53 protein-coding genes and 3 pseudogenes (1 of these 56 running past the window's edge) are annotated in these 57,671 nt (G+C 53.8%); 34 read left to right on the top strand and 22 right to left on the bottom strand.

From position 1 onward, the window contains the following. The 3 genes in view from GTGU_RS09890 to GTGU_RS09880 are tightly spaced (at most 9 nt apart) and all read left to right on the top strand, a layout consistent with a single transcriptional unit that may run on beyond the window. Window positions 1–191 carry the 3' end of a 3-keto-L-gulonate-6-phosphate decarboxylase UlaD gene (locus tag GTGU_RS09890; protein WP_156964118.1) on the top strand. It extends 466 nt beyond the left edge of the window, so 191 of the gene's 657 nt are visible here — the last part of the coding sequence; its start codon lies off the left edge, out of view; its stop codon occupies window positions 189–191. A 9-nt stretch (window positions 192–200) separates the two neighbouring features. After that, window positions 201–1,055: an L-ribulose-5-phosphate 3-epimerase gene (locus GTGU_RS09885; protein ID WP_038156249.1), complete on the top strand. Its 855-nt coding sequence runs from the start codon at window positions 201–203 to the stop codon at window positions 1,053–1,055. Beyond that, on the top strand, window positions 1,055–1,741 hold the full coding sequence (locus GTGU_RS09880) for an L-ribulose-5-phosphate 4-epimerase (RefSeq protein ID WP_038156352.1): 687 nt from the start codon (window positions 1,055–1,057) through the stop codon (window positions 1,739–1,741). Before GTGU_RS09885 ends, GTGU_RS09880 begins: the two co-directional genes overlap by 1 nt. A gap of 93 nt (window positions 1,742–1,834) precedes the next feature. Here the strand turns inward: GTGU_RS09880 and GTGU_RS09875 are convergent, their stop codons facing one another. Beyond that, window positions 1,835–2,110, bottom strand: a complete 276-nt coding sequence (locus tag GTGU_RS09875; protein WP_038156247.1) for a YdgH/BhsA/McbA family protein — start codon at window positions 2,108–2,110, stop codon at window positions 1,835–1,837. 329 nt (window positions 2,111–2,439) lie between these two features. Between GTGU_RS09875 and rpsF the strand changes: the two genes are divergently transcribed. From rpsF to rplI, 4 genes are read left to right on the top strand one after another with little or no spacing between them, the layout of a single operon-like run. Next, the gene (rpsF, locus tag GTGU_RS09870) at window positions 2,440–2,835 is read left to right on the top strand and encodes a 30S ribosomal protein S6 (RefSeq protein WP_012134408.1); all 396 of its coding nucleotides are present in this window, start codon (window positions 2,440–2,442) and stop codon (window positions 2,833–2,835) included. Between the two features lie 5 nt (window positions 2,836–2,840). Then, complete coding sequence (gene priB, locus GTGU_RS09865) at window positions 2,841–3,155, top strand: primosomal replication protein N (RefSeq protein WP_038156243.1); 315 nt, start codon at window positions 2,841–2,843, stop codon at window positions 3,153–3,155. 4 nt (window positions 3,156–3,159) lie between these two features. Continuing rightward, on the top strand, window positions 3,160–3,387 hold the full coding sequence (gene rpsR / locus GTGU_RS09860; RefSeq protein WP_000135199.1) for a 30S ribosomal protein S18: 228 nt from the start codon (window positions 3,160–3,162) through the stop codon (window positions 3,385–3,387). Window positions 3,388–3,428: 41 nt separating this feature from the next. After that, on the top strand, window positions 3,429–3,878 hold the full coding sequence (gene rplI, locus GTGU_RS09855; protein ID WP_038156237.1) for a 50S ribosomal protein L9: 450 nt from the start codon (window positions 3,429–3,431) through the stop codon (window positions 3,876–3,878). Window positions 3,879–3,985: 107 nt separating this feature from the next. Here the strand turns inward: rplI and GTGU_RS09850 are convergent, their stop codons facing one another. After that, window positions 3,986–4,594: a LysM-like peptidoglycan-binding domain-containing protein gene (locus GTGU_RS09850; protein ID WP_038156235.1), complete on the bottom strand. Its 609-nt coding sequence runs from the start codon at window positions 4,592–4,594 to the stop codon at window positions 3,986–3,988. A 158-nt stretch (window positions 4,595–4,752) separates the two neighbouring features. Here GTGU_RS09850 and bamJ point away from each other — a divergent pair, with 158 nt between their 5' ends. Both bamJ and cycA read left to right on the top strand, forming a co-directional pair. Next, window positions 4,753–5,373, top strand: a complete 621-nt coding sequence (bamJ, locus tag GTGU_RS09845; protein ID WP_038156233.1) for a BamJ family beta-barrel-assembly machinery protein — start codon at window positions 4,753–4,755, stop codon at window positions 5,371–5,373. Between the two features lie 301 nt (window positions 5,374–5,674). After that, entirely contained in the window at window positions 5,675–7,084 is a 1,410-nt protein-coding gene (cycA, locus tag GTGU_RS09840) for a D-serine/D-alanine/glycine transporter (RefSeq protein ID WP_038156231.1), read from the top strand. Window positions 7,085–7,122: 38 nt separating this feature from the next. Here the strand turns inward: cycA and ytfE are convergent, their stop codons facing one another. Continuing rightward, a complete protein-coding gene (ytfE, locus tag GTGU_RS09835; RefSeq protein WP_038156230.1) occupies window positions 7,123–7,785 on the bottom strand; it encodes an iron-sulfur cluster repair protein YtfE in 663 nt (220 codons plus the stop codon). A gap of 240 nt (window positions 7,786–8,025) precedes the next feature. On the opposite strand from ytfE, the gene GTGU_RS09830 reads away from it, so the two are divergent. Continuing rightward, window positions 8,026–9,681 (top strand): methyl-accepting chemotaxis protein, encoded by a 1,656-nt coding sequence (locus tag GTGU_RS09830; RefSeq protein WP_038156228.1) that lies wholly within the window; start codon window positions 8,026–8,028, stop codon window positions 9,679–9,681. Between the two features lie 3 nt (window positions 9,682–9,684). Here GTGU_RS09830 and GTGU_RS09825 read toward each other — a convergent pair whose 3' ends face one another. The 3 genes from GTGU_RS09825 to GTGU_RS09815 form a co-directional block, all read right to left on the bottom strand. Further along, a complete protein-coding gene (locus GTGU_RS09825) occupies window positions 9,685–10,653 on the bottom strand; it encodes a DMT family transporter (protein ID WP_038156226.1) in 969 nt (322 codons plus the stop codon). A gap of 74 nt (window positions 10,654–10,727) precedes the next feature. Further along, window positions 10,728–11,552 carry an AraC family transcriptional regulator gene (locus GTGU_RS09820; protein WP_038156351.1) on the bottom strand — a complete coding sequence of 275 codons (825 nt, stop codon included), beginning with the start codon at window positions 11,550–11,552 and terminating at the stop codon, window positions 10,728–10,730. 80 nt (window positions 11,553–11,632) lie between these two features. Further along, window positions 11,633–12,481, bottom strand: coding sequence for an SDR family oxidoreductase (locus GTGU_RS09815; RefSeq protein ID WP_038156223.1), 849 nt, complete (start codon window positions 12,479–12,481; stop codon window positions 11,633–11,635). An 89-nt stretch (window positions 12,482–12,570) separates the two neighbouring features. Between GTGU_RS09815 and GTGU_RS09810 the strand changes: the two genes are divergently transcribed. Then, window positions 12,571–12,963 carry a winged helix-turn-helix transcriptional regulator gene (locus GTGU_RS09810; RefSeq protein WP_245609601.1) on the top strand — a complete coding sequence of 131 codons (393 nt, stop codon included), beginning with the start codon at window positions 12,571–12,573 and terminating at the stop codon, window positions 12,961–12,963. A 3-nt stretch (window positions 12,964–12,966) separates the two neighbouring features. Here the strand turns inward: GTGU_RS09810 and GTGU_RS09805 are convergent, their stop codons facing one another. Continuing rightward, window positions 12,967–14,910, bottom strand: a complete 1,944-nt coding sequence (locus GTGU_RS09805) for a bifunctional 2',3'-cyclic-nucleotide 2'-phosphodiesterase/3'-nucleotidase (RefSeq protein ID WP_156964116.1) — start codon at window positions 14,908–14,910, stop codon at window positions 12,967–12,969. A 188-nt stretch (window positions 14,911–15,098) separates the two neighbouring features. Here GTGU_RS09805 and cysQ point away from each other — a divergent pair, with 188 nt between their 5' ends. Then, complete coding sequence (gene cysQ, locus GTGU_RS09800) at window positions 15,099–15,839, top strand: 3'(2'),5'-bisphosphate nucleotidase CysQ (RefSeq protein WP_038156220.1); 741 nt, start codon at window positions 15,099–15,101, stop codon at window positions 15,837–15,839. Here the strand turns inward: cysQ and GTGU_RS09795 are convergent. Next, entirely contained in the window at window positions 15,836–16,393 is a 558-nt protein-coding gene (locus GTGU_RS09795; protein WP_038156218.1) for a YtfJ family protein, read from the bottom strand. The two genes, cysQ and GTGU_RS09795, sit on opposite strands and share 4 nt — an antisense overlap. Before the next feature lie 321 nt (window positions 16,394–16,714). Between GTGU_RS09795 and GTGU_RS09790 the strand changes: the two genes are divergently transcribed. Then, a complete protein-coding gene (locus tag GTGU_RS09790; RefSeq protein WP_003856054.1) occupies window positions 16,715–16,921 on the top strand; it encodes a DUF1107 domain-containing protein in 207 nt (68 codons plus the stop codon). A gap of 96 nt (window positions 16,922–17,017) precedes the next feature. Here the strand turns inward: GTGU_RS09790 and GTGU_RS26610 are convergent. The 9 genes and pseudogenes from GTGU_RS26610 to msrA form a co-directional block, all read right to left on the bottom strand. Continuing rightward, window positions 17,018–17,095: pseudogene (locus tag GTGU_RS26610) on the bottom strand (hypothetical protein); the annotation flags it as partial. 309 nt (window positions 17,096–17,404) lie between these two features. Then, entirely contained in the window at window positions 17,405–18,211 is an 807-nt protein-coding gene (locus tag GTGU_RS24540) for a tetratricopeptide repeat protein (RefSeq protein ID WP_072011951.1), read from the bottom strand. A 247-nt stretch (window positions 18,212–18,458) separates the two neighbouring features. Next, window positions 18,459–18,602, bottom strand: a pseudogene (locus tag GTGU_RS27020) (RHS domain-containing protein); the annotation flags it as partial. A 53-nt stretch (window positions 18,603–18,655) separates the two neighbouring features. Then, complete coding sequence (locus tag GTGU_RS09780) at window positions 18,656–19,117, bottom strand: hypothetical protein (protein ID WP_038156214.1); 462 nt, start codon at window positions 19,115–19,117, stop codon at window positions 18,656–18,658. A 4-nt stretch (window positions 19,118–19,121) separates the two neighbouring features. Further along, window positions 19,122–19,628 carry a hypothetical protein gene (locus GTGU_RS25715; protein ID WP_156964113.1) on the bottom strand — a complete coding sequence of 169 codons (507 nt, stop codon included), beginning with the start codon at window positions 19,626–19,628 and terminating at the stop codon, window positions 19,122–19,124. Between the two features lie 60 nt (window positions 19,629–19,688). Next, a pseudogene (locus tag GTGU_RS27015) lies at window positions 19,689–19,784 on the bottom strand (hypothetical protein); the annotation flags it as partial. Window positions 19,785–20,278: 494 nt separating this feature from the next. Then, complete coding sequence (locus GTGU_RS09775; protein ID WP_084222767.1) at window positions 20,279–24,385, bottom strand: RHS repeat-associated core domain-containing protein; 4,107 nt, start codon at window positions 24,383–24,385, stop codon at window positions 20,279–20,281. A gap of 480 nt (window positions 24,386–24,865) precedes the next feature. Next, entirely contained in the window at window positions 24,866–26,209 is a 1,344-nt protein-coding gene (gene paeA / locus GTGU_RS09770) for a polyamine export protein PaeA (protein WP_038156212.1), read from the bottom strand. A 192-nt stretch (window positions 26,210–26,401) separates the two neighbouring features. Next, the gene (msrA, locus tag GTGU_RS09765; protein WP_038156210.1) at window positions 26,402–27,043 is read right to left on the bottom strand and encodes a peptide-methionine (S)-S-oxide reductase MsrA; all 642 of its coding nucleotides are present in this window, start codon (window positions 27,041–27,043) and stop codon (window positions 26,402–26,404) included. Window positions 27,044–27,253: 210 nt separating this feature from the next. Between msrA and tamA the strand changes: the two genes are divergently transcribed. Genes tamA through GTGU_RS09750 form a run of 3 tightly spaced genes read left to right on the top strand, consistent with a single transcriptional unit; the run spans window position 27,254 to window position 33,107 of the window. Then, window positions 27,254–28,987 carry an autotransporter assembly complex protein TamA gene (gene tamA / locus GTGU_RS09760; RefSeq protein ID WP_038156208.1) on the top strand — a complete coding sequence of 578 codons (1,734 nt, stop codon included), beginning with the start codon at window positions 27,254–27,256 and terminating at the stop codon, window positions 28,985–28,987. Continuing rightward, a complete protein-coding gene (tamB, locus tag GTGU_RS09755) occupies window positions 28,984–32,760 on the top strand; it encodes an autotransporter assembly complex protein TamB (protein WP_038156206.1) in 3,777 nt (1,258 codons plus the stop codon). Before tamA ends, tamB begins: the two co-directional genes overlap by 4 nt. Before the next feature lie 2 nt (window positions 32,761–32,762). Continuing rightward, window positions 32,763–33,107, top strand: a complete 345-nt coding sequence (locus tag GTGU_RS09750) for a gamma-glutamylcyclotransferase family protein (RefSeq protein WP_038156204.1) — start codon at window positions 32,763–32,765, stop codon at window positions 33,105–33,107. 134 nt (window positions 33,108–33,241) lie between these two features. Here GTGU_RS09750 and ppa read toward each other — a convergent pair whose 3' ends face one another. Further along, a complete protein-coding gene (gene ppa / locus GTGU_RS09745; RefSeq protein ID WP_038156201.1) occupies window positions 33,242–33,769 on the bottom strand; it encodes an inorganic diphosphatase in 528 nt (175 codons plus the stop codon). Between the two features lie 305 nt (window positions 33,770–34,074). Between ppa and ytfQ the strand changes: the two genes are divergently transcribed. The 5 genes from ytfQ (at window position 34,075) to GTGU_RS09720 (ending at window position 40,326) form a co-directional block, all read left to right on the top strand. Further along, window positions 34,075–35,031, top strand: a complete 957-nt coding sequence (gene ytfQ, locus GTGU_RS09740; RefSeq protein ID WP_038156199.1) for a galactofuranose ABC transporter, galactofuranose-binding protein YtfQ — start codon at window positions 34,075–34,077, stop codon at window positions 35,029–35,031. 105 nt (window positions 35,032–35,136) lie between these two features. Next, window positions 35,137–36,642: a galactofuranose ABC transporter, ATP-binding protein YtfR gene (ytfR, locus tag GTGU_RS09735; protein WP_038156197.1), complete on the top strand. Its 1,506-nt coding sequence runs from the start codon at window positions 35,137–35,139 to the stop codon at window positions 36,640–36,642. Window positions 36,643–36,655: 13 nt separating this feature from the next. Continuing rightward, a complete protein-coding gene (ytfT, locus tag GTGU_RS09730; RefSeq protein ID WP_038156195.1) occupies window positions 36,656–37,678 on the top strand; it encodes a galactofuranose ABC transporter, ATP-binding protein YtfT in 1,023 nt (340 codons plus the stop codon). Continuing rightward, a complete protein-coding gene (gene yjfF, locus GTGU_RS09725) occupies window positions 37,665–38,663 on the top strand; it encodes a galactofuranose ABC transporter, permease protein YjfF (RefSeq protein ID WP_038156194.1) in 999 nt (332 codons plus the stop codon). The genes ytfT and yjfF overlap by 14 nt, the downstream gene beginning before the upstream one ends. A 91-nt stretch (window positions 38,664–38,754) precedes the next feature. Further along, window positions 38,755–40,326 (top strand): methyl-accepting chemotaxis protein, encoded by a 1,572-nt coding sequence (locus GTGU_RS09720; RefSeq protein WP_038156192.1) that lies wholly within the window; start codon window positions 38,755–38,757, stop codon window positions 40,324–40,326. 50 nt (window positions 40,327–40,376) lie between these two features. On the opposite strand, the gene fbp is transcribed toward GTGU_RS09720, so the two are convergent. Beyond that, window positions 40,377–41,375, bottom strand: a complete 999-nt coding sequence (fbp, locus tag GTGU_RS09715) for a class 1 fructose-bisphosphatase (protein WP_038156190.1) — start codon at window positions 41,373–41,375, stop codon at window positions 40,377–40,379. Window positions 41,376–41,550: 175 nt separating this feature from the next. Between fbp and mpl the strand changes: the two genes are divergently transcribed. Further along, complete coding sequence (gene mpl, locus GTGU_RS09710) at window positions 41,551–42,924, top strand: UDP-N-acetylmuramate:L-alanyl-gamma-D-glutamyl-meso-diaminopimelate ligase (protein WP_038156188.1); 1,374 nt, start codon at window positions 41,551–41,553, stop codon at window positions 42,922–42,924. 38 nt (window positions 42,925–42,962) lie between these two features. Here mpl and yjgA read toward each other — a convergent pair whose 3' ends face one another. Then, on the bottom strand, window positions 42,963–43,514 hold the full coding sequence (yjgA, locus tag GTGU_RS09705; RefSeq protein WP_038156186.1) for a ribosome biogenesis factor YjgA: 552 nt from the start codon (window positions 43,512–43,514) through the stop codon (window positions 42,963–42,965). 95 nt (window positions 43,515–43,609) lie between these two features. Between yjgA and pmbA the strand changes: the two genes are divergently transcribed. From pmbA to GTGU_RS09645, 12 genes are all read left to right on the top strand, one after another. Then, a complete protein-coding gene (pmbA, locus tag GTGU_RS09700; RefSeq protein ID WP_038156184.1) occupies window positions 43,610–44,962 on the top strand; it encodes a metalloprotease PmbA in 1,353 nt (450 codons plus the stop codon). A 54-nt stretch (window positions 44,963–45,016) separates the two neighbouring features. Beyond that, window positions 45,017–45,406: a cytochrome b562 gene (gene cybC / locus GTGU_RS09695; protein ID WP_038156182.1), complete on the top strand. Its 390-nt coding sequence runs from the start codon at window positions 45,017–45,019 to the stop codon at window positions 45,404–45,406. Between the two features lie 309 nt (window positions 45,407–45,715). Then, window positions 45,716–46,054: a glycine dehydrogenase gene (locus tag GTGU_RS09690; protein WP_156964111.1), complete on the top strand. Its 339-nt coding sequence runs from the start codon at window positions 45,716–45,718 to the stop codon at window positions 46,052–46,054. A 10-nt stretch (window positions 46,055–46,064) separates the two neighbouring features. Beyond that, window positions 46,065–46,427 carry an SFCGS family glycine-rich protein gene (locus GTGU_RS09685; RefSeq protein WP_038156178.1) on the top strand — a complete coding sequence of 121 codons (363 nt, stop codon included), beginning with the start codon at window positions 46,065–46,067 and terminating at the stop codon, window positions 46,425–46,427. A gap of 2 nt (window positions 46,428–46,429) precedes the next feature. Beyond that, window positions 46,430–46,729 (top strand): DUF4312 family protein, encoded by a 300-nt coding sequence (locus tag GTGU_RS09680; RefSeq protein ID WP_038156177.1) that lies wholly within the window; start codon window positions 46,430–46,432, stop codon window positions 46,727–46,729. 22 nt (window positions 46,730–46,751) lie between these two features. Beyond that, the gene (locus GTGU_RS09675) at window positions 46,752–47,528 is read left to right on the top strand and encodes a DUF4311 domain-containing protein (protein ID WP_038156176.1); all 777 of its coding nucleotides are present in this window, start codon (window positions 46,752–46,754) and stop codon (window positions 47,526–47,528) included. A 12-nt stretch (window positions 47,529–47,540) separates the two neighbouring features. Beyond that, window positions 47,541–48,185, top strand: coding sequence for a DUF4310 family protein (locus GTGU_RS09670; protein ID WP_038156175.1), 645 nt, complete (start codon window positions 47,541–47,543; stop codon window positions 48,183–48,185). Window positions 48,186–48,228: 43 nt separating this feature from the next. Next, window positions 48,229–49,362 carry an amidohydrolase/deacetylase family metallohydrolase gene (locus GTGU_RS09665; RefSeq protein WP_038156173.1) on the top strand — a complete coding sequence of 378 codons (1,134 nt, stop codon included), beginning with the start codon at window positions 48,229–48,231 and terminating at the stop codon, window positions 49,360–49,362. Continuing rightward, window positions 49,346–50,464, top strand: a complete 1,119-nt coding sequence (locus GTGU_RS09660; RefSeq protein WP_038156171.1) for a DgaE family pyridoxal phosphate-dependent ammonia lyase — start codon at window positions 49,346–49,348, stop codon at window positions 50,462–50,464. The genes GTGU_RS09665 and GTGU_RS09660 overlap by 17 nt, the downstream gene beginning before the upstream one ends. Then, window positions 50,461–51,201, top strand: a complete 741-nt coding sequence (gene dagF / locus GTGU_RS09655) for a 2-dehydro-3-deoxy-phosphogluconate aldolase (RefSeq protein ID WP_038156169.1) — start codon at window positions 50,461–50,463, stop codon at window positions 51,199–51,201. The genes GTGU_RS09660 and dagF overlap by 4 nt, the downstream gene beginning before the upstream one ends. A gap of 80 nt (window positions 51,202–51,281) precedes the next feature. Then, window positions 51,282–52,433 carry a lactonase family protein gene (locus GTGU_RS09650; RefSeq protein WP_038156167.1) on the top strand — a complete coding sequence of 384 codons (1,152 nt, stop codon included), beginning with the start codon at window positions 51,282–51,284 and terminating at the stop codon, window positions 52,431–52,433. A 49-nt stretch (window positions 52,434–52,482) separates the two neighbouring features. Beyond that, window positions 52,483–54,393 (top strand): BglG family transcription antiterminator, encoded by a 1,911-nt coding sequence (locus GTGU_RS09645; protein ID WP_038156165.1) that lies wholly within the window; start codon window positions 52,483–52,485, stop codon window positions 54,391–54,393. Window positions 54,394–54,568: 175 nt separating this feature from the next. Here the strand turns inward: GTGU_RS09645 and nrdG are convergent, their stop codons facing one another. Next, window positions 54,569–55,033 (bottom strand): anaerobic ribonucleoside-triphosphate reductase-activating protein, encoded by a 465-nt coding sequence (gene nrdG, locus GTGU_RS09640; protein ID WP_038156163.1) that lies wholly within the window; start codon window positions 55,031–55,033, stop codon window positions 54,569–54,571. Next, entirely contained in the window at window positions 55,033–57,171 is a 2,139-nt protein-coding gene (nrdD, locus tag GTGU_RS09635) for an anaerobic ribonucleoside-triphosphate reductase (RefSeq protein WP_038156161.1), read from the bottom strand. The genes nrdG and nrdD overlap by 1 nt, the downstream gene beginning before the upstream one ends. Between the last annotated feature and the right edge of the window lie 500 nt (window positions 57,172–57,671).

Here is a 57,671-nt window from a genome sequence, read left to right as displayed (position 1 = left end):
CGGCGATTAAACGGCTGGCAGAGATGGGCTTCAAAGTGACTGTCACCGGCGGCCTGGCGCTGGAGGATTTGCCGCTGTTCAAAGGCATTCCTGTTCATGTTTTTATTGCTGGTCGCAGCATTCGTGATGCCGCAAGCCCGGTGGAAGCCGCACGCCAGTTCAAGCGCGCTATCGCCCAGTTATGGGGTTAAGGAGCGGTTATGACGACGAATCCGGTGCTGCTCGGCATCTATGAAAAAGCGCTCCCGGCCGGGGAGTGCTGGCGGGAACGGCTGCGGCTGGCGAAATCACTGGGATTTGATTTTGTCGAAATGTCGGTGGATGAAACCGATGAACGGCTGGCGCGCCTTGACTGGACGGCGGAAGAAAAGCTGTCACTGGTAAAAGCGATTGCTGAAACCGGCGTTCGGGTGTCATCGATGTGCCTGAGCGCGCACCGCCGTTTCCCGCTCGGCAGCGAAGATAACCATGTTCGTGCGCAGGGGCTGGCGATCATGCAAAAAGCTATTCGATTTGCGCAGGATGTCGGCATCAGGGTGATCCAACTGGCGGGGTACGACGTTTACTACCAGCAGGCCAATGACGAAACACGTCGACGTTTTCGCGACGGACTGAGGGAGAGCGTCGACATGGCCAGCCGGGCGCAGGTAACGCTGGCAATTGAAATCATGGATTACCCGCTGATGAACTCTATCAGCAAGGCGCTGGGTTACGCGCACTATCTTAATAACCCGTGGTTTCAGCTTTACCCCGATATCGGTAATTTATCGGCGTGGGACAACGACGTGCAGATGGAACTGCAGGCTGGTATGGGGCACATCGTGGCGGTACATGTTAAAGATACCCGGCCGGGTGTGTTTAAAAACGTGCCGTTTGGTAGCGGTGTGGTGGATTTCGAAGCCTGTTTCCGCACACTCAAACAGAGTGGTTACTGCGGTCCTTACCTGATTGAAATGTGGAGCGAAACCGCAGACGACCCCGCTGCCGAAGTAGTCAAAGCCCGCGACTGGGTGCGTGAACGGATGGCACGCGCCGGGCTGGGGGAGGCCGCATGATGCAGCAGCTTAAACAACAGGTCTTTGAAGCCAATATGGATTTGCCGCGCTACGGGCTGGTGACGTTTACCTGGGGCAACGTCAGTGCTATCGATCGTGAGCGTCGCCGGGTGGTGATCAAGCCCAGCGGCGTGGAGTACGAGGCCATGACCGTTGACGACATGGTGGTCATTGATCTGGAAGGCAGGGTCATTGAAGGCCAATGGCGCCCGTCGTCTGATACCGCCACGCATCTGGCGTTGTATCACCGTTATCCGTCGATCGGTGGTGTGGTGCATACTCACTCGACGCACGCCACGGCCTGGGCGCAAGCCGGGCTGGCAATCCCCGCGCTGGGGACGACGCATGCTGATTACTTCTGGGGAGATATTCCCTGCACCCGCGCACTTAGCGAACAAGAGATCGCGGAAGCGTATGAGCGGCATACCGGCACGGTTATTATAGAAACGCTCGGCGAATGCGAGCCGCTGCATACGCCAGGTGTCGTGGTGTATCAGCACGGGCCTTTTGCCTGGGGAAAAAATGCCCACGACGCGGTACATAACGCTGTGGTGATGGAAGAGGTGGCGAAGATGGCGTGGATTGCGCGCGGAATCAATCCACAACTGAACGCTATTGATCCGGCATTAATGCATAAACACTTTCTGCGTAAGCACGGGCCGGATGCGTATTACGGGCAAAAATAACCTACGGGTTACCCGCACCTAAAAAAAGCCCCCGGACACGGGGGCAAATAAAATAAAGGGGATGGTTAACTTCTCGTTAGGATGTTCCTGGTGCTAGCGGTAAATTTCGGCGCTGGCATGGATAAGGCCATTACTCTCCGGTTCATGCAGCAATACCGGGTAGAAATACCTTGCGCCTTGCGCGTCACTCTCTTCGTTAAGGGCTTGATCCGCTTCGCTTTCAGTGGCGAGGTTATGGTTTATGTAAATAACGCCTAAGCTATGCACATCATCCATATTTTTGGCTTGTGAGCCGGTGATTTTTACGGCTGCCATCGCATTTACGTTTAGCAATAACGCAGCCAGTACAGCCAGTGCGATGCGTTTCATAATGTCTACTCCTTACCACCTCTCCTTCCCTGTACAACAGTACGGAGGGTGTATGATGTAAGTGTAATGCCTCCCCGCAGGTTAAATAGCGACCATTTCTGATGCAGTTGTTCAAAAAAATGCCGCATCCGTTCTGATTGATTTTAAATCACCGACTTAACCCCGCTTCTCGCTTTGTGCGAATTATTTAGACAATCACCTTGTCTTTACCAAGCCCCGCAAGTAGAATGACGCGTCAATTTTTCAGCCGCCCTTTAATCACGTTCCTTGCCTCCATGGGCTGCGGCTGACCCAGACAGGAGGCTGAATAATCCGTAAGGAGCAATTCGATGCGTCATTACGAAATCGTTTTTATGGTCCATCCTGACCAGAGCGAACAGGTTCCGGGCATGATCGAGCGCTACACCGGTGCAATCACTGGTGCAGAAGGCAAGATCCACCGTCTGGAAGACTGGGGCCGCCGTCAGCTGGCTTACCCGATCAACAAACTGCACAAAGCACACTACGTTCTGCTGAACGTTGAAGCGCCGCAGGAAGTGATCGATGAGCTGGAAACAAACTTCCGCTTCAACGATGCCGTTATCCGTAGCATGGTAATGCGTACTAAGCACGCTGTTACCGAAGCATCTCCGATGGTTAAAGCGAAAGACGAGCGCCGTGAGCGTCGCGATGATTTCGCAAACGAAACCGCAGATGATGCAGATGCTGGGGATTCTGAAGAGTAATCCTGATGACCAATCGTCTGGTCTTGTCCGGTACCGTGTGCAGGACGCCACTTCGTAAGGTCAGCCCATCAGGAATTCCTCACTGCCAGTTCGTGCTTGAGCATCGTTCCGTGCAGGAGGAAGCCGGTTTTCACCGGCAGGCGTGGTGCCAGATGCCCGTTATTATTAGCGGACACGACAACCAGGCCATTACTCACAGTATAACGGTCGGTAGCGCAGTGACCGTTCAGGGGTTCATCAGTTGCCACAAGGCAAAGAATGGCCTGAGCAAAATGGTTCTGCATGCCGAGCAGATTGAATTGATAGATTCTGGAGACTAGCCAAATGGCACGTTATTTCCGTCGTCGCAAGTTCTGCCGTTTCACCGCGGAAGGCGTTCAAGAGATCGACTATAAAGATATCGCTACGCTGAAAAACTACATCACCGAAAGCGGTAAGATTGTCCCGAGCCGTATCACCGGTACCCGTGCAAAATATCAGCGTCAGCTGGCACGCGCTATCAAACGCGCTCGCTACCTGTCCCTGCTGCCGTACACTGATCGTCATCAGTAATCGGTCACGGTCCATTAATACGACTTTGAGAGGATAAGGTAATGCAAGTTATTCTGCTTGATAAAGTAGCAAACCTGGGCAGCCTGGGTGATCAGGTTAACGTTAAAGCGGGCTACGCTCGTAACTACCTGGTACCGCAGGGTAAAGCTGTTCCGGCAACCAAGAAAAACGTTGAATATTTCGAAGCACGTCGCGCTGAACTGGAAGCTAAACTGGCTGACGTTCTGGCGGCTGCTAATGCTCGCGCTGAGAAAATCAACGCGCTGGGCAGCGTAACCATCGCGTCTAAAGCAGGCGACGAAGGTAAACTGTTCGGTTCCATCGGTACTCGCGACATCGCTGACGCTGTTTCTGCAGCTGGCGTTGAAGTGGCTAAGAGCGAAGTTCGTCTGCCGAACGGCGTTCTGCGTACCACTGGTGAGCACGAAGTGAACTTCCAGGTTCACAGCGAAGTGTTTGCTAAACTGGTTGTAAACGTTGTTGCTGAGTAATTAATTACTCGCATCAATATCGAAGCGCCGGCCTGGAGCCGGCGTTTTGCTTTTCTGCGTCCGGTGTTTCTTTACTGGTCAGGCCGACACCACCGGGGCGGAGTCGTTTATCGTGCGCGAATAAAGCTGCCATCGGACTGACGGGTAAACAGCACCTGCTGGTCGTTTCCGGTATCGATCGTTAATCCGGTCACCACACCGTTAGCATTCTGACGGATCTGAATCATCTGCCCGGTTTGCAGATTGCTCAGTGGTTTGCCGCTGCCTTCCACTTTCGCCATCGCGTAGACATCTGTCGGCGGCAGATTATGGTCGCGGAACAACTGGGCAAGGGTTTTCCCCGACTCAACGCGATAAGAGCGCCATTGCTGTTCGATACCCGGCGTCGGTTGCGGCGGCGTTTGTGCCTGCGTTTGTGGATCCTCTTCCTGGACCGGTTCTGGCGCGACAGGCGCCACCGGCTGAGAATCACTGACAGAGGGAGTCACCCGCGGCGGTTGGGATGAGGACTGGATATTAAGCTGTGCATCGCGTGTTGCAGGGGGCGAGGAGCGGTTGTCATCCCCTGACGGCAGCAGAACGCCGATCACCACTAACAGAGCACCGACGATAATACCGCGACGATGCAGCGGCGGCAGGGGATCCATCAAACGAATGTCATCCGGTGCGTGCCAGATTTTCAGCAACGTCTGTTGTAACGGGTTTCGCCCGGGCATGGCTTTCCTCCTGCTCCGCGTTCCTGGTTCCTGTGCCCTCAGTATATACATAATTTTCTCAGGGCCACATTTACTCTCTTCACGTTACACAAAGTTTTACCCGAAACGGCATGGCTGCTATGCTGCCCGCTACTTTATACCCGATGAAAGGAAAGACGATGGCAACCCCGACTTTTGACACGATTGAAGCGCAGGCTAGTTACGGTATTGGCTTACAGGTAGGACAACAGCTTAGCGAATCCGGTTTGCAGGGGCTGCTGCCGGAAGCACTGGTAGCGGGTATTGCCGACGCGCTGGAAGGCAAACAGCCGCAGGTTCCGGTTGATGTAGTGCATCGTGCGCTGCGTGAAATCCACGAACGTGCAGATGCCGTTCGCCGTGAGCGCTTCGAAGCGATGGCCGCCGATGGCGTGAAATATCTGGAAGAAAACCGTGAGAAAGAGGGTGTAAATAGCACCGAATCTGGTTTGCAATTCCGGGTGATTAACCAGGGCGAAGGCGCTATCCCGGCGCGTACTGACCGCGTTCGTGTGCATTATACCGGTAAGCTTATCGACGGCACCGTATTTGACAGCTCTGTCGCCCGTGGCGAACCGGCAGAATTCCCGGTGAACGGCGTGATCGCTGGCTGGATTGAAGCGCTGACCCTGATGCCGGTGGGGTCGAAGTGGGAACTGACTATCCCGCACAACCTGGCGTATGGTGAGCGTGGCGCAGGCGCGTCCATTCCGCCGTTCAGCACGCTGGTTTTTGACGTTGAGCTGCTGGAAATTCTGTAAGGCAGGATGAATCCTCTCCTCATCTGGGGAGAGGATGTTCAGAAACAGAGTAAAATCCTCAAGTTATAAATTTATTGTTATTTAATGCTGACAATATCGATTTTGTGCGATTTATTGTGAAGTGATTCGCGTTTTAAGAGTGATATAACACTCATTTTAAACATAAAATTAACATTTAATTCATTTCCAGGTATTCAACCCGCCGATTCTTACCTAATATCGATAAATCCCTGAACAGGGTCCAGAGCATAAAGGGCCGCAGAGCCAGCACAACACAACAGGAACACAGGAAGAAAATCACATGGTAGATCAGGTTAAAGTCGCTGCTGAAGAGCAGGATCCGGCTGAACAATCGCTACGGCGAAATCTTACTAACCGTCATATCCAGCTTATCGCCATCGGCGGCGCCATCGGTACCGGACTGTTTATGGGCTCCGGTAAAACCATCAGTCTTGCCGGGCCGTCGATCATCTTTGTCTATATGATCATCGGCTTCATGCTGTTCTTCGTCATGCGAGCGATGGGCGAACTGCTGCTGTCTAATCTCGAGTACAAATCCTTTAGCGACTTCGCGGCCGATCTGCTTGGTCCGTGGGCGGGGTATTTCACCGGCTGGACCTACTGGTTCTGTTGGGTGGTCACCGGGATGGCCGATGTTGTCGCCATCACAGCGTACGCGCAATTCTGGTTCCCCGAACTCTCCGACTGGGTGGCATCGCTGGCAGTCGTGGTTCTGCTGTTGAGTCTGAACCTCGCCACGGTGAAGATGTTCGGTGAGATGGAGTTCTGGTTTGCGATGATCAAAATCGTTGCCATCGTGGCGCTGATTATCGTGGGGCTGGTAATGGTGCTGACACACTTCCAGTCACCAACCGGGGTTGAAGCCTCGTTTGCCCATCTGTGGAATGACGGCGGCTGGTTCCCGAAAGGGCTGAGCGGCTTTTTTGCTGGCTTCCAGATAGCGGTGTTTGCCTTCGTCGGTATCGAACTGGTGGGCACTACGGCGGCGGAAACAAAAGATCCGGAAAAATCCCTGCCACGCGCCATCAACTCCATTCCCATTCGTATCATCATGTTCTACGTGTTTGCGCTGATCGTCATTATGTCGGTCACTCCGTGGAGCTCAGTGGTACCGGACAAGAGCCCGTTTGTTGAGCTGTTCGTGCTGGTCGGTCTGCCGGCAGCGGCCAGTATCATTAACTTCGTGGTGCTGACTTCCGCGGCTTCTTCTGCCAACAGCGGTGTGTTCTCAACCAGCCGTATGTTGTTCGGTCTGGCGCAGGACGGCGTAGCGCCGAAAGCCTTCGCCAAACTCTCTAAGCGCGCAGTTCCGGCGAAAGGGCTGACCTTTTCCTGTATCTGCCTGTTGGGCGGCGTGGTAATGCTGTACGTTAACCCGAGCGTGATTACTGCGTTCACCATGATTACGACCGTCTCGGCGATCCTTTTCATGTTCGTCTGGACGATTATCCTCTGCTCGTACCTGGTGTACCGCAAACAGCGTCCACAGCTGCATGAGAAATCGATCTACAAGATGCCGCTGGGCAAAGTGATGTGTTGGGTCTGCATGGCGTTCTTCGTCTTCGTTATTGTGCTGTTGACGCTGGAAGATGACACCCGTCAGGCGCTGATCGTGACGCCGCTGTGGTTTATCGCACTGGGCTTAGGCTGGCTGTATATCGGTAAGAAACGTAGGGCAGACCTGCGTTAATGATTGGCCCGGTGGCATTGCGCCACCGGGCAATGTTGTTATTCCCCGGCAAGCGCACGCGGGAACAGCACGTTATTCTCCAGACTGATGTGTTCCATCAGATCATCAATCATCTCGTTAATGCCGTTGTACATCGCTTTCCATGTGGTGCACGCTTCCGGCGGCGGGGTGACGTTATTGGTGGTGTGCTTAATCACCTCCAGCAGTTCACCCGCTTCATCATGCTCGCTTTCCATTACGCTTATCGGTCCCATTGCCTGACTTCCCATGCCCTGCTTGATCATCGGGAACAGGATCTGCTCCTCTTTCATCATATGGCTGGAAAGCTCCTGATGCAGCATAGTCAGGTATTTCGCCAGACCGCGCGGCACAGTGGGTTTGTCGGCGTGAACGCGTTCCACTTTGGTGGCCTGCAGGATCAGTTCAGGAAGCTGTTCGCGATGACGATCATGATAACGCACAATGATGTGATTGATGATTTCACCGAGCGGTGCCACGCGCCAGTCTTTCTCTACCGGCTGCTCAGCGAGCATTGCCAGCTCGGCTTCGATGGCGTCGAGATCCAGCTCCTTACGGGTTGCAGCGCGCTCGAGCGTCTGCTTGCCGCCACAGCAGTAATCCATATCGTATTTACGGAACAGCGCAGAGGCGCGCGGGATGGAGAGCGCCAGTTCACCTAAAGGTTGGTCGCGGAAGGCCATAGCAGTTACCTCATCATGAATAATATAAGATGCATATTAAATGCATCTTTAAAATAACGCTATACCTCTTTTGAGGTGCTGTATTTTGAGAGCTTTGTCACAAAAAATTTTGTGCGTTAAGGCTCTGACCCGTATTGAAAAATTGCCGCCTGGCAACTCGCCTGAACGAAAGGCCGTTAAACAACCGCAAACGGCTGCCGATAGATAGTGCTCAACACCTGCATATAAAAAAGGCTATCCATGTTCAAACGTATAAAAGTCATCACCCTGCTGATTTCGGTGTTGCTTGTGCTCGGCGCAATGCAGCTCTTTTCTGCGGGAGTATTTATTAAGGCGCTCAATAACGATAAACACAACTTCAGCGTCGCTCAGCTCTCCAGCCAGAACGTCGCCGCATTTACTGATGCCTGGGTGAGTCTCAACCAGGCACGCGTCACCCTCAACCGCGGGATGCTGCGCCTGCAAAGCAGCATGGGAACGCAAATCAACGGCGGCCAGTTAAGTGAACTGGTGAAAACGGCTAACGCTCTGCTGGCGGAAGCCAAAGATCACTATGACCGCTACCACGAACTGCCCAATACCCCGGGAATCGACCAAACCCTGACCGAGAGCCTGGAAACACAGTTTGGCATATACTCCGCCACCCTTGCCCGCATGAATGTTCTGCTGGAGCAGGGCAAACTGGAAGAGATGTTTAAAGAGAACGCCGAACAGAAACAGCAGGCGATGCAGAAGTCTTACCGCGAATGGCGTGCGATGCAGACGCAACTGAGCAACGCTGGCATCCAGGACAATAATAACGATTACACGCGCATTCTTTGGATCCTCGCGACTATTATGGTGGTCGTTGTCGTGGTGATTGTGGCGAGCTGGGTGGCGATGCAGCGCGTACTACTGAAACCGCTGCATCAGGTGATGGAACACATTCGCGCGATTGCCGCAGGCGACCTGACGCACCCTATTGACGCCGAAGGCCGTAACGAAATGGCGCTGCTGGCGGGCAACGTGCGTGAAATGCAGCAGGCGCTGGCGAAAACGGTCACCATCGTGCGCGAAGGCGCTGACACCATCTACACCGGTGCGGGCGAAATCTCCGCAGGCAGCAATGATCTCTCTTCCCGCACGGAGCAGCAGGCGGCATCACTGGAAGAGACGGCAGCCAGCATGGAACAGCTGACGGCCACTGTGAAGCAAAACGCCGACAACGCCCGCCAGGCGTCCGGTCTCGCGCTGACCGCCTCAAAAACCGCGCAGAAAGGCGGTGAAGTGGTGGATGGCGTGGTTCGCACGATGGATGAAATTGCCCGCAGTTCCGGCCAAATTTCGCAGATTACCAGCGTGATCGACGGCATTGCCTTCCAGACTAATATCCTGGCGCTGAATGCTGCCGTCGAAGCCGCGCGTGCCGGTGAGCAGGGCAGAGGCTTTGCGGTGGTGGCGGGTGAGGTTCGCACGCTGGCACAACGCAGCGCGCAGGCAGCCAAAGAGATTAAAGGGCTGATTGAAGACTCGGTCGAGCGCGTTAGCACCGGTTCTTCGCTGGTTCATGAAGCGGGTGAAACGATGGCGGAAATCGTGACCTCGGTGACGCGTGTGAATGACATCATGGCTGAGATCGCCTCGGCGTCGGATGAGCAGAGCCGTGGCATTGATCAGGTTGGTCAGGCTATTGCTGAAATGGATCGCGTGACGCAGCAGAACGCCTCGCTGGTGGAAGAGTCTGCCGCGGCTGCAGCGGCGCTCGAAGAACAGTCCGCACGTCTGAACGAGACTGTCGCGGTGTTCAAAATCCTCCGCGGCAATGCGCCAAAAACGACGCCGGCCCGTCCAGCAACAACGGTAAAAAAATCGGTTCCGGCACTGGCAACCGCCGACGGCACCTGGGAAACTTTCTGACGATTAGCCCTGTTCAGTTACAGGCGTAACTGTGGGACGCGTCGGTTTCGTTCTGACCGCCATCACCACGCCAGTAACCAGCAGCAGGATACCGCTTAGCGTGAGCAATGGCGGGGCGCTCTGACGAAGCAAAAAGGTGTAGAGCAACCCCGCCAGCGTTTCAAATACAATCAGCGGCCCGACGATCACTGTCGGTAACCGCTGGCTGGCGATATTCCAGCACAGCGCGCCCACCCACGAACAGAAAATCGCAATCGCCAGCATCAGGCTGACAAACACCACGGGACGCGGGCCAAACGGCAGCGGGAACGCCACGTCCTGCATACTCAGCCAGCCGCAAGCCGCAAGATAGCCCGCCAGCGACACCGGCAGCGTCACCAGTGCCTGCGCGGTTGCCCACATCATTGGGTGCTTATCCGGATTTTCCCGCAGCCAGCGCGCGTTACGCAGCGCATACCACGCCCAGCAGACCACAGAAATCAGCGCCAGCCCGATCCCGGACCCATAGCGCCACCCGTTAAAACCCACCAATTCGTAGCGCAGCTCGGCGATATTCACGCACAGCAAGCCAAAGGCGATGCACACCAGTGCAGGGATCATGCGTAACCAGGGCAATTTGCCGTCACGCTGGCTGTAAAGCAGGTTGGCAAACACCGGGATCACCACCGGCAGGGTACCGATAATCATCGTGGAAACCGGCGCGCCGGCACGCTGAATGGCGCTCGCGAGGCACAAGTAATAAATCAGATTGCCCATCATGGTGAGACCGAGCGCGGTCAGCCAGTCCTGACGTGTCAACTGTTTCAGCCGTCCGCGACCCAGCCACGCCAGCGGCAGAGCGATTAACCCCAGCGCCAGATAGCGTCCCATCGACTGCAACATCGCCGGGTATTCCGGCACGATCAGCGGGCCGACGAAAATCAATCCCCACATTAACCCTGCCAGCAGGGCATACAGCACGCCGCTTATCATCGCTTAACCCTTAAAGCTTGTTGAACCCAAAGTGTAGGCAGGGAAGGGAGAAGCGTATTGTATGAGATTGCGCATCAGCGCCGGGCGACCTGTTTCTGATAGCGGACTGGCGTGATGCCGTAGCGGCGGGTGAACGTGCGGGTTAAATGGGATTGATCGACCAGCCCTGTTGCGGCGGCGACCTCGGCTGCGGGCATGCCATGGGTGAGAAAGTTCTTGGCGCGCCAGAGACGGATCGCCATCAGCATCTGATGCGGCGTAACGTGGAAATGAACCTTAAACTGGCGCTGAAAATGATACGGACTGAGCGACACCACCTGCGCAAGTTCATCCAGCGTGACGGCGTGCATGTAGTTGTCATGCAGATAGTCACGCACACGGTCGAAACGGTGACCACTTTCCTGTCGGTTGGGGGCATGGTGGGCAAAAGGGCGAAAGGTATCGATTAGATCCAACAGCAACCCTTTTTGCGCCAGTGGATCGTCGGTATGCCACATCGCGTAAATCAGCGTGCCAGTCTGTCGGGCGCGCAGCGGATCGATGCGCATGACATCGCTAAACCACCAGTGACGAATGCCTGTCACCTCTTCGAGCAGATCCGGCTCCAGATACACCATTCGATAGCGCCAGCCCTCTGCCGTTTCCGCTTCACCGGTATGCAATTCGTCGGGATTCATTGTGATCACAGAATTGATCGGCGCCACGTACTGGGTACCACGATAGCGAAAGCGCTCCGCCCCCAGTTCTATCGCGCCAATACCAAATGCTTCATGCGTATGAGGTTCAAAGGCGTAGCGGGAAATATGCGCATGATAAAGCTCAACGCCGGGCACGTGCGCCAGATGGCGAAAGCGGGCGCTGTCTGTTTCATCGGTGAACTGATCGGGTACGCCTTGCACGGTGTCCTCCACGCGGGTCATTTTCCCATTATCAGAGATGACCCGGTGGAGTGCCACAAAAAATAACCAGTTGTTAACAATTACAGGCTGCGTTCGATGCTTTTTTCAAGTGCGGTGGTCGGGCGACCGATCAGGCGACTCAGCGTGTGGCTGTCATCAAACAGGCCGCCTTTCGCAGCACCGGTGTCGGAATCAGCCAGCATGTCGGCGATGGGCGCAGGCAGGCCAACGCCTTTCAACGCAGCAGCGAAATCGGCTTCGCTGAGGTTCTGATAGGTCACCGGTTTACCGCTGTGCTTGCTGAGCGCGGCGGCCAGCTCGCTCAGCGTCCAGGCGCTGTCGCCCGCCAGTTCATATATTTTGCCGGCATGACCGTCTTCGCTGATGACGCGGGCGGCGGCCGCAGCATAGTCCGCACGGGTGGCTGAGGCGATTTTGCCGTCTCCGGCCGCGCCGATAAACACGCCATGCTCTATAGCAGGTGGCGCGCTTGCCAGATAGTTTTCGGTGTACCAGCCGTTGCGCAACAGAGCGTACGGAATGCCAGACGCTGCCAGCTGTTTTTCAGTATCAACGTGTTCAACATGCAGGCCGAGCGGTGAGGTGTCCGCATGCAGCAGGCTGGTGTAAGCGATAAATTTCACTCCCACCGTACGGGCGGCGTTGATCACGTTACGGTGCTGCGCGGCGCGTTTGCCCACTTCGCTGGATGAGATCAACAACAGTTTGTCCACGCCCTGAAGCGCCGCCGTCAGTGCCGCCGGATCGTTATAATCACCTTCGCGGACGGTAATCCCCTGCTGGCGGAGGTCATCGGCTTTCGCTGGGTTACGAACAATTGCCACGATCTGGCTGGCGGCAACGCGGGTTAATAGTTCAGCGATCACAAGCTGGCCAAGCTGGCCGGTCGCTCCGGTAATAGCAATCATGGTTTTCTCCTTCGTGTTCGTCAGGTGATGTGCTACGCTAACACCTTAACTAACTTTTAGTAAGTACGTACAAAAAGGTAAGTATGAAAATGACGATGCCGACGCCGACGCCGACGCCGACGCTGAGCGAGCAGATGCGCAACGGTAACCTGTTTGCCGAACAGTGTCCGTCGCGGGATGTGCTGAAACACGTCACCAGCCGCTGGGGCGTGTTGATTCTGGTTGCCCTGCGCGACGGTACGCATCGCTTCAGCGATCTGCGGCGTAAAATGGGCGGGGTGAGCGAAAAGATGCTGGCGCAGTCGTTACAGGCGCTGGAGCAGGATGGTTTTGTCGACCGCGTCTCTTACCCTGTCGTGCCGCCCCATGTTGAATATAGCCTGACACCGCCTGGAGAGCAGATTAGCGAGAAAGTCGCGGCGCTGGCGGACTGGATCGAAGTGAATTTGCCGGACGTGCTGGCGAAGCGCCGTCCGGCATAAACCTTATTTGCTCAAATCCAACTGATAAACGGCAAATCCAATCTCATCAGTGGCAACCTGTTTCATTGGATATTGCGCGTTTGCCTTGATAAACGTGGCGGCTTTCGCTGACGGCGAGGTCTCAAAGCGGATATCCAGCGGCGTGCTGCTGTGGACAGGTGCCAGACGCCAGTTATTATCTGCCGCCGGGTGAATTTCCCCGGCTTTCTTCGACTGCTCGCCAATCCACGCTGCCAGTACCGCGCGGTTTTCATCCGGCGAAGCAAAAGCGATATGACTGTCGCCGGTACCGGCAAATTTGCCGCCATAGGCACGGTAATTGTTGGTCGCTACGAGGAAAGTGGCATCTGGATCGATCGGCTTGCCGTTAAACGTCAGATTTTTGATACGTTCCGCGTGCGCGTTGAGGGTCTGGCATTCGCCGTCGTAGCGGGCCGGCTGTGTGACATCAATCTGATAATTCACCCCGTCGATAACGTCGAAGTTATAGGTACGGAAACCGTCCCAGTTGATCAGCGATTGCGGTTTGCTGCTGGTCGGGTCTATCTGGTTAAATTGCCCGGCGGAACACTCCAGCCACTCTTTCACTTCTTTGCCGCTGGCTTTCACCACAATCAGTGTGTTCGGGTAGAGATAAAGATCCGCCGCGTTACGGAAGGTCAACTGGCCTTTTTCCACTTCAACGAAACTTGCCGGATCGTTCTTCCGTCCGCCGACTTTAAATGGCGCTGCCGCCGACAGCACCGGCAGTTTTGCCAGATCCGGATCGCCCTGAATGAAGTGCTCGACGTAAGCTTTCTGCGCCATGTTCACCACCTGCACAGTCGGGTCGTCCTGCACCAGCGCCAGGTAGCTGTACATATTGTCGGCCGCTTTGCCGATCGGTTTGCTGACGAATTCACGGGTGCCGTCGTGAGAAGGCTTAAGGATTTTCACTAAATCAGCGTTTTCCGCCGCCAGCGATTTCTTACTCACCGCGTCGTAAATCGGACGCGCTTCGGCTTTCGCCTGCGTCACCTGCCATTTGCCGCTGTCGTTATTCAGTACCAAATCGATAACCCCAAGGTGATCACCCCACATGCCTGGCATCACTGCCGGAATGCCGTTCAGTAATCCTTTTTCAATGTCCGCGCCCTTGATGCTGGCGAAATCTTTGCCGGGGAATACCGCATGTGCATGACCAAACAGAATGGCGTCAACGCCGGGAACGTTGCTCAGGTAGTACACCGAGTTTTCCGCCATCGTCTGGTACGGGTCAGCAGAAAGGCCCGAGTGGGCGACCACCACCACCAGATCGGCGCCTTTCGCCCGCATCTCCGGCACGTATTTGCGCGCGGTTTCAGTGATGTCATTGACGGTGACTTTGCCGTCGAGATTGGCTTTATCCCAGGTCATGATCTGCGGCGGCACAAAGCCGATATAGCCGATGCGCAGGGTTTGCGTTTTACCGTCGCTGTCCTGCACCGGCGTCTCTTTGATCAGGTACGGCGTGAACAGCGGCTGACCGGTTTTCACGTCGATAATATTGGCGTTCACATAGGGGAATTTCGCTCCCGCCAGCGCCTTTTGAAGGTAGTCGAGACCATAGTTGAACTCATGATTACCGAGGTTACCGACGGCATAATCCAGCGTGTTCATCGCCTGATAGACCGGATGGACGTCCCCCTTTTTCAGCCCTTTTGCGGCCATGTAATCACCAAGCGGACTGCCCTGAATTAAGTCACCGTTATCCACCAGCACGCTGTTTTTTACTTCGCTACGTGCGGCGTTGATCAGGCTGGCAGTACGTACCAGTCCGAATTTTTCCGTCGCACTGTCTTTGTAATAATCGAAGTCCATCATATTGCTATGCAAATCCGTGGTTTCCATGATGCGGAGATCCACGGTGGCGGCCTGTACGCTGGCGGCAATCAGCGTCGCCAGGAGCGTTGCGCTAAACTTAATCATCAGGGGCATCCTTTTGTTGATCTGTTCGGCAGAAATAAATGTAATTACAGCGTGTTGCTTACAGAACTGTGAATCTTGCCATAAAAGAAACTCAGGAAACTGGCAATGTCTCACAGATAGCGGATTTCGTCGCGATACGATATAAATAAAACAATGAGTTAACGCAAAAGCGACCACGAGAGGTGGGTATGTTAGATAAAATTTGCCAGCTTGCACGGGAGGCAGGCGACGCCATTATGCAGGTGTACGACGGAAAACAGCCGATGGAACTCGCCAGCAAGCAGGACGACTCCCCGGTGACGGCGGCAGACATCGCCGCTCATGCGGTGATTCTGAAAGGGCTGCAGGCGCTGACGCCGGAGATCCCGGTGCTGTCGGAAGAAGATCCTCCGGCCTGGGATGTGCGTCAGCACTGGCAGCGTTACTGGCTGGTCGATCCGCTGGATGGCACCAAGGAGTTTATCAAGCGCAATGGCGAGTTTACCGTCAATATCGCATTGATTGATAAAGGGAAAGCGGTATTGGGCGTGGTATATGCCCCGGTCATGAAAATGATGTACAGCGCTGCCGACGGTAAGGCGTGGAAAGAGGAATGCGGGGTACGTAAGCAGATTCAGGTGCGCGACGCCAGGCCGCCGCTGGTGGTAATCAGCCGTTCGCACGCCGATGGCGAACTGCAGGAATACCTGCAACAACTGGGTGAGCACCAGACCACGTCGATTGGCTCATCGCTGAAGTTTTGCCTGGTGGCGGAAGGGCAGGCGCAGCTGTACCCGCGCTTCGGGCCGACTAACGTCTGGGATACCGCTGCCGGGCACGCCGTCGCCGCTGCCGCCGGGGCGCACGTTCACGACTGGCAGGGAAAACCGCTGGATTACACCCCGCGTGAATCGTTCCTCAACCCCGGCTTCAGAGTCTCTATTTATTAATCTTTCAGTAGCTTATGCAGCAGGGCAATCACCTGCTGCACCTCTTCCTGTGTCAGGGCACCGTCTTTCGCCCACGCCACGCGACCGTCTTTATCCAGCACGGCGATAGCCGAACTCTCTTCGTCCAGTTGCCAGGCTTTGCGCGCGAGGCCGTTACTGTCGACGATAAACTGCGACCACGGATAGAGCTTTTTATTGCTCTCAAGGCTGCTGCGTACAAACATGCCGGAGCCGGGGATCGCGTCATCGGTGTTGACAATCGTGGTGGTCTGATAGCGGTCATGAGGGAATTTCGCGGCTTTGATCGCTTCAATCAGCGCGGCATTTTTCTCTTTTGCCGAGGTGCGACCGGCAATGTGCTGCACGACGCGCACTTTTCCAGGCAACTGCGCGCTATTCCAGTTTTTATAGCTAAACTGATCCTTATCAAGCATGAGCTCACCGCGGTCAGCAATACCCACCGGCGGGACGCGCTGCCCCTCCTGAAAATCGTGTGCGGAGGCCATCAGCGGCAGTAAAAGGCACGAAAGCGCCATCAGCTTACGTAGGGTCATGGTGTTTCCTTATTTTATGCAGGTGATCCGACCACTTGGTTCGAACAATAATCATAAGTGCGATTTCGCCGCTTTACCCGCAATCCCGATGCCAGTTTGCGGGCGAACGCACATATATGAGAAAAAACGAAGACTTATACTGCCTTCTGCGTATAGCTGAAACGAAAATTCTGAATTACTGTAATCAAAAGGTAAATAAACTTATACATACTGGGTATCTTCCCGGTTATGAACTATAGTTTTAGAGCTTTAAATTTTGCGCCCCGACACGTTGGACCGATTGTGGTACCACAGGAGCGCAATACTGCAGGAGAGAAAAGAATGAAAATTTTCCAACGCTACAACCCGCTTCAGGTGGCGAAGTACGTGAAGATCCTGTTCCGTGGACGGTTGTACATCAAGGACGTTGGGGCTTTCGAATTTGATAAGGGCAAAATCCTTATCCCGAAAGTGAAAGACAAGCAGCATCTCTCTGTGATGTCTGAAGTCAACCGTCAGGTTATGCGTCTGCAAACGGAGATGGCGTAACCAGCAGCTGTGCTATGCAGTAGTTTATAAAATAAAAAACGGCTCCCACAGGGAGCCGTTAATGTTTAAGCGGTGGCCTTACGCAGCGCCTTTCTTCTGCTCTTCCAGCCTCTGACTGACCAGGTCGCCCATCAGCGTGGTCATCACGTCGTTCAGGGTGATGATTCCCACCACCTGCTGTTGCGACAGTCCCATTAGCTACGGCCCCTAAACTCTTTCCTGTTCCATAGCCGAATACTGAACCAAGTATTGTTGAAACAACACCCTGTTCTGTTTGAGTGTTCCTTTAATCATATCGCTGATTGAATATCCAGCAACATTTCTACCTGTTGTGGCTATCAAGCCTCGACCTTCAGTTAGAATCCCTACATCAGTTGCGATATATGTATCGCTAAAGCTACAATCACCATCATTTCATATTTGATTTAAGGCATTAACCTCACCAGTTAAAAGTGATTTATTGCAATGATACGGCACTAACTTTTATTGTAAGTCCTCACACTCTTTATCTGTACCATCCATATTAAGCGAAGGGGAGTAATTTTTAATATATTGGTTAGAAAGCTCTTTGGCTTTTTCAATTTCCTGCTCCTTTAATTTTTTAATAATTAAGTCTCGTAAAGCTCCTGCTTCTTTAAAACCATTATGAAAAGCCACTGAAGACCAGGCGTAGGATTGCAGATAATCTTTTGGTAATTCATCCGTGCCATCGAAATACAATATACCTAAATTATTTTGGGCTGCGGCGTAACCCTGGCAGGCAGAAGTGCTTATTAGCTTCAATGCCTTGGTTTTATCGACTGGAAGATTGCCTAAACCTTTTGCATAGAATAGAGCAAGCGAATTTCTTGCACTCATTGAACCAAGATCTGTAGCTTGACTATACCACTTTACAGCCTGAACATCATCTCTGGGAATGCCCAGTCCATAGTTATAGATATAACCCAAATTATACATGGCAACAGGATTACTGGATTCGGCAGCCTTCAGAAAAAGCTCCCTTGCTTGATAATAATCAACTTCTCCTCCATTGCCATTTATAAAAAGAATTCCTAAATTTATTTGAGCACTAATAAAGCCTTGGTTTGCAGCTTTGTGGTAATACTTTCTTGCTAATATAAAGTTATTGTTCCCTGTCCAGCCATTTTCATATAAAAGGCCTAAATTGAATTGCGCTGGTGCGTAATCTTGCTGCGCTGCTTTTTCATACCAATATTTCGCTTTTATGTAATTGCGTGCTGTACCGTTACCATTTCCATAAGCAAATCCTAATGCTGTTTGTGCTTTCACATCACCCTGCGTTGCTAATTTTTTGAGAACTATTAATTCGCTATTTTAGTTCAATCTTTTCAAATCGCTATCTGAATGGCAGAAAGAAGCGATAATAATTTTTACTAGAAAACGGCTCATTGTTTCGCACCTTCTAATTTTTTGTACTCATCCAAAACATCGCTTACAAAGTCCTGACAGTTATTCACTATGAAATTATAGTTAGAGTTATCATTTCCATATTGCTTCTTTCCTTCCGGAAATGATAAAATTCGTCGTATTCTGCACTCCACGCGATTCTGCCGTCGGTCTGTATCAACGCCAGCGGCAGGCCGCGGTGGTCGCAGTGATACAGGTGAGTTTTACGCAGCGCCATATGTTCCTGCTCCATCTGAATCTTAATCTGCTCCACTGGTGATTATTTCATATACCCTGTGGTTACTCCCCATCCGTTTAGGCATTACTTCATTGCATTATGACGTCACCTCGCTGCCCTCCATCATCAATAAAATATGTCCCCAATTGCAAGTCATCGTCTTTATGTTTTCGGATAAATTGAAACTCTTCAATTAATGAATAATTTTTATATGTAGAACGATATGTAAGAATTACAACATTTGAGTTTATAACATTACTTGTCAGTAGTTCTGAGCTTACAAAATAGCCTAATACTTCTTTTTTCCTTTTCATTAGTAAAAGAAAATCGCCTTCTGGAGTGATTTTTTTAAAGTCATTTGTTCCTTTGTTATAAATTTCCAATAACGCTCCATCGTTATAATTCTCTTGGATTACATTAACTTGCTGCTTTGCAAGCTCTCTAATTTCCTCATCATTTTTAATGTATTTATGTCTTAATTCTGAGCCAAATAATGTAAATAAAATAGGGAGTAAAACCATGAAAAATATAATTAGCTTCTTGCTTTTCATATTGCTACCCCATCATCTCAGATATGCATCTGGAAATTTTAGAGCATGTAAGTTCTCCAGCATAAACACCAATTCCAGGTCCGGAACTTAGTGTTCCAGAATAATTTACATTCATATCTTTGGCACTTGAAGCTGAAAGTTTTCCCAGAAGTCCTCCCGAATACATCATGCCCTTTGATTCAGTTTCTCCGGGGGGAACTCCACCACCAGAAACTGTTCCCGAAATAGATAACCCTGCAGCATAACCTATTCCGCTATGTTCACATAGCATGTAATACATACAAATATCCCGATTACCTGATGCCTTGTCATTTGTTCCAATCGCTATACCTGTAGTAAAACTACCTCCACTAAAAGCATCCAAAGATCCGCCAATATCAACCGAAAGAGAGCGAGATAGGGGCCTATTAGCTACATTTATTGCTGCCATTCCATCATCGGATGCCACATAGCCTTTAGATATGGAATTCCTTGCGGAATCCGCCCATTTGCCATATTCGCCACCAAACACTATCAATCCCAATGGGTCTGCTTTAGATACGGGATTTAAAGGATATTGATAAAGATTTCACCCACCTTTGAGCCTAATCGCAATCAGGGTGATATACCTTATCTGTAACAGTTCGTAGTATCAGTTATAGAACAGCCCCGACTCATCATCGTACTGATTCGAGTTTGTTTTCTGCCAGAGTCGAATATTACGATCATTCCCAGTTTTATCCCGCTTTTAATATTTGTTGTTTTCTCTCTTTATGGCATTAATATCATCATATACTATTTTTTTATTTATAGCATCCATCTTCTTTTTCTAAGAGAAAAAATTCATCTAAAGTATATCTTTCATATGTGGTATTATATGTCAATTCAATTTTTTCATTGCCAATTAATGATTTAATTTGATTGCTTTTTTTAATGTACTATTGCGATATACCCCTAGTATATTATATGTTTGATTCATAAAGCTTATATAATTATTTTTGGGCATTGAATTTCTGAATTCATTTGTTAACATAGTATCATAAATTCCAATGAATTCTTTTGTGTTATACATTGAATGAAACCGAGCTACTTCAATTGTAGCATTATTTACGTCATGATTATCACAACCTATCAAAAAGACAGTCGTTATAAAAATAATGGTTTTAATATTCATAAAAATCTCTAATTAACTATACAACGAGTATATTGCTGGCAGGTAAGCGCACCTACAAACTCTCCACCCCCCAATCCTCCGGCAGCTGTTGCCGACCAATGCAAAGGACCATTTTTACCATTCATCTCAACTAAACTTGTTGCAGAACCATTAAGTAAGAATCCAACATCAGTTGTTGCTCCACTGCTATATGATACTCCAGAGCTAGGAGGTGCGTTACTGATTGTACCAGAAACAGACGCAGCGCCGGAAACACCAGCCCCTACCCCTTGGCATGCCGTAATATACGCGCATAGATCTAAACCCTTATCACCGTTCCCGGTAAGGATGCCAAGTGCAATACTGCCACCTGTAATTCCATAAGCTGCAACACCGACATCAAGAGAAGAAGAAAATATAAGTGGAGAAAAGTGAGGACCAGTAGCTGCATCTATTGCAGCCACTCCATCTTCGTACGACATTCTACCTTCAGATGCAGCATTAACTGCGGAACCAGTCCATTTACCAAATTCACCGCCAAATGCTATCAATCCCAACGGATCTATATTCACAATTGGATTTAATGGATATATGTAAGGGTTCCATCCCCCTCTCAACCCGATAGGATCCTGAGTAATATACCGACCCTGCGTTGGGTCATAATACCGGTGACGGTTATAATGCAGCCCTGTCTCTTTATCGTACTGTTGCCCAGGCAAACGGATAAGCTGCTCCAGATCATCCGGGTTATCTTCCCACAGCATGTTGCCCCATTCGTCGTATTCTGCACTCCACGCGATTCTACCGTCGGTCTGTATCAACGCCAGCGGCAGGCCGCGGTGGTCGCAGTGATACAGGTGGATTTTACGCAATGGTGTGTACGCGGGTTCCATCTGGTTTTCCATCTGTACAGGAGTCACTCCGCACTGCGCCAGCCACTGGCGGTTCGGTTCACTGATTTTACCCAGCCGCAGCTCTTTCTCCAGGTCGTCCAGCATAGTTACCAGCTCCGGCACAAAGGTCATGCCTGCGTCCTGCTGGAGCTTCTCCGCCAGTGAGCGGTGAGCCGCTTTTTTAAGCTCTTCCATCGATGTTTCGATTCTGAGCAGCGGGGTGAAACTGCCCGGCAGGTAAACCGTCTGGACGCGGTTGTTGTCCGTCTGTGTGGTGGTCAGCCGGTCGCCGTCCCAGCCGTACCAGGTGGTGCCTTGCATTGTCTTTGCGGCGATACGGCGGCCCAGCGGATCATACAGATACCGGCTTTCTTCCAGCGGCTGCCCCTGTTGGGTTCGAACATAATGTATCAGTCGGTGCTGACTATCGTAGGAATAGTGGTGGGTATGGCTGCCGCCGTCACGAACGCGGCGCTCATCCTTTTCCGTCAGCCTGCCGTGAGCGTCGTGGTGGTAAAACCAGTTCACGTCTTCACTTAGGCGGTTATCCGGGAAGCACGCAGGCAGTACCGGGTACTGCTGCTGCCCAGCAATTCGGTTACCTGCCGGATCGGTGAAGTATTCCTTTGTGGTTTTTGTATGGGTCCGGTATTCCTGGTTCAGCCTTCCCGCCGCGTCGTACTGATAATGTCGCTGTTGCAGGGAGGCGTGGATGCGTACCAGCTCTCCGCTGTTGTTATATATGTACTCCCTGTTGAATGCCGACAGGCCCAGCGTATGGTGTTGTAGCTGTCCGCTTGCGGTATATACGCTGGCCAGCTCGTAAGTTCCGAAGCTACGTAGTGTCTCCCGATGCAAGCGGTCACGGGTGAAGTCAGCCAGGGGCTCATTACCGAATTTTATGCCAGCCAGGTAACCGGAGCCGTACGTCAACCATTCCACCGGCGGTAAATGGTCGGGAGTGGTCCGGTATGCCAGGCCGTTTCGGTATTCGTACACAGTGGCATGCTCCCACTGTGGTTCATCGGCGTCGGGGGTATGGACGGTCTGTCTCTCACGAGTCATCCGGCCTTTCTCATTATAGTCATAATGCACTGTCACACGGTGGCCGTTGCTGTGATGGCTGATATCTTTCAGCCAGCCGCGCTCGTTGTATTGCCAGCGTTCGGCTTCTTCATCGTTCACCATGCGATGTGTCAGGCGGTCTGATGCATCGTAGTACCACAACGTCACCAGGCCTTCGTCTTCGCTGCGGATGAGATGCCCGGTAACGCTGTAGAGATAATGCTGTGTCCTGCCATCGAAGCCGTGTTCTTCCATCAGGCGATCCATCGGATCCCAGGTGAAAGTGGTTGTGGCGTTGTTTTCGTTCACCAGGGTGGTGATACGCCCGGCAGCGTCGTATTTTATTTTTCGGGTCAGGCCACCTTCGGTAATACTGATCGGTCTGCCCCCCGCGTCGTACTGCGTTTCTCTGCGGCTGCCGTCCGGAGACACTACCGTCGTCAGGTCACCCTCCACGCTGTATTCATAGCGTGTTTCATGTCCCGGTGTATCTTTACGACTGACCAGTCTGCCGCGTGAGTCGTAAGCCCAGTAATAGCTTAGGCCTTCTTCCTGATGTATGGCCGTTATCTGCCCGAAGCGGTTGTATTCATAGCGGGTTTCGTAGCCTGAGCAGTCGGTGTAGGTCAGCAGCTGCCCGTAACGGCTCCACGTCATATGTTTGCGGCTGCCGGAGGGGGCTTCGGTGGCGGAAGGGTATTCACTCTGCGGGTCGGCATAAAAATAACGGGTGACATCGCCCTGACGGGAGGTCTCTGCCGTCAGTCTGCCCAGGTCATCATACTCCTTTCTGCTGCTCAGGCCGTCAGCGCCGGAGGCTATGATAAGCTGGTGCTGGCCGTTATAGTTAAATTGTTGCGATCTGCCATCCGGAGCGACGATTTCCGTGAGCAGGCCGGAGCCTGGGCTCAGCCGATATTGTGTTTTGCGGCCCGCCGCATCCGTTTGTGCAATCAGTCTGCCTGCTGGATCGAATTCACTGTGAGTGGCACTGCCGTCCGCCAACTCTTTTTTTATGACTCGCTTCATACCACCTTCGCCTTCGGTGTGCAGGACCTCACGGCGATTCAGGTTGTCGGTAACGGTGACGGTGTTTTTCTCATACCCATAGGTATAACTCAGGTCGGCAGGATTATGTTGTTCCACCACACGCCCGGCGGCATCATAGCGGTAGACGGTTTTTGGTCGTCCGGTATACTGATGGGCCACCATCCGGCCCGGATGCTGCGGGTCATAATCAAAGCATCGCACCTGCGCATCTCCCCGGTCATATACTGCCGCCAGCTCGCCGCGTGATGAATACTCATAGCGCACCAGAGCCACTGGGGGCAGCTTATCCGGATACTCAGGATCATGGGTGAGCCAGAGTGCCGCCAGGCGCACGCCCTCATCCGCGCCGTAGTGGGTCTGCGGTACGCCGCTTATTCGCACAAGTTCCAGGCGAAAACGACGTCCGGCCCCGTCGGTCACGGCCGTGATGTATCCGGTGAAATCCCCCAGAGCCTCCCGGTGAAAGATCAGAGCGCGACCGAAACCATCCACCAATCCAGTCAGTATCCGATGGGACGGCAGCGGGGCTGGCAGCGCTTCATCTACGCCGTGCACGCGATCAGCCCAACCGAGCAGCCACCACGGCCCCTGTGGACTGGAGGTTGCCAGGTACATGTGCGGGCTTAGCCGAATGGACTCCGGTAGAGCCTGCCACAGTCTGTGCAATACGTTACTCTCATGTAGTTTCAATGTACCGCAGCGGGCCAGCCAGAGCGACTCGCTGCGGCTGAAGGCGGTTTCGCCGGGAAACAGTGGGTCAAAGTGGATGCTGCGTCCGCCGCTGTCGTTAAGGATGATCTCCCCATCGCGTATCTGTAGGTGGATATCAGAGGTGGCATTCCAGCCGGGGCCGAAGATACCCACCGGAGCGGGCGTCTTTGTCTGGTAGCTGTTGTATGAGCGGGAAAGCACAAAAGGAAGTGGCCCGGGTAGCGCTACATCGGTTTCGCCGGGAAGCACTTTAGCCCCGAGCAACGGGTTAACTGGAGAACCGTAAGTGATACCACCGGGACACACCGAGCAGGCCACGCCGGTAGGAGCACCAATGAAGACCCCTGCGGAGCCCTGTACTATCGGGCCGCCGATGGCGGTCATGTCACCCTGCCGTGCTGCGGGTTTTCCTGTCATGGTCAAGTCCTTTTGCTATGGTTTATTGCTTTCTTTATTTACTAACATGATGGAAGCTCGGGAATTATAAATAATGCAAATAAAACAATAAATTAATGGATTTTATGAGAATGCTTACATGCATGCAGAGAAGCAACTGTGAGTTACGTCACGAAAGGAATTATCTATTAAATGAATGATTTATTGTTGAATAATAAGGAATTATCCAATGTGTAAGAATTTCGTGTGAAGATTTGCAGATTTATCAATGACGACGTGCAGGAGTTATGCGAAGACCTTAAAAAAATGAAGCAGGCGGCGAAGCCGTGAAGGAGAGGGGATTGAAAAGATGGATGCTAAAAAGCAAAAAAGCACCCTAATGGTGCTTCAGATGACAGACAGCGTCCTGACTGAAAAGCCAGGACTTTTTTCTAATATGCTCAGTGCATAAACGGACTGAGCACCACGATAATAAAACGGCCCATTGTAATCCGCGAGATCTTACGCAGCGCCTTTCTTCTGCTCTTCCGCATCCGGCAGTTTCGGTGTCAGTACTGTCGGTTTGCTGTCAATGCGTGTCACCAGCAACTGGTCGATGCGGTAGTTATCGATATCCACCACTTCAAACTTGTAGCCAGAGAACTTCACCGCATCGGTACGTTTCGGGATTTTCCGCAGCATAAACATCATGAAGCCACCAATGGTTTCATAGTTGCCGGACTGCGGGAATTCGTCGATATCCAGCACACGCATCACGTCGTCAATCGGCGTACCGCCATCGATGAGCCAGGAGTTTTCGTCGCGTGCGACAATCTGCTCTTCCAGCCCCTGACCGACCAGGTCGCCCATCAGCGTGGTCATCACGTCGTTCAGGGTGATGATCCCCACCACCAGCGCGTATTCGTTCATGATCACCGCGAAATCTTCACCGGCGGTTTTGAAACTTTCCAGCGCTTCGGAGAGTGTCAGCGTATCCGGCACAATCAGCGTATTACGGATTTGTACACCGCCGGTCAGCGCCAGGCTCTGGTTCGCCAGTACACGGTTCAGCAGGTCTTTGGAATCAACGTAACCAATGATGTGGTCGATGTCTTCTTTACAGACCAGGAACTTCGAATGCGGATGTTCCGCGACTTTGTTTTTCAGGCTCTGCTCATCTTCGTTGATGTCGAACCAGATAATGCTTTCACGCGACGTCATGGAAGACGGCACAGTACGTGATTCCAGTTCAAACACGTTCTCGATCAGCTCATGTTCCTGCTTACGCAACACCCCGGCCAGCGCACCAGCTTCCACCACGGCATAGATATCATCAGAAGTGATGTCGTCTTTACGCACCATCGGCAGCTTGAAAATGCGGAAAATGATGTTCGCCATGCCATTAAAAAACCAGACCAGCGGGCGGAAAACGAACAGGCAGAAGCGCATCGGGTTGATGATACGCAAAGCCACAGCTTCGGGCGCAATCATACCGATGCGTTTCGGTGTCAGGTCGGCGATGAGAATAAACATGCCGGTGACCAGCGAGAAGGAGAGAATAAAGCTCAGTTGCTCTGCCAGTTCGGACGACACGTAGTTACTTAAGATACCGTAAAACGCCGGAGAGAAAGCCGCGTCACCCACGATACCGCCAAGGATAGCGACGGCATTGAGGCCAATCTGCACCACAGTAAAGAAAGTGCCGGGGTTTTCCTGCATTTTCAGCACGCGTTGTGCGTTGATGTCGCCATCATCGGCGAGCAGTTTGAGTTTGATTTTTCGTGAGGCTGCAAGCGAAATCTCGGACATCGAGAAAAAAGCGCTGACGCCAATCAGACAAAGTATTACTAAAATACTGTTTAACATATCTTATCCAGCCGTTCAGGCCAGATCCTCGGAAGGGAAGTTGCTCACTTTTATACACCACATTTATGAATGATCATGTGTATTAAGGGTGAGATTTGACAAGAAAAACCGGTCCAAAGGTCATGGACCGGCAATTTCGAGGTTAGTATAGCGTAAAGGACTGTAAAGTCGCCAGAGGCGCTTCAGGAAGAGCTACGCCGTCTGTGGCGGCAGGCAAACGCCGATGCCGCCGATACCGCAATAGCCGTACGGATTCTTATGCAGGTACTGCTGGTGATCGTCTTCTGCGTAATAAAACGGTTTTGCGGCGGCGATCTCCGTGGTGACCTGGCGGTCATCCCCCGCGGCGCGCATCGCCGCCTGGAAACGTTCGAGGCTGGCTTTTGCCGCCGTTTCCTGCTCCGGCGTCAGTGGATAAATCGCAGAACGATATTGCGTACCATGATCATTGCCCTGGCGCATACCCTGCGCCGGATCGTGGTTTTCCCAGAAGACCTGCAGCAATTGTTCATAGCTGATGACCTTCGGATCGTACACCACACGTACCGCTTCCGCATGCCCCGTCTCCCCGCTGCAGACCTCACGGTAGGTCGGGTTCGGCGTAAAACCGCCGGTGTAGCCTGCCGCGGTGCTGTATACCCCCGGCAGTTGCCAGAACAGCCGTTCCACGCCCCAGAAGCATCCCATGGCAAACAGCGCGATTTCCATACCGTCCGGCACATTGGTCATGGAGTGATTGTTAACAGCATGCAACGTTGCCACTGGCATTGGCGTGTTACGCCCGGGTAACGCATCCGACTGGCTGACAAGATGGTTTTTATCGAAAAGACTCACGATTTGGCCTCCGGGAAAAGGAAATTGTGGTTAAGGTTGTCACAGCGTGCGTCTTTTAACACAATAAGCACTGCGAATATGACTAAATTTAAACATACGAGATTATAACTAAGTTGTCTTTTTTTCAGTCCAATGATAATGGATTGTTACGTCGTGGATCGACGCTTGTGTTTCCTGTAGGGGAGGAAACAAGGAATTTCAGGAGAAAACGTGCCAAAAATCCGCCAGTTTTGTGTGGCCAGCCTGGTGATGGTCAGCGGGGTCGCCAGTGCGGCGAATATACGTTTGCAGGTTGAAGGACTCTCAGGAAACCTGGAAAAAAACGTTCGTGCCCAGCTTTCTACTATTCAGGGCGACGAAGTGACGCCTGACCGCCGCTTTCAGGCGCGTGTAGACGATGCCATTCGCGAGGGCCTGAAAGCGCTGGGGTATTACGAACCGACCATTGATTTTGAACTCAAGCCACCGCCAAAAAAAGGCCGTCAGGTGTTGCTGGCGAAAGTCACCCCTGGCGAGCCTGTGCGTATTGGCGGAATCGGGGTGATCCTGCGTGGCGGCGCGCGTACCGACAGGGATTATCTCGACTTGCTAAAGAAGCGCCCGGCAGTCGGCACCGTGCTGAATCATGGCGATTATGACGGCTTCAAGAAAGATCTCACCAGCGTGGCGCTGCGCAAAGGATATTTCGACAGCGAATTCAACAAAAGCCAACTCGGCGTGGCGCTCGACCGGCACCAGGCTTTCTGGGATATCGACTATGACAGCGGCGAACGCTATCGCTTCGGCGCGGTCACCTTTGAAGGCTCGCAGATTCAGGATCGTTACCTGCAGAATCTGGTGCCATTCAAACAAGGGGATTACTACACCTCCGCTGATTTAGCCGAACTGAATCGCCGCCTGTCAGCCACCGGCTGGTTTAACTCCGTGGTGGTGGCACCCGAATTTGATAAATCCCGTAAAACCAAAGTATTGCCGTTACACGGCGTGGTATCGCCCCGTAGTGAAAACACTATTGAAACCGGGGTCGGTTACTCTACTGACGTCGGGCCGCGCGTGAAGGCGACGTGGAAAAAACCGTGGATGAACTCTTATGGTCACAGCCTGACCTCCAGCGCCAGTATTTCCGCGCCGGAGCAGCAGCTCGATTTCAGCTATAAAATGCCGCTCCTGAAGAACCCCCTGGAGCAGTATTACCTGGTGCAGGGCGGCCTCAAGCGTACTGACCTCAACGACACCAAATCAGACTCCACAACGCTCGCCGTCTCACGTTACTGGGATCTTTCCAGCGGCTGGCAGCGGGCAATCAATTTGCGCTGGAGTCTTGACCACTTTACCCAGGCTGATGTCACCAATACGACGATGCTGCTCTATCCAGGCGTGATGATTAGCCGCACCCGTTCACGCGGCGGCCTGATGCCGAACTGGGGCGATTCCCAGCGTTATTCGGTGGATTACTCCAACACGGCCTGGGGTTCTGATGTCGATTTCGTGGTGCTGCAGGCGCAAAACGTCTGGATCCGCACGCTTTATGATCGTCATCGCTTTGTGGCGCGCGGTAACCTCGGCTGGATAGAAACCGGTGATTTCGACAAAGTGCCGCCGGACCTGCGTTTCTTCGCCGGGGGCGACCGCAGCATTCGCGGCTACAAATACAAATCAATCGCCCCGAAAGATGACGATGGCAAGCTGATCGGTGCCTCAAAACTGGCGACCGGATCGCTGGAATATCAGTACAACGTGAGCGGCAAATGGTGGGGGGCGGTGTTTGTCGATGGCGGTGAAGCGGTGAGCGACATCCGCAGGAGTGATTTCAAAACCGGCGCAGGCGTCGGTGTGCGCTGGCAGTCGCCAGTCGGCCCCATCAAACTCGATTTCGCCGTCCCGGTCGGCGATAAAGAAGAGCATGGTTTACAGTTTTACATCGGTCTGGGGCCTGAATTATGAGTTTATGGAAGAAAATAAGCCTCGGCGTACTGATTTTTATTGTTTTGCTGCTGGGCACGGTGGCGTATCTCGTCGGCACCACATCCGGGCTGCATCTGATTTTCACGGCGGCGAACCGCTGGGTACCGGGGCTGGAAATCGGCCAGGTGACCGGCGGCTGGCGTGATCTGACGCTGAAAAACGTGCGTTACCAGCAGTCAGGTGTGGCAGTGGATGCCGGGCAACTGCATCTGGCAGTTAAACTGGATTGTCTGTGGAACAGCGCGCTGTGCGTGAATGGCATTTCGTTGCGCGACATTAACGTCGCCATCGACAGCAAAAAAATGCCGCCCGCGGCGCCAGTTGAGAACGAAGAGAGCGGCCCGCTCAATCTTTCCACGCCGTATCCCATCACACTCAGCCATGTGGCGCTGAACAACGTCAATATCAAAATAGACGACACCACCGTGTCGGTGATGGATTTCTCCTCCGGGCTTAACTGGCAGGATAAAGATCTGACGCTGACGCCGACATCGCTGCAGGGGTTGCTGATTGCCCTGCCGAAAGTGGCGAAGGTGGCCCAGGAAGAGGTGGTCGAGCCGAAAATTCAAAACCCGCAGCCGGAAGAGAAACCGCTGGGCGAAACGCTGACCGAACTGTTCTCAAAACCGGTGCTGCCGGAGATGACCGACGTTCATCTGCCTCTGAATCTCAATATTCAGGAATTTCGCGGCGAACAGCTACGCCTGACCGGGGATACCGATCTGACCATCTTCAGCATGTTGCTGAAAGTGAGCAGCATTGACGGTAATACTCACCTGGACACGCTGGATATCGATTCGAACCAGGGAACGGTGAATGCGTCTGGCACCGCGCAGTTGCAGGATAACTGGCCGGTCGATATTACACTCAACAGTACGCTGAATATCGACCCGATGAAGGGCGAGAGTATCAAACTGAAAGTGGGCGGCGAGCTGCGCAAGCAACTGGATGTCGGCGTAAATCTTTCCGGCCCGGTGGATATGTCGCTTCGCGCGCAGGCGCAACTGGCAGAAGCCGGGCTACCGCTAAACGTGGAAGTGCTGAGCAAGCAGCTTTACTGGCCTTTCACCGGTGAGAAACAGTATCAGGCCGATGACCTGAAGCTGAAACTCAGCGGCAAAATGACCGATTACACCCTGTCGTTCCGTACTGCTGTGAAGGGGCAGAGTGTCCCGCCCGCGACCATCACGCTGGATGCGAAGGGCAACGAAAAACAGGTGAATCTCGATAAGCTCTCCGTGGCGGCGCTGGAAGGCACCACCGAACTCAAAGCGCTACTGGACTGGCAGCAGGCGATCAGCTGGAACGGTGAATTAACCCTGAAGGGCATTAATACTGCGAAAGAGGTGCCTGACTGGCCGTCGAAACTCGACGGGCTGATTAAAACCCGCGGCAGCCTTTACGGCGGCAGCTGGCAGATGGACGTGCCTGAGCTGAAAATCACCGGCAACGTCAAGCAGAACAAGGTTAATGCGGAAGGCTCGCTGAAAGGCAACAGTTATATGCAGTGGACTATTCCGGGGCTGCATCTGGTGCTGGGGCGTAATAGCGCTGATGTGAAAGGCGAGCTGGGCGTGAAAGATCTTAATCTGGATGCCACCATCGACGCGCCCAGTCTCGACAACGCCCTTCCGGGACTGGGGGGGACGGCGAAAGGTCTGCTGAAAGTTCGCGGCACAATAGATGCCCCGCAACTGCTGGCGGATATCACAGCGCGAAACCTGCGCTGGCAGGAATTATCCATTGCGCAGGTGCGTGTGGAAGGCGACGTCAAATCGACGGATCAGATTGGCGGTAACCTGAAAGTTCGCGTTGATAACATCGTCCAGCCGGGCGTCAACATGGGGCTGGTAATGCTGGAGGCCAAAGGCAACGAGACGCAGCATGATCTGCAATTGCGTCTCCAGGGCGAGCCGGTCTCTGGTCAACTGGCGCTGAAAGGCAGCTTTGACCGTAAAGCGGAGCGCTGGAAAGGCGAGCTGAGCAACACCCGTTTCCAGACGCCGGTCGGGCCGTGGTCTTTGAACCGCGCCATTGCACTGGATTACCGGAATCAGGAACAAAAAATCAGTATCGGGCCGCACTGCTGGAACAACCCGGATGCTGAACTTTGCGTGCCGCAGACCATTGATGCCGGGGCAGAAGGCCGCGCAGTCGTTAATCTCAACCGTTTTGATCTGGCGATGCTGAAGCCGTTTATGCCAGAGGCGACGCAAGCCAGCGGGGTCTTCAGCGGTAAAGCCGACGTCAGCTGGGACACCACCAAAGAAGGGCTGCCGCAGGGGAGCGTGACGCTCTCCGGACGCAACGTCAAAGTTACGCAGGTGGTGAACGATGCGCCGCTGCCGGTGGCGTTCGACACACTGAACCTGAACGCGGAATTGCGCAACAATCGCGTGGAACTGGGCTGGCTGATTCGCCTCACTAACAACGGTCAACTTGAGGGACAGGTGCAGGTGACCGATCCGCAGGGACGGCGTAACCTCGGCGGCAACGTCAACATTCGTGATTTCTCGCTGGCGATGATAAACCCGATCTTCTCTCGGGGTGAGAAAGCTGCCGGTAAGCTCAGCGCGAATCTGCGCCTTGGCGGTAACCTGGAGGGGCCACAACTGTTCGGTCAGATGCAGCTGAACGGCGTCGATATCGACGGTAATTTTATGCCGTTCGATATGCAGCCGAGCCATTTAGCGATGAACTTTAATGGAACGAGTTCTACGTTGCAGGGCTCCGTGCTGACGCAACAAGGGCAGATCAACCTCAGCGGTAATGCGGACTGGAGCCAGATCGATAACTGGCGTGCCACTATCGCCGCCAAAGGCAGTCGGGTGCGGATCACCGTACCGCCGATGGTGCGGCTGGACGTTTCGCCGGATGTGGTGTTTACCGCTACACCTGGCCTGTTCACGCTGGACGGCAACGTGGATGTGCCATGGGCGCGCATTGTTGTGCACGAGTTGCCGGAAAGCGCCGTTGGCGTTTCCAGCGACGAGGTGATGCTGAATAACAATCTGCAACCGGAAGAACCGCAGACGGCGTCGATCCCCATCAACAGCAACCTGAATATCCATGTCGGTAACAATGTTCGTCTGGATGCGTTTGGCCTGAAAGCGCGCCTGACAGGCGATCTTAAAGTCGCGCAGGACAAACAAGGTCTGGGACTGAATGGGCAGATAAATATCCCGAGTGGCCGCTTCCATGCGTATGGCCAGGATTTGATCGTGCGTAAAGGCGAACTGCTGTTCTCTGGTCCGCCGGATCAGCCATTACTGAACATTGAAGCCATTCGCAACCCGGAAGCCACTGAAAACGACGTGATTGCCGGCGTTCGCGTCACCGGTACTGCCGATCAGCCGAAAGCGGAAGTGTTCTCCGACCCGGCGATGTCGCAACAGCAGGCACTCTCTTACCTGCTTCGCGGTCAGGGTCTTGACAGCGAGCAGAGCGATAGTGCAGCAATGACATCAATGCTTGTCGGTCTGGGGGTTGCACAAAGTGGTCAGGTTGTGGGTAAAATCGGTGAGACGTTTGGCGTAAGCAATCTGGCGCTGGACACCCAGGGAGTCGGCGACTCTTCGCAGGTGGTGGTCAGTGGCTATGTCTTGCCGGGTCTACAGGTGAAATATGGCGTGGGTATTTTTGACTCACTGGCAACACTCACGTTACGCTATCGCCTGATGCCTAAGCTATATCTGGAAGCCGTGTCTGGCGTTGATCAGGCACTGGATTTGCTCTATCAGTTTGAGTTTTAGCAATGCGAATATTTGTTTACGGCAGTTTACGACGCAAACAAGGCAACAGCCACTGGATGACCAACGCTCAGTGGCTGGGTGCGCACAGTGTCGATGATTATCAGCTGTACAGTCTGGGCCACTATCCAGGCGCAGTGCCGGGAAAGGGCACAGTACATGGTGAAGTTTATCGTATCGACGCCTCGACCCTTGCCGAGCTTGATGCGCTACGCACCAAGGGCGGGGAATACGCTCGCCATTTGATTCAAACACCGTACGGAAGTGCATGGATGTACGTGTACCAACGTCCGGTCGACGGGTTAACGTTGATTGAAAGCGGAAACTGGTTAGACAGAAACCAGCAATAAAAAGCCACGCCACCTTCGGGTGGCGTGGCTTTTTACGAGAGCAGGTGGGAGTGTGCAGGCAAATATTGAATAAGCCCATAAAACAAAAACACCGCCTCAATCAGGCGGTGTTTAACGTTCTGCGGCGGTAAGAATTACTTCTTAGCGCGTTCGAAGGAAGCGATGATTTCAGCTTTTGCCGCTTCAGCGTCGGCCCAGCCATCCACTTTCACCCACTTGCCTTTTTCCAGATCTTTATAGTGCTCGAAGAAGTGCGCGATCTGCGCTTTCAGCAGTTCCGGCAGGTCGTTCACATCTTTGATGTGATCGTATTCTTTGCTCAGTTTGGTGTGCGGCACGGCAACCAGTTTGGCGTCTTCACCGGCTTCGTCAGTCATTTTCAGCACGCCAACCGGACGGCAGCGAATAACGGAGCCCGGCTGCAGCGGGTACGGAGTCGGAACCAGAACGTCTACCGGGTCACCGTCCAGAGACAGGGTGTGGTTGATGTAACCGTAGTTGCACGGGTAGAACATCGCAGTAGACATGAAGCGGTCAACGAACAGTGCTCCACTCTCTTTGTCGATTTCGTATTTGATAGGGTCTGCGTTAGCCGGGATCTCAATGACGACGTAGATATCTTCGGGCAGATCTTTACCCGCCGGGACGTTGAGTAAGCTCATGTCTGTTTCCTTAAAAATGTGTGGCAATCTGGTGCCCGGTATTATAGCCAACTCACAAAGAAAGTCTTTTCCTGTTTTCCTGTTCATCGCGTTGATATTGTTCTTTTCAGACGAATTTCATAACTGAAAAATCCATAAACTCAGCCGCTTTTTTCATAGGAAAATGGAAACGATTACAAAACTGTGATTAACATTTTATCCACTTTTCTGAAGTGTGATGTAACGCATTCTGTTACATCTCGCCTTGTCTATAGTTATCCCGCAGGTGAAGTTTTATCCAACAATAACCCTACGAGGATACTCTTATGTGGAAGCGCTTACTTCTTGTCACAGCAGTTTCCGCAGCCATGTCGTCTATGGTGATGGCTGCTCCATTGACCGTAGGATTTTCGCAGGTCGGTTCTGAGTCCGGCTGGCGAGCCGCTGAAACCAACGTCGCGAAAAGTGAAGCCGAGAAGCGCGGTATCACGCTGAAAATCGCTGACGGGCAGCAAAAACAGGAAAACCAGATCAAAGCTGTACGCTCTTTTATCGCTCAGGGCGTGGATGCCATCTTTATCGCCCCGGTGGTTGCAACGGGTTGGGAGCCAGTACTGAAAGAAGCAAAAGAGGCAAAAATCCCGGTATTCCTGCTCGACCGTTCTATTGATGTAAAAGACGATTCTCTTTATATGACCACGGTGACCGCCAACAATGTGCTGGAAGGTCAGTTGATTGGCGACTGGCTGATCAAAACCGTTGATGGTAAGCAGTGTAACGTTGTGGAACTGCAGGGGACAGTCGGCGCAAGTGTGGCGATCGATCGTAAAAAAGGCTTCGCGGAAGCGATCGCCAAAGCCCCGAACATTAAGATCATTCGTTCTCAGTCCGGCGACTTTACCCGCAGTAAAGGGAAAGAAGTCATGGAGAGCTTCATCAAGGCAGAAAACAACGGCAAGAACATTTGCATGGTTTACGCCCATAACGATGACATGGTGATCGGTGCGATTCAGGCCATCAAAGAAGCGGGTCTGAAACCGGGTAAAGATATCCTCACAGGCTCCATCGATGGTGTGCCGGATATCTATAAAGCGATGATTGCCGGTGAAGCGAATGCCAGCGTCGAGTTGACCCCGAACATGGCGGGTCCGGCGTTTGATGCGCTTGAGAAATTCAAACAAGACGGCACCATGCCGCAGAAAGTGACACTGACCAAGTCCACACTCTATCTGCCTGACACGGCGAAAGAAGAGTTAGAGAAGAAGAAAAATATGGGTTACTGATCGCGGATCATCTCTGACCTGGCCCGTTTCCCGGAGGGGAGAAGCGTCACAGGCGCTCTCCCTTTCAGGAAGCGGGGCAGGCAGGGAATAGTGGGGGAGCTGGTAATGACCGAATCTATCCATCATCAGGAAATCCTGCGTACGGAAGGCCTGAGTAAATTCTTCCCCGGCGTGAAGGCATTAGATAATGTCGATTTCAGTCTGCGGCGCGGTGAAATCATGGCGTTGCTCGGTGAAAACGGCGCAGGGAAATCCACGCTCATCAAAGCCCTGACCGGGGTTTATCATGCTGATCGCGGCACCATCTGGCTGGAAGGCCAGCAAATTTCACCAAAGAATACCGCTCATGCGCAGCAACTGGGCATTGGCACCGTCTACCAGGAAGTGAACCTGCTGCCGAACATGTCGGTGGCGGATAACCTGTTTATTGGGCGCGAACCGCGCCGTTTCGGCTTTCTGCGGCGCAAGGAAATGGAAAAACGCGCCACCGAACTGATGGCCTCCTATGGTTTTTCCCTTGACGTTCGCGAGCCCCTTAACCGTTTTTCGGTGGCCATGCAGCAGATTGTCGCTATCTGTCGTGCCATCGATCTCTCCGCTAAAGTGCTGATCCTCGACGAACCGACAGCCAGTCTCGATACCAAAGAGGTCGAGATGCTATTCGGTCTGATGCGTCAGCTGCGCGATCAGGGCGTCAGCCTGATTTTCGTCACCCATTTTCTCGATCAGGTTTACCAGGTCAGCGATCGTATTACCGTGCTGCGAAACGGCGGTTTCGTCGGATGCCGGGAAACCCGTGAGCTGCCACAGATTGAACTGGTGAAAATGATGCTGGGCCGTGAGCTTGATCATCAGGCGTTGCAGCGCGCCGGACGTACATTGCTGAGTGAAAAACCGGTCGCGGCGTTTGAAGGCTTCGGCAAAAAAGGCACCATTGAGCCCTTTAATCTGCAGGTTCGCCCGGGGGAAATCGTCGGACTGGCGGGATTGTTAGGCTCCGGCCGTACCGAAACCGCAGAAGTCATTTTTGGCATTAAGCCTGCCGACAGCGGTACAGCGTGGATCAAAGGGAAAAAACAGCTCCTGCGCTCGCCACATCAGGCTTCCTGTCTCGGCATTGGTTTCTGCCCCGAAGACAGGAAAACCGACGGCATTATTGCCGCGGCCTCTGTCAGGGAAAATATCATTCTCGCGTTGCAGGCGCAGCGTGGCTGGCTAAAACCGATCCCCCGGCGCGAACAACATGAGATCACCGAACGCTTCATTCGCCAGCTTGGCATCCGTACGCCCAGCGGGGAGCAGCCGATTGAGTTTCTCTCCGGCGGCAACCAACAGAAAGTGCTGCTCTCCCGCTGGCTTTTGACCCGGCCACAATTTCTCATTCTTGATGAGCCGACACGCGGTATCGACGTGGGTGCGCATGCGGAAATCATCCGTCTGATAGAAACCCTGTGCGCCGATGGGCTGGCGTTGCTGGTTATCTCGTCTGAGCTGGAGGAACTGGTGGGTTACGCCGACAGGGTGATAATTATGCGCGATCGTAAGCAGGTCGCGGAAATCCCGTTGGATGCACTCTCGGTCCCGGCGATCATGAATGCTATTGCGGCATAAGGAGTAAATCGTGATGCCACAATCCCTACCGCATACGGACACCGCGAAGCGCCGTTTCCGTTGGCCCACCGGAATGCCGCAACTCGCCGCACTCATCCTGGTGCTGGTGGTTGATAGCCTGGTGGCGCCGCATTTCTTCCAGGTGGTCCTGCAGGACGGGCGTTTGTTTGGCAGCCCGATTGATATTCTTAACCGCGCTGCCCCCGTTGCGCTGCTCGCTATTGGCATGACGCTGGTGATCGCCACCGGCGGCATTGATCTTTCCGTTGGGGCGGTAATGGCGATTGCGGGCGCGACGGCGGCCTCGATGGCCGTCGCCGGACACTCATTCCCGGTGATCCTGCTCGCGACGCTAGCGACAGGTGTGCTGGCGGGGCTGTGGAATGGCATTCTGGTGGCAATACTGAAGATCCAGCCTTTTGTCGCCACGCTGATATTAATGGTTGCCGGACGCGGCGTAGCGCAGTTGATCACCGCCGGGCAGATCGTCACCTTTGATACGCCGAACCTGGCGTGGATCGGCAGCGGCAAGCTCCTGTTATTCCCGACGCCCGTGATTATCGCCCTGGTCACGCTGATCGTGTTCTGGCTGTTCACTCGCAAAACCGCGCTGGGGATGTTTATTGAAGCGGTTGGTATCAACATTCGCGCCGCCAAAAACGCCGGGGTGAATACGCGTATTGTCGTGATGCTGACCTATGTGCTGAGCGGCGTATGCGCGGCGATTGCCGGGACCATCGTTGCCGCCGATATTCGTGGCGCTGATGCCAACAATGCCGGGCTGTGGCTGGAACTGGATGCCATTCTGGCGGTGGTCATCGGTGGCGGTTCGCTGATGGGCGGGCGTTTTAACCTGCTGCTGTCGGTGGTCGGGGCGCTGATTATTCAGGGCATGAATACCGGCATTCTGCTTTCCGGTTTTCCGCCGGAACTCAACCAGGTGGTGAAAGCGGTGGTGGTGCTTTGTGTTCTGATCGTCCAGTCGCCACGTTTTATCAGCATACTGAAAAGGATCCGCCGCCATGATCAAACGTAATTTGCCGCTGATGATTACGCTCGGGGTGTTTATCCTTGGCTATCTCTATTGCCTGACGCAGTTTCCGGGGTTTGCCTCCACACGCGTGATCTGCAATATCCTGACCGATAACGCCTTTCTTGGGATCATCGCTGTCGGCATGACCTTCGTGATCCTCTCCGGAGGGATCGATCTTTCCGTAGGCTCGGTGATCGCCTTCACCGGGGTTTTTCTGGCAAAAGCGATCGGCTTCTGGGGGATCTCGCCGCTGCTGGCATTTCCGCTGGTGCTGGTGATGGGCTGCGCGTTTGGCGCGTTTATGGGGCTGTTGATTGACGCGCTCAAAATCCCGGCGTTTATTATCACTCTCGCAGGCATGTTCTTTCTGCGCGGCGTCAGCTATCTGGTCTCTGAAGAGTCGATCCCGATTAACCATCCGGTGTATGACACGCTCTCTGATCTCGCCTGGACCATTCCCGGTGGCGGTCGCCTCAGCGCGATGGGGCTCCTGATGTTGCTGGTCGTGGTGGTGGGGATTTTTCTCGCCCACCGCACCCGCTTTGGCAATCAGGTTTATGCTATCGGCGGCAACGCGATATCGGCCAACCTGATGGGGGTGTCGACGCGCAGCACTACTATTCGCATTTACATGCTTTCCACCGGGCTGGCGACGCTGGCGGGCATTGTCTTCTCGGTGTACACCCAGGCGGGATATGCGCTGGCGGGTGTTGGTGTGGAGCTGGACGCGATCGCCTCAGTGGTGATTGGCGGTACGCTGCTCAGCGGCGGCGTCGGTACGGTACTGGGTACGCTGTTTGGCGTGGGAATTCAGGGGCTGATCCAGACCTATATTAACTTTGACGGCACGCTGAGTTCATGGTGGACCAAAATCGCCATCGGTATTTTGTTGTTCATTTTCATAGCGCTGCAGCGTGGCCTGACAGTGCTGTGGGAAAATCGTCAGAGCTCGCCGGTCACGAGGGTGAATAACGCAACAACCCGGTAACATATTGAAATTGCATTAAAACTAAACTTTTTCCGGTAGCAGCCGATAAATTCATTTTACGCCGAAGTCCCCTGCTACCGGAAATAACATCATGCTAAAAACGCTATCGATTCGAACCGGCCTGCTCTCTGTACTCGCCGTGATGACGCTCCTGCTTCTGCTGGTGAGCGGCATGGGCATTTATGCCCTCTCTCAAAGTTCCTCCTCTTTGCAACGCATCAACCAGCTCCAGGGCGAGCAGATGGTGCATCTCAATGAAGGCTATACCCTGATTTTGCGTGCGCGCAACGAAGCCGGTCAGGCGGTACGTCTGATGGAAATCGGGATGCTGGATGACGCCACGAAAGCGGTCAAAAACATTAATACGGAAGTGGCGCAGGCGCAGAAGGTGTTGGCGGTGGTTCTCAGCACGCCGATGCAGGACGAGCAGGGTGACAAGCTGCTGAAAGCGGTGGCGGGCAGCTATGCTGCTTACAATGAACAGGGCATTAAGCCCATGCTGGACGCGCTGAACAAACAGAGCGCCGACGGTTATTACGATCTGCTCGAAAAGAGCCTGATCCCTGTTTCTCGTCAGTTTGACAATGACATGCAGGCGTATCAGGCGTGGGTTGATCAGCGCGGAAAAGCAGAAGTCAGCGCCGTGCAGAGCAGTAAAACGCGGGTGATGATGTTTATCGTCATCGTTGCGCTGCTGACGGCAGGGGTGATCGTCCTCGCATGGATGGCGCTGCGTCAGATGTTGCTCAAGCCGTTGAATGCGTCCATCGCTCAGCTGGAGCATGTCGCCGCCGGGGATCTCACCTGGGAAACCGACAAACAGGCGAGCCATGAAATTAACCGCCTCAACGCAGCAATCGACGACATGCGCCAGTCGCTGATGACCTCCGTGCTGCGCGTACGCGACGCCAGTTCGCAAATCGATACCGGCAGCCGCGAGCTGGCGGCGGGTAACATGCATCTGGCACAGCGGACAGAATCCACCGCGACCTCCCTTGAGCAGACGGCGGCGAGCATGGAAGAGATCACCGCGACGGTGAAACAGAACGCTGAGAACGCCGAGCAGGCGCACCAGCTGGCGAAAGCGGTCTCTGACACCGCCGATCGCGGCAGTGAAATGGTCTGTTACGTCATTGAAAAAATGCGTGATATCTCCAGCAGTTCCGATCGTATTGCCGACATCCTCAGCGTCATCGACGGCATCGCGTTTCAGACTAACATCCTGGCGCTTAACGCCTCAGTAGAAGCAGCGCGTGCGGGCGAGCAGGGGCGCGGGTTTGCGGTAGTTGCAGGCGAAGTCCGCATTCTGGCGAGCCGCAGTGCGGATGCGGCGAAAGAAATTCGTCAGCTGATTAGCGATTCCCGCAGTCATGTGGGCGAGGGGAGCGATCTGGCGCTGCAGGCGGGTGAAACGATGGATGAGATCGCCACCGAAGTGTTGCGAATGACCAAACTGATGCGTGAAATCGCCAGTGCGTCGCAGGAGCAGAGTCGTGGGATTGAGCAGGTGAATATCGCCGTCAGCCAGATGGATGAAACCGCTCAGCAGAACGCGGCGCTGGTACAGCAGTCTTCTGCGGCAACGCGCTCGCTGGAAGAGCAGTCGCAGGAGTTGATTGAAGCGATGGCCTCGTTCAGGCTACAGGGTACAGGCGCGGTCTGATATCCCACACTGACCCTCTCCCGCCAGGAAGAGGGTCAGAAACGCAGAGATTACGCGTCCGGGAACTCGCGTATAAAGCGTTCCACATCTTCCACCATATGATTGGTGCCGACGAAGAACGGACGGCGCTGGTGCAGGCTGTCCGGAATAATATCCAGAATGCGCCCTTTACCGTCGCTGGCTTTTCCGCCCGCCTGTTCGGCGAGGAAGGCCATCGGGTTGCACTCATACAGCAGACGCAGTTTACCCTGCGGGTGGCTGGCGGTGCTTGGGTAGAGATAAATCCCGCCTTTCAGCAGGTTACGGTGAAAATCAGCCACCAGAGATCCGATGTAGCGTGAGGTATACGGACGCTGGGTGGCTTTATCTTCTTCCTGACAGAACTTGATGTATTTCTTCACGCCCATCGGGAATTTGATGTAGTTGCCTTCGTTGATGGAGTAGGTGTTGCCTTTTTCCGGGAAGCGCATGCGCTCCTGGCTCAGGCAGAATACCCCCAGCGACGGGTCGTAAGTAAACGCGTGAACACCGCAACCGGTGGTGTACACCAGCATGGTGGAGGAGCCGTAAACGACGTACCCGGCAGCTACTTGTTTGTTGCCCGGTTGCAGGAAATCCTCTTCGGTAACCGGGGTGCCTACCGGCGTCACGCGACGGTAGATTGAAAAAATGGTGCCAACAGAAACGTTAACATCAATGTTGGATGAGCCATCCAGCGGATCCATCAGCACGACGTACTTCGCATGCTCACAGCCTTCAAAGACGACAATCTCGTCTTCTTCTTCCGACGCGATACCCGCGACGATGTCGCGCGCCTTAAGTGCAGCTTTCAGTTTTTCGTTCGCGAACAGATCGAGTTTCTGCTGAACCTCGCCCTGCACGTTCTCAGCACCGCTGGCACCCAGGATATCGACCAGACCGGCCTTATTGATATCGCGGTGGATAATTTTGGCGCCCAGTTTTATCGCCGACAGCAAAGCAGTGAGCTCACCGGTAGCATGAGAGAACTCGTGCTGCTTTTCGACAATAAATTCACCTAACGTTTTCATAACACTTTCCCTGCATTTTATGTGGAGTAAAGCGACCGCAACAATCTTAACAAAGATTCAAATAGTAGCGCACAGGTGAATCGCGCCAGCAAAATACGGATTTAACTGAAATGCGTTTCGCTGCCGTCGAACATATGAGTAAAATACGCGCCAGCTAAAAGAAAGGACGTAACGTATGCGCATTCATATTTTAGGAATTTGTGGCACTTTCATGGGTGGACTGGCGATGCTGGCGCGTACCCTTGGCCACGAAGTGACGGGTTCGGACGCCAACGTGTATCCGCCAATGAGCACGTTACTGGAAAAACAAGGTATTGATTTAATTCAGGGTTACGATCCTGCTCAGCTTGATCCGCAGCCAGATCTGGTGATCATTGGCAATGCCATGACGCGCGGTAACCCGTGCGTGGAAGCGGTACTGGAGAAGAATATTCCGTACATGTCCGGTCCGCAGTGGCTGCATGATTTCGTGCTGCGTGACCGCTGGGTGCTGGCCATTGCCGGTACTCATGGCAAAACCACCACTGCCGGGATGGCGACCTGGATCTTAGAGGTCTGCGGCTACAAGCCAGGCTTTGTGATCGGCGGCGTCCCGGGTAATTTCGATGTATCTGCTCGTCTCGGCGACAGCCCGTTCTTCGTCATCGAAGCTGACGAATATGACTGCGCGTTCTTCGACAAGCGTTCCAAGTTCGTTCATTACTGCCCGCGCACACTGGTACTCAACAACCTTGAGTTTGACCACGCGGACATCTTTGACGATCTGAAAGCGATTCAGAAACAGTTCCACCATCTGGTGCGCATCGTACCGGGGCAGGGGCGCATTATTCTGCCGGAAAACGACATTAACCTGAAACAGGTGATGGCGATGGGCTGCTGGAGCGAACAGGAACTGGTGGGCGAGCAAGGACACTGGCAGGCGAGAAAACTGAACACTGACGCTTCCGAGTGGGAAGTGCTGCTGGACGGTGACGTCGTCGGTCAGGTGAAGTGGACGCTGGTTGGCGAACACAACATGAATAACGGCCTGATGGCGATTGCCGCCGCGCGTCATGTAGGCGTCACGCCTGCCGATGCCGCGAATGCGCTGGGGTCGTTTATCAATGCCCGCCGTCGCCTTGAACTGCGTGGTGAAGCGAATGGCGTCTGCGTGTATGACGATTTCGCGCATCACCCGACGGCGATCCTCGCCACGTTGCAGGCGCTGCGCGGTAAAGTGGGCGGCACGGCGCGCATTATCGCGGTGCTGGAACCACGCTCCAACACCATGAAAATGGGTATCAGCAAAACTGATCTGGCGCCATCGCTGGGGCGCGCCGACGAAGTGTATCTGTTACAGCCGCAGCATATTCCCTGGCAGGTGGCGGAAGTAGCGGAAGCCTGCATCCAGCCCGCTTTCTGGAGTGCGGACGTTGATGCGCTGGTGGAGATGATTGTGAAATCCGCACAGCCAGGTGATCATATTCTGGTGATGAGTAACGGCGGTTTTGGTGGGATTCATCAGAAGCTGCTGGACGGTCTGGCGAAAAAAGCGGAAGCCGTGGAGTAAAGAAAAAGCCCGGTGGCGCTTTGCTACCGGGCCATCATTTACCCTTCGTTTTCCGCCAGTTCGCGCAGATACTGGAAGATCAGGCGCGCAGATTTCGGAGGCTTATTCCCTTCTTTCTCTTTCTTCGCATTGCGGATGAGCGTACGCATCTGCTGGCGGTCGGCATTCGGCCACAGATTCAGCACGTCGGTCATGGCATCGTCGCCTTCGTCGATCAGGCGATCACGCAACTGCTCCAGCTTGTGAAACAGCGCAACCTGCTGGTTATGACGGTTTTTCAGTTTATCCAGCGCCTGACGAATCGGATCGACATCGCGTTGACGCAGCAGTTTGCCAATCAGCTGCAACTGGCGGCGACGGCCTTCTTTCTTGATACGCTGCGCCAGCTCGATAGCGTCACGGAGATCCTGGTCGAGCGGGATTTTATCCAGCGCGTTTTTCCCCAGATCGACCATTTCCGCGCCAAGTTGTTTTAACTCTTCGGCGTCGCGTTTAATTTCACTTTTACTGACCCAGATGATTTCATCATCTTCATCCTCGATGTCATCACCGGGAACATCGTCGAGCCAGTCTTTGGGCTGCTTGGTCATCTCAGGCTCCTTAAAAAAAGAGGCACATGTTATCAGTTAAGGCGCGCACTGGAAAACGGTTCTCTGTTAGACTTCATTGAAACTCTCTTTACATTATGGCATTGACGATGAAAGTAATCACACAAGTTGCGGAGCAGCGTAAAGCACTGGAAGAGGCGGTCTCTACCGCGCTGGAACTGGCGTCGGGCAAGTCAGATGGCGCCGAAGTGTCGGTGTCGAAAACCACCGGCATTGGCGTCAGCACGCGTTACGGTGAAGTGGAGAATGTCGAATTTAACAGCGACGGCGCGCTCGGCATTACGGTGTATCACCAGAATCGCAAAGGCAGTGCCTCGTCGACCGATTTAAGCCCGCAGGCGATTGCGCGTACTGTGCAGGCAGCGCTGGATATCGCCAGTTACACCTCCGCCGATCCTTACGCCGGGATCGCGGATAAAGATCTGCTGGCTTTTGACGCGCCGGATCTGGATCTCTTCCATCCGTCAGAAATCTCACCCGATGAAGCCATCGAACTGGCCGCGCGCGCCGAGCAGACCGCGCTGAACACTGATAAACGTATCACCAATACCGAAGGCGGCAGTTTTAACAGCCACTACGGCATTAAAGTGTTCGGCAACAGCCACGGCATGTTGCAAAGCTACTGCTCGACCCGCCACTCCCTTTCCAGCTGTGTTATTGCGGAAGAAAACGGTGAAATGGAACGTGACTACGCGTACACCATCGGTCGGGCGTTTGATGATCTGAAATCGCCGGAATGGGTCGGCGAAGAGTGCGCGCGCCGCACACTGGCGCGTCTGGCACCGCGCAAGCTGTCAACCATGAAAGCACCGGTGATTTTCGCCCACGAAGTGGCGACTGGGCTGTTCGGTCACCTGGTGGGTGCGATTGCTGGTGGCGCGGTTTACCGTAAATCCACATTCCTGCTGGATTCCCTTGGCAAGCAGATTTTGCCGGAGTGGCTGACCATCGAAGAACATCCACATCTGCCTAAAGGGCTGGCCTCGACGCCCTTCGACAGCGAAGGTGTGCGCACCGAGCGTCGTGATATCATTAAAGACGGTATCCTCACCCAGTGGCTGCTGACCAACTATTCAGCCCGCAAACTGGGCCTCAGAAGCACCGGACACGCGGGCGGTATTCACAACTGGCGCATTGCCGGGCGTGGTCTGAGTTTTGAAAAGTTGCTAAAAGAAATGGGCACCGGGCTTGTGGTGACCGAACTGATGGGGCAGGGTGTCAGTGGCGTAACGGGTGATTATTCGCGCGGTGCGTCAGGCTTTTGGGTTGAGAATGGCGAAATTCAGTATCCGGTGAGTGAAATCACCATTGCCGGAAATCTGAAAGACATGTGGCGTAATATTGTCACCATCGCCGACGATATTGAAACACGTAGCAATATACAGTGTGGTTCTGTGCTGTTGCCGGAGATGAAAATCGCCGGGCAATGATTCACTTGTGGGCGCGACCTGCCGCGCCGTTAATAACAAAAAAGGAAGTGAGCAATGCGTAAAAAACTCCTCGCGATGTTAGCGGTGTCCTCCCTCGTCCTTAGTTCGGCAAATGTCTTTGCCGCCGATCTTGAAGACGATATGGATACCCTCAACGAGAACCTGAAGATTGTCCAGAAAACCGACAATGCAGCGGACATGAAAGACGCGCTGAACAAAATGCGTGCCGCTGCGCTGGATGCGCAGAAACAGACGCCGCCGAAGCTGGAAGGTAAAGCAGCAGACAGCGCCGAGATGAAAGATTTCCGCCACGGTCTGGATACACTGGTCGGGCAAATCGATGGCGCGCTGAAGCTGGCTAACGAAGGTAAAGTGAAAGAGGCGCAGGCTGCGGCTGACGGCTTTGTGACGACGCGCAATACCTACCATAAAAAGTATCGTTAAACCCAGTGCCTGAGACGTAAGTTTCAGGCACCCACAAGTATCCTGGCGATTTTTTATAAGTAAACCTTATCGACATCACATTTTCACGAGATACCCCGCAAGGTTTTTCGCTATAGCGCGCCATGATTTGCCGCTCATCCTTGTGATATTCATCACGTAATTCCAGTCAATTGAACTTATTCACCGCAATTATGTGGCACAGATCACTGCTGCCTGTTTCCTTTCCACTTCGAAGTGGAAAACAACTGTCTACAAACTCCGGTTTCCCGACGCTACTTTTATCTCAGAGACATTAACGGGGTAAGACGAGTGATTAACGGAGCGGTAATGAACGACGTTGGGGACCAGGCAGTTCAGACAGAAAAACTTGCCGACACCATGCTGAAGCAGACTTTTGCGCTGCTCAGCCGCCACAACATCCTCCCCAATGCAGTACAGGAGCAGATGCTGACCTCTCATGTCCGCGCGATGGCGCATCGGTCGGTGACCGGTGAGCCGCTGCCCGAGGTGGATGCCAGTCTGTTCGAAGAAATTTCACAAGATTCAATGACGCTTGCCCGAGAAGTGGTCGCGCAGTTTGGCAATCTCCCTGAAGAAGAAGCCTGGCTGCTCTCCGTTCACTTCGAAGTAGCGAAAGACAACCTCTAAGGAGCAAATGATGGAACAGATTACCGTTGTAATTGGCGATCGCCTTGGCAAAGGACAGAAAGTGGCTGCTGGCGTTGAGAAAGCCGGCGGTCGTGCCGTGGTTGTTCCGGGCGTGGCGGCAGACATGAAGCTTGGCGATGTGATGAAAGCGGAAAACGCCACGTTCGGCATCTCTTTTTGCGGTAGCGGTGGCGCGGGCGCGATTACAGCGCAAAACAAATATGGCTACAAAGCGAAATACGGCATGCGTTCTGTGGATGAGGGCGTAACGGCCATCAATGAAGGCTGCAACGTTCTGGGCTTTGGCTTTATGGATAAAGAAGAACTGGGCGAACGCCTGGTGGAAGCCTGGAAAAAGAAATACGGCGCATAACTATGAAAGAGCAGTTCACCACCACGGTGAGGGTTAAGGGCAAAGGAGACTCAAAAGCACGCGCTTTTGCCGATGCGCTTAACCAGGTGCAATCAGCGGTGATGAAGAGTTCACCGCACATTTTACTGCGTATTGAGCCACAGGATGTGCAAGTTGTTCATGCGCGTGAAGCGGTGCGTAAAGAGGCGTTTTTGTTCTTCTTTCTGCGCCGGGAAAGACGGTCGTACAGCGTGGAGCTGGATGTCACCGTCAACGTGACCGCCATCAACCTCGACAGGGTAGATTTTGTCACGCAACGCTGATTCTTACTAAAAGGGCAGACTAATGTTCCTGATAATTTTAATAAAATCACTCATCATCGGTGGCCTCGTGGGCGTCGGCGTGGGTGCTGGGGCTGCACGCATGTTTCATGCGCCCACCACACAGGGGATGGGCGCGTTTCGTACGTTGGGGGAACTGAACTCTTGCGAAGGGGACCCTGCGTCTCACTTCTCCTTTGGATTAGGGTTTTTCTTCAACGCGTGGGCCTCCTCTGTTGCGGCGGGTTCTTTCACACAGGACGTCGACCACCGCATTATTCCTAACTGGGGTGCGGCAGCGCTGATGCTGAAAAACCGCAATGTCGGCGAAACGCTGCATGATCCGAAGAAAATGGCGATCGCCTGCGGCGTGATCGGCATGATCGTGGTGACCTTCCTCAACCTTACCGCGTCATCCGTACCGGAAGCACTGCAGGTGACGGCAGTGAAAGTGCTGGTGCCAGCGGCAAACCTGCTGGTGAATACCGTGATGCCGGTGATCTTCTGGCTGGCGGCTATCGATGCGGGTAAAAAATCCGGCTTCTGGGCAACCGTCTTCGGCGGCGCAGCGCAGCTGATCATGGGTAACGCTGTACCGGGTCTGGTACTGGGTATTCTGATCGGTAAAGGCGTAGAAGAGAGCGGCTGGCATCGCGTGACCAAAGTGATGATGGTGGCGATTGTGGCGCTGTTCGTTCTGAGCGGCTTCTTCCGCGGCTTCGACATGAAGATGATCGAATCTTTCCATCTGACCGTACCGAACTGGCTGGATGTGATCCATAACTCTCTCAGCGGTAAATAACAGGAGCCTGAAATGGAAGAGAAAAAAGGTTTTTGGTATGCCGACTGGTCGTTCCCGATCTTTGTTGGCCTGCTCTCCTCCGGCGTGTTCGCCGGGACGCATATGTACTACCTCTACGGTATCGGCGCGTTTAACGAAGTGGCTTTCGTGGCCATGCTGAAAGCAGGGATTGATACCGGTGTATACGGTGCGGTCGCGGCGTTTGGTGCGAGCTTCCTGTTTGCCCGTATCATCGAAGGTTCTCTGGTCGGGATCCTTGATATCGGCGGCGCTATTCAGACCGGTGTCGGTCTTGGGGTTCCGGCGCTGCTGTTAGGCGCGGGATTTGTATTCCCGGTAGCGAACTTTGTTGCGTCGCTGATCACCGGCCTGGTGATTGGTCTGGCGATTGGTTACGTCATCATTCTGGCGCGTAAGTTCACCATCAACCAGAGCGACTCCACCTATGGTGCCGATGTCATGATGGGTGCCGGTAACGCATCAGGCCGTTTCCTTGGGCCATTGATTATCCTGAGCGCAATGACCGCGTCCATTCCGATTGGCGTGGGATCACTGATTGGCGCGCTGTTGTTTTACCTCTGGCAGAAGCCGATCACCGGGGGAGCCATTCTTGGCGCCATGATCCTCGGTTCCATCTTCCCCATCGCTATCAGCTAATGTTTTACGGGCGCTCCGGCGCCCGCCTTCACAGGAGAAAGGTATGTTTGATTTACTCCTGCGCCGTGCGCGCCTCGTCGACGATACCCTGACCGATATCGCCATTCTGGATGGCAAAATTGCCGCGCTGGGCGATATCACCGCACCCGCGAAAAAAACGGTAGCGCTTCACGGCGAGGTTTATGTCAGCGCAGGCTGGATTGATTCCCACGTTCATTGCTACCCAAAATCCCCGATTTATCACGATGAACCTGACAGCGTTGGTATCGCGACGGGTGTCACCACGGTCATCGACGCTGGCAGCACGGGCGCGGATGACATTGACGATTTCTGGCAGTTGACCCGTCAGGCCAGCACCGATGTGTATGCGTTGCTGAATATTTCCCGTGTCGGGCTGATTGCCCAGAACGAACTGTCGAACATGGCGAATATTGATGCCGCCGCGGTTCGCGACGCGGTCAAACGCCACCCGGATTTTATCGTCGGACTGAAAGCGCGCATGAGCAGCAGCGTGGTTGGCGAAAACGGTATCACGCCGCTGGAACGCGCCAAAAGCATCCAGAAAGAGAACGGTGATTTGCCGCTGATGGTGCATATCGGCAACAATCCGCCGAATCTCGATGAAATCGCAGAGCTGCTGACCTCCGGCGATATCATCACCCACTGCTACAACGGTAAACCAAACCGCATTCTGACGCCCGCAGGCGAACTACGTACCTCCATTACCCGCGCCATTAAGCGTGGCGTGCGCCTCGATGTGGGCCACGGCACGGCCAGTTTCAGTTTTGAAGTCGCGCGACGCGCCATCAGCATGGGCATTCTTCCGCACACCATCAGTTCGGATATCTACTGCCGTAACCGCATCGACGGCCCGGTACGCTCTCTTGCGAGCGTGATGTCGAAATTCCTCGCCATTGGCCTGTCGCTGCCACAGGTGATCGCCTGTGTCACCGACCATGCGGCAGAAGGGCTGCGCTTATCCCACAAAGGGCGCCTGGCAGAAGGCTTTGACGCCGATCTGACCCTCTTCACGCTGAAACATCAGGCCACCATGATGGTGGATGCCGAAAACGAAAGCCTGCAGGCTGACAACATTCTGGTGCCGCTGGCCGCCATTCGTGCGGGCAAGGGCTATATGACCGAACAAGGGAGAACGGAACATGCCTTCGATTTTTGAAAAATACAATTTAAAACAAGTGATTAATACATCCGGTCGCATGACGGCGTTAGGGGTTTCCACACCGCGTCCGGAAGTGGTTGAAGCCGTCATGAGCGGCATGAATCATTACTTTGAAATGAAAGATCTGGTCAACAAAACCGGGGAATACATTGCAAAACTGCTGGAAGTGGAAGGGGCGACGGTGGTCTCTTGCGCCTCCGCAGGGATTGCGCAGTCGGTGGCGGCAGTGCTGGTAAAAGACAGCGACTGGCTGCTGGAAAATCTCCACGTCACGCCGATTGAAAATAACGAAATCGTATTGCCGAAGGGGCACAACGTGAACTTCGGCGCGCCAGTGGGCACCATGGTCGCGCTTGGCGGCGGCAAGCTGGTGGAAGCGGGTTATGCCAATGAATGCTCTGCCGATCAGCTCGCCGCGGCGATTACGCCACGCACGGCGGCGATCCTGTATATCAAATCTCACCACTGCGTACAGAAAAGCATGCTCAGCGTTGAGCAGGCCGTCGTGGTGGCACGTAAACATAATCTGCCGCTGATTGTCGATGCGGCCGCCGAAGAAGATTTGCAGTGTTACTACCGTATGGGCGCCGATCTGGTGATCTACAGCGGTGCGAAAGCCATTGAAGGGCCGACCAGTGGTCTGGTGATCGGTAAAACGCAGTATGTCGAATGGGTGAAGCGCCAGACGGCGGGCATTGGTCGGGCGATGAAAGTGGGTAAAGAGGGCATTCTCGGCCTGACCTGCGCCATCGAACATTATCTCACCGCCAGCAAAGAGAGCGGCGATGAGATGGTGGCGAAAATGACCCCGTTTATTAACCAGCTCAACACCCTGAAGGGTGTGACTGCCCGCGTGGTCTGGGACAGCGCCGGACGCGACATCGCCCGCACCGAAATCAAATTTGATGAAGCGGTGACGAACGTGGCGACCGGCGATCTGGTCAATGCCCTCAAACAAGGGCAGTACGCAATCTATTTCCGTGGTTACAAAGCGAACGAAGGGATTATTGAAGCTGACGTGCGTAGCGTTAACGGCGATCAGCTTGAAATTGTCGCTCGCCGCATTGCCGAAGTACTGAACAAGGAGAAAAAAGCATGAAACTGACCCCGAACTTTTATCGTGACCGTGTCTGCCTGAACGTGCTGGCGGGAAGCAAAGCGAATGCCAGCGCCATTTACGAAGCGGCAGAAGGCCACGTGCTGGTCGGCGTGCTTTCCAAAAATTACCCGGATGTCGCCACGGCGGTAGCAGATATGCGCGAGTATGCGGCGCTTATCGATAACGCGCTGTCTGTTGGACTGGGCGCGGGCGATCCGAACCAGTCGGCTATGGTCAGTGAAATCTCCCGTCAGGTACAGCCGCAACACGTGAACCAGGTGTTCACTGGCGTTGCGACCAGCCGCGCGCTGCTGGGGCAGAGCCAGACGGTGGTAAACGGTCTGATTTCACCCACCGGTACGCCGGGCATGGTGAAAATTTCCACTGGCCCACTGAGCAGCACCGAAGCGGACGGCATTGTGCCGGTAGACACCGCCATCGCGCTGCTGAAAGACATGGGCGGCAGTTCGGTGAAATATTTCCCGATGGGTGGCCTGAAATGCCGTGACGAATACAAAGCGGTGGCGGAAGCCTGCGCCCGCCATGATTTCTGGCTGGAACCGACCGGGGGTATCGATCTGGAAAACTTCGGTGAGATCCTGCAGATCGCGCTCGATGCCGGGGTCAGCAAAATTATTCCGCACATCTACAGCTCCATCATTGATAAAGCCAGTGGTGATACCCGCCCTGACGATGTACGCCAGCTGCTGGCGATGACCAAACAACGGGTTAAGTAACCTGCCCCTTCGCCCTCTCCCGTAAGGGGAGGGCCGGAGTGAAGGGAAAATAATCTCTGTCGATACATCAAGGAGTTAATATGCTTTGCGCACGTCATCTGCTTGTTGCTTCATTTTCTCTGCTCGCCACCGCCGCTACGGCGCAGACGCAGTTCGCCTGGGTGGGCACCTACAATCCGAACGGTGAAGGGCTGTACCGTTTCTCGGTTGATCCACAAACGGGTGCTCTCAGCGGTAAAACGCTGGTCAGCACGTTACCTAATGCCGCCCAGCTCACCGTCTCCGCAGACGGTAAGACGCTGTATGCCGCCAGCGAAGTTGAAAAAGGCGTCGTGCAGGCCTGGCGCATCAATGAAAAGGGCGAACTGAGCGAGTTGAATCAGGTCGCTTCCGGCGGTGCCGGGCCGGTTTATCTCTCGCTGACGCCGGACGGGAAACATCTGCTGGTGGCGAATTATGTCAGCGGCTCGATTGCCGTCTTGCCGGTGAAAGCGGATGGTAGCCTGGGTACGGCGAGCGATACGCATCAGGACGAAGGTCCGGCGGGCGCGGCAAAACCTGAAGGCGCTGTCGAAGGCAGCTTTGCTATCAGTGACCATAATGGTCCGCATGCCCACATGATCGCCGCTGATCCCAGCGGGAAATATGTTTTTTCAACCGATCTGGGTCTGGATCGCGTCTATCAGTACCGCTTTGACGCGGCGAGCGGCAAGCTGGCGCCGAACGATCCGCCGTTTGTCGCGGCATCCTCGAACGGTGCCGGTCCGCGTCACTTTGTCTTTACCCCGAAAGGTGACGGTCTGTGGCTGATTAACGAAGAAGCTTCTACGCTAACTTACTATCAGCTGGATACCGCTACGGGTACGTTGCGCGAGGGCAAAACGGTATCGGCTTTACCGGACGGCTACAAAGGCACCAGTTTTGCCGCCGGTCTGGTATTAAGCCAGGACGGAAAACAGCTGTATGTTGCCAACCGTTTGCATAACAGCATTGGTCACTTTACTGTAACGGCCGACGGTACGCTGACCCATCAGCAGGATATCTGGACGCGCGGCGACTATCCGCGCACGCTGACGCTCGACGCACAAGGCCGCTGGCTGTATGTGATGAACCAGCGCAGCGACAATATCACCCGCTTCAGCGTGTCGCCGACCGATGGCAAGTTAACCTTTGCAGAGGACTACACGGCGGTGGGCAGCCCATCGCAAATGGTCATATCATCAAAACCATAAGTGGTAAGGCGGGTGCGAGAGGCGCCCGCCCATCAGAGAGGAAACTGACGTGCGATTCCCCAACCAACGTTTAGCGCAACTGTTTGATTTGCTGCAAAACGAAACGCTGCCGCAGGATGAACTGGCGCAGCGACTGTCGGTTTCCACCCGTACTGTTCGCGCTGATATTACCGCGCTGAATTCACTGCTGCTGCATTATGGCGCGCAGTTTATTCTGACCCGCGGCAGTGGTTATCAGCTGAAAATTGATGACCCCTCACGCTACCAGACGCTGGACGCCTCACGCCCGAAAGCGCTGCGCATTCCGCGCACGGCCCATGAGCGGGTGAATTACCTGTCGGTTCGCTTTCTTACCTCCGCCTTTTCTCTCAAGCTGGAAGATTTAGCGGATGAATGGTTTGTCAGTCGTGCCACGCTGCAAAGTGATATGGTTGATGTGCGCGAGCGTTTTCAGCGTTATCAGCTGACGCTGGAAACTCGCCCGCGTCATGGCATGAAGTTGTTCGGTAGTGAAGTCTCTATTCGCGCCTGCCTGACGGACCTGTTATGGGAGCTGGCGCAAACCGACAGCAGCAACCCGCTCATTACCGAAGAGGCACTCAACGCCGGTGTCCCGGAGCGCCTGGCGGAGGTTCTTGAGGAGGCGTTTGCTCGTCACCATGTCCGCCTGACGGCGGAAGGCGAGCGCTTTGTGCGTATTTACTGCGCGGTGGCGGTTCGCCGCATCAGCGAAGGCTACCCGCTGTCAGAATTCAGTGCGGAAGATGTCGCACAAAATGTGCGTGATGCGGCACAGGATATCGCGGCATCATTGCAGCAACTGGCCGGAAAGGCGCTGTCACCGGCGGAAGAAGAGTGGCTGTGTGTACACATTGCCGCCCGCCAGGTGCAGGATGTTGACCCGGAAACCATCAGCGCCGACGATGACGAAGCGCTGGTGAACTACATTCTTCGCTATATCAACACGCAATATAACTACAACCTGCTGAACGACGCGCAATTGCATGCGGATCTGCTCACCCATATAAAAACGATGATCACCCGGGTGCGCTACCAGATCATGATCCCCAACCCGCTGCTCGACAACATCAAGCAACACTACCCGATGGCGTGGGACATGACGCTGGCGGCGGTCTCCAGTTGGGGGAAATACACGCCGTATGTGATAAGCGAAAACGAAATTGGTTTCCTGGTGCTGCATATCGGCGTCGGGCTTGAGCGCCATTACAACATTGGTTACCAGCGCCAGCCGCGCGTCCTGCTGGTGTGCGACGCCGGCAATGCGATGGTCAGGATGATCGAAGCGGTACTGCTGCGCAAATACCCACAGATTGAAATTACCGATACGCTTTCACTGCGCGACTATGAAGACCGTGAAAGCATCGTTGAAGACTTTGTCATTTCCACCGTTCGCATCAGCGAAAAAGACAAACCGGTGGTGACGATCGCACCGTTCCCGACTGATTATCAACTGGAGCAGATCGGCAAGCTGGTGCTGGTGGAAAGAACGCGCCCGTGGATGCTGGAAAAGTTCTTTGATGCCGCCCATTTCAGGGTGATCAACACGCCAATGGATCAGCAAACACTGTTCCGCGAACTGTGCGACAGCCTGTGCGAAGAGGGCTTTGTTGATGCTGAATTCCATGCCTCGGTGGTTGAGCGTGAAGCCATCGTCAGCACCATGCTCGGCGAAGGGATCGCATTGCCGCACGCCCTTGGCCTGCTGGCGAAAAAAACGGTGGTCTATACCGTACTCGCACCGCAGGGTATTCGTTGGGGAGATGAAACCGCGCACGCGATTTTCCTGTTGGCGATCAGCAAAAGCGAATACGAAGAGGCGATGGCGATTTACGATATTTTCGTCACCTTCCTGCGCGAGCGCGCCATGCAAAGACTCTCGGCATGTCAAAGCTTTAGCGAATTTAAAGCGGTGGCAATGGAGTGTGTAAGCCGTTTCTGAGTGCGGGATGTCACAAACATAAAAACGGGGTGAAAAAAGGGTGCCCGAGAGCCACAGTTCTTGAAAAACTTCGTGATGGCAAAAGGGGTGGTTACCCTCACGTCGGTTCAGGACGTGAGATGAACGGCTGGCTAATCCGCAAAAGGGCATTAAGGTCAGGCTGGATGAGTAAGAACTACCGCAGGTGATGCACGACCTGGTTACTGCTGCCGCGCCAGATTAGGGCCGGGTCTTTTAAGTCCTGCACGAATTTACCGTCAACCAGCACGTTGATCAGGTTGACCACCGCCATTTGCGCATCGGTCAGTTCGTCCAGCTTGTAGCCGGTCCATACCCAGATGTCTTTACCAGGGCATTCGGCGCGTACCCGCTGTACCAGCTTCAGGATATCCGGCACGTTTTGCGGGTGCAGTGGATCTCCACCCGACAGCGACACACCCTGACGATGAATGCGGGTATCGTTCAGGTCGTTGATGATCTGGTCTTCCATCGCCTGCGTAAACGGCTGCCCGGAGTTCAGCCGCCAGGTGCTTTTGTTGTAGCACCCGGGGCATTCATGGACGCACCCTGATACAAACAGGGTGCATCGCGTACCAGGCCCGTTGACGATGTCTACGGGATAGTATTGATGAAAATGCATTAGCCAATCTGCCCGTTACCTAAATGCTTAACGCGGCGTTTAACTTCTTCCTGCTTACCGGCGTTGAACGGACGCGCATCAGGGCTGCCGAGATAACCGCAAACACGGCGGGTGACCGACACGCGAGAGGCATCGTGGTTGCCGCATTTCGGGCAGGTAAAGCCTTTGCTGGTACACTCAAATTCACCGGTAAAACCGCATTCGTAGCATTCATCAATCGGCGTGTTGGTGCCGTAGTAAGGTACGTGCTGATAGCTGTAATCCCAGACATCTTCCAGCGCTTTCAGGTTGTGCTGGATGTTCGGGTACTCGCCATAGCAGATGAACCCCCCGCTCGCCAGCGGCGGGTACGGCGCTTCAAAGTCGATCTTGTCGTACGGGTTCACCTTTTTCTCTACGTCGAGGTGGAAGCTGTTGGTGTAGTAGCCCTTGTCCGTCACACCCTCAACAATACCGAACTCTGCGGTATCCAGGCGGCAGAAGCGGTCGCACAGATTTTCGCTCGGTGTGCTGTAGAGGCTGAAACCGTAGCCGGTCTCCTCTTTCCACTGATTTACCGCGTCGCGCAGACGCTGAACAATTGCCACGCCTTTTTCACGCAGGGCGGCACTGTCATAAATATGCTGATTACCGAACAGGGCGTTGATGGTTTCATGGATACCGATATAGCCCAGTGAAATCGACGCGCGGCCATTTTTGAAGATGCCGGCGATATCGTCGTCCGCTTTCAGACGCACGCCGCAGGCGCCTTCCATATACAGAATCGGCGCCACGCGGGCTTTGACCCCTTCCAGGCGGGCGATGCGCGTCATCAGCGCCTTACGTGCCAGTTGCAGACGGTCGTCGAGCAGTTTCCAGAACACGGCTTCGTCGCCTTTCGCTTCCAGCGCGATACGTGGCAGGTTGAGGCTGATAACGCCGAGGTTGTTACGACCATCATGAACCTGTTCGCCGTTTTCATCTTCGTACACACCGAGGAAGCTGCGGCAGCCCATCGGGGTTTTGAACGAACCGGTGACTTTCACCACCTGGTCATAGTTCAGAATGTCCGGATACATACGTTTGCTTGCGCATTCCAGCGCCAGCTGTTTGATGTCGTAGTTCGGATCACCAAACTTGTGGTTCAGACCGTCGCGGATCGCAAAAACCAGTTTCGGGAAGACCGCTGTTTTACGATTTTTACCGAGGCCCGCGATGCGGTTGCGCAGAATCGATTGCTGGATCATGCGCGATTCCCAGCTGGTGCCGAGGCCAAAGCCGAAGGTGACGAATGGCGTCTGACCGTTGGCGGTATGCAACGTGTTGACTTCATATTCCAGCGACTGGAACGCGTCATAGCACTCTTTCTCGGTACGCGCGTGGGCGTAGCCGTCGGCATCGGGGATCTGCCACTCATCGGCGACCTTACGATGCTTTTTGAAACTGGCGGTAACAAACGGCGCCAGCACTTCATCAATACGGTTAATGGTGGTGCCGCCATAAATGTGACTTGCCACCTGAGCGATGATCTGTGCGGTGACGGCAGTTGCCGTCGAGATGGACTTCGGCGGTTCGATCTCTGCGTTCCCCATCTTGAAGCCCTGCGTCAGCATGCCTTTCAGATCGATCAACATGCAGTTGAACATCGGGAAGAAAGGGGAATAGTCGAGATCGTGGTAGTGGATATCGCCGCGTTCGTGCGCCTGTACCACGTCGCGTGGCAGCAGGTGCTGACGGGCATAGTGTTTGGCGACAATACCGGCCAGAAGATCGCGCTGCGTCGGGATCACTTTACTGTCTTTGTTCGCGTTTTCGTTCAGCAGCGCAGAGTTGGTCTGCTCGACCAGCCCGCGAATTTCCTGGTTAAGACGACCGCGTTTCTCACGCTGGATGTCGCGATCGTGTCGATATTCAATATAGGCGCGCGCCAGTTGTTTGTAGGCGCCTGACATCAGCTGGTTTTCCACGGCTGTCTGGATTTCGCTGATATCAACCTGCGAGCGGCCCTGCATTTGTTGACTCACCACTGCCGCGACGGTGGCGCAGTAATCTGCGTCATCGACTCCCGCTGCTTTTGCCGCACGCAGAATAGCTTCCTGAATGCGTTCTGATTTGAAAGGCACTTTACAGCCATCTCGTTTCATCACATGCGGTGTCATGATCACTCCATATAAAAGAACAGGTTATCCACAGAGGCGGAACGATGGCGGAAGGCGTTATTCATAGTGCAACCAAACACTTCCTTCGGCCATGACCCGTTTTATCCACACCCATCACCGCCATAATTCGATGGGAGTTGATGACATAATAGACGATTAATACTATATGTTGGGTCGGTGTGCATTCTAAATTCTATATATAGTGATTTGCATCAAACAAGTTTGCATTTTTATTGATGCAGAACAAAGTAAAAAGCGCGTGGCGCAGTGGACGGGCATTAGCAGGGAATCGGCAGGAATGTAAATTTTGATGAGAATTTTCTGAGTAAAAATCCAACAAAAACACGGACTCACGTCACTTAGGGGGAATTTTTAATACCCCGGCAGGCATCCGTGTCGCCGGGGATATTAACGGAGGACTTTCGTCACCCCGGTCCAGGAAAGGAACTCTGTATACCCTTCATACTTCAGGGTATGTAATAGGGTGATTAAAACGTTTT

The organism is Trabulsiella guamensis ATCC 49490 (assembly GCF_000734965.1).
In the GTDB taxonomy this organism is placed as follows: domain Bacteria; phylum Pseudomonadota; class Gammaproteobacteria; order Enterobacterales; family Enterobacteriaceae; genus Trabulsiella; species Trabulsiella guamensis.
The sequence above is the reverse complement of the archived record's forward strand: the minus strand, read 5'-3'. Positions and strand labels throughout refer to the sequence as shown.

Bases quoted from the DNA above. Each gene is read 5' to 3' on its own strand.
- GTGU_RS09885 (WP_038156249.1), top strand. From the start codon at position 201: ATGACGACGAATCCGGTGCTGCTCGGCATCTATGAAAAAGCGCTCCCG.
- GTGU_RS09880 (WP_038156352.1), top strand. From the start codon at position 1,055: ATGCAGCAGCTTAAACAACAGGTCTTTGAAGCCAATATGGATTTGCCG.
- GTGU_RS09875 (WP_038156247.1), bottom strand. From the start codon at position 2,110: ATGAAACGCATCGCACTGGCTGTACTGGCTGCGTTATTGCTAAACGTA.
- rpsF (WP_012134408.1), top strand. From the start codon at position 2,440: ATGCGTCATTACGAAATCGTTTTTATGGTCCATCCTGACCAGAGCGAA.
- priB (WP_038156243.1), top strand. From the start codon at position 2,841: ATGACCAATCGTCTGGTCTTGTCCGGTACCGTGTGCAGGACGCCACTT.
- rpsR (WP_000135199.1), top strand. From the start codon at position 3,160: ATGGCACGTTATTTCCGTCGTCGCAAGTTCTGCCGTTTCACCGCGGAA.
- rplI (WP_038156237.1), top strand. From the start codon at position 3,429: ATGCAAGTTATTCTGCTTGATAAAGTAGCAAACCTGGGCAGCCTGGGT.
- GTGU_RS09850 (WP_038156235.1), bottom strand. From the start codon at position 4,594: ATGCCCGGGCGAAACCCGTTACAACAGACGTTGCTGAAAATCTGGCAC.
- bamJ (WP_038156233.1), top strand. From the start codon at position 4,753: ATGGCAACCCCGACTTTTGACACGATTGAAGCGCAGGCTAGTTACGGT.
- cycA (WP_038156231.1), top strand. From the start codon at position 5,675: ATGGTAGATCAGGTTAAAGTCGCTGCTGAAGAGCAGGATCCGGCTGAA.
- ytfE (WP_038156230.1), bottom strand. From the start codon at position 7,785: ATGGCCTTCCGCGACCAACCTTTAGGTGAACTGGCGCTCTCCATCCCG.
- GTGU_RS09830 (WP_038156228.1), top strand. From the start codon at position 8,026: ATGTTCAAACGTATAAAAGTCATCACCCTGCTGATTTCGGTGTTGCTT.
- GTGU_RS09825 (WP_038156226.1), bottom strand. From the start codon at position 10,653: ATGATAAGCGGCGTGCTGTATGCCCTGCTGGCAGGGTTAATGTGGGGA.
- GTGU_RS09815 (WP_038156223.1), bottom strand. From the start codon at position 12,481: ATGATTGCTATTACCGGAGCGACCGGCCAGCTTGGCCAGCTTGTGATC.
- GTGU_RS09810 (WP_245609601.1), top strand. From the start codon at position 12,571: ATGACGATGCCGACGCCGACGCCGACGCCGACGCTGAGCGAGCAGATG.
- GTGU_RS09805 (WP_156964116.1), bottom strand. From the start codon at position 14,910: ATGATTAAGTTTAGCGCAACGCTCCTGGCGACGCTGATTGCCGCCAGC.
- cysQ (WP_038156220.1), top strand. From the start codon at position 15,099: ATGTTAGATAAAATTTGCCAGCTTGCACGGGAGGCAGGCGACGCCATT.
- GTGU_RS09795 (WP_038156218.1), bottom strand. From the start codon at position 16,393: ATGACCCTACGTAAGCTGATGGCGCTTTCGTGCCTTTTACTGCCGCTG.
- GTGU_RS09790 (WP_003856054.1), top strand. From the start codon at position 16,715: ATGAAAATTTTCCAACGCTACAACCCGCTTCAGGTGGCGAAGTACGTG.
- GTGU_RS09780 (WP_038156214.1), bottom strand. From the start codon at position 19,117: ATGAAAAGCAAGAAGCTAATTATATTTTTCATGGTTTTACTCCCTATT.
- GTGU_RS09775 (WP_084222767.1), bottom strand. From the start codon at position 24,385: ATGACAGGAAAACCCGCAGCACGGCAGGGTGACATGACCGCCATCGGC.
- paeA (WP_038156212.1), bottom strand. From the start codon at position 26,209: ATGTTAAACAGTATTTTAGTAATACTTTGTCTGATTGGCGTCAGCGCT.
- tamB (WP_038156206.1), top strand. From the start codon at position 28,984: ATGAGTTTATGGAAGAAAATAAGCCTCGGCGTACTGATTTTTATTGTT.
- GTGU_RS09750 (WP_038156204.1), top strand. From the start codon at position 32,763: ATGCGAATATTTGTTTACGGCAGTTTACGACGCAAACAAGGCAACAGC.
- ppa (WP_038156201.1), bottom strand. From the start codon at position 33,769: ATGAGCTTACTCAACGTCCCGGCGGGTAAAGATCTGCCCGAAGATATC.
- ytfQ (WP_038156199.1), top strand. From the start codon at position 34,075: ATGTGGAAGCGCTTACTTCTTGTCACAGCAGTTTCCGCAGCCATGTCG.
- ytfR (WP_038156197.1), top strand. From the start codon at position 35,137: ATGACCGAATCTATCCATCATCAGGAAATCCTGCGTACGGAAGGCCTG.
- ytfT (WP_038156195.1), top strand. From the start codon at position 36,656: ATGCCACAATCCCTACCGCATACGGACACCGCGAAGCGCCGTTTCCGT.
- yjfF (WP_038156194.1), top strand. From the start codon at position 37,665: ATGATCAAACGTAATTTGCCGCTGATGATTACGCTCGGGGTGTTTATC.
- GTGU_RS09720 (WP_038156192.1), top strand. From the start codon at position 38,755: ATGCTAAAAACGCTATCGATTCGAACCGGCCTGCTCTCTGTACTCGCC.
- fbp (WP_038156190.1), bottom strand. From the start codon at position 41,375: ATGAAAACGTTAGGTGAATTTATTGTCGAAAAGCAGCACGAGTTCTCT.
- mpl (WP_038156188.1), top strand. From the start codon at position 41,551: ATGCGCATTCATATTTTAGGAATTTGTGGCACTTTCATGGGTGGACTG.
- yjgA (WP_038156186.1), bottom strand. From the start codon at position 43,514: ATGACCAAGCAGCCCAAAGACTGGCTCGACGATGTTCCCGGTGATGAC.
- pmbA (WP_038156184.1), top strand. From the start codon at position 43,610: ATGGCATTGACGATGAAAGTAATCACACAAGTTGCGGAGCAGCGTAAA.
- cybC (WP_038156182.1), top strand. From the start codon at position 45,017: ATGCGTAAAAAACTCCTCGCGATGTTAGCGGTGTCCTCCCTCGTCCTT.
- GTGU_RS09685 (WP_038156178.1), top strand. From the start codon at position 46,065: ATGGAACAGATTACCGTTGTAATTGGCGATCGCCTTGGCAAAGGACAG.
- GTGU_RS09680 (WP_038156177.1), top strand. From the start codon at position 46,430: ATGAAAGAGCAGTTCACCACCACGGTGAGGGTTAAGGGCAAAGGAGAC.
- GTGU_RS09675 (WP_038156176.1), top strand. From the start codon at position 46,752: ATGTTCCTGATAATTTTAATAAAATCACTCATCATCGGTGGCCTCGTG.
- GTGU_RS09670 (WP_038156175.1), top strand. From the start codon at position 47,541: ATGGAAGAGAAAAAAGGTTTTTGGTATGCCGACTGGTCGTTCCCGATC.
- GTGU_RS09665 (WP_038156173.1), top strand. From the start codon at position 48,229: ATGTTTGATTTACTCCTGCGCCGTGCGCGCCTCGTCGACGATACCCTG.
- GTGU_RS09660 (WP_038156171.1), top strand. From the start codon at position 49,346: ATGCCTTCGATTTTTGAAAAATACAATTTAAAACAAGTGATTAATACA.
- dagF (WP_038156169.1), top strand. From the start codon at position 50,461: ATGAAACTGACCCCGAACTTTTATCGTGACCGTGTCTGCCTGAACGTG.
- GTGU_RS09650 (WP_038156167.1), top strand. From the start codon at position 51,282: ATGCTTTGCGCACGTCATCTGCTTGTTGCTTCATTTTCTCTGCTCGCC.
- nrdG (WP_038156163.1), bottom strand. From the start codon at position 55,033: ATGCATTTTCATCAATACTATCCCGTAGACATCGTCAACGGGCCTGGT.
- nrdD (WP_038156161.1), bottom strand. From the start codon at position 57,171: ATGACACCGCATGTGATGAAACGAGATGGCTGTAAAGTGCCTTTCAAA.